Here is a 57,509-nt window from a genome sequence, read left to right as displayed (position 1 = left end):
GACCGTGGGCAGGCGTGCGGGCACACGCTCCGCCAGCCGTATGCCGACCTCGCGACCAGTGGCCCGGAGCTGCCGGGCGAGCAGGTCGAGGGCCTGGAGGGTCGGCTGAGGGCGCAGGTCCCGTCCCGTCTCGTCCTGCCGGACCGTGTCGAGCAGGGCGCGCATCGCGGCCAGGGCCTCGCGGGCCCGCTCGACGGTCTCCTCCAGCCGGCCCGCCTCCGCCTCGGTGATCATGTCGGCGGTGCGGGAGAAGACGGTGGTCTCCAGTCCGGCGGCGATGCGGCTGCGTTCGGCCCACGCGTCACGGACGGCCTCCTCCGTCCAGCCGACGAGACGCTGCTCCCGGGAGCCGCGCTCGGCCCGGTCGCGCCGTCCGTGTGCGGCGCCGGCCCGGAGCGCCCCGGTGACCGGCAGGGCGACCAGCCCCGCCGTGGCGAGGGCGACGAGGGCGACCAGGACGGGGGCGGGAAGGTCCCGGGTGACCGGGAGGGCGTCCCGGACCGGCGCGGTGCCCCGGTCCAGGAGAGCCACCGTCGCCGCCGCCGTGTGCGCGGTGACAGCCGCCACCGCCATCGCCGCCGTGTGCGCGGCCACGGCCGCCACCGGGCCCGTCCGCCCGGTCCTCCGGCCGCCTCCGGCGGGCGCGGCGGGCGTCGCGGACCCCGGCAGCGGGGCGTCCGCGGCGCGCACCGCCCCGGGTGTCCCCCCACCGGCCGCCCCGCGGGCCGCGTCCGCCGCCCGCGCGGCGAGCGCCACGCAGGTGGGCAGCAGACTCACGGCCAGGGGCAGCGCCACCGGGCCGGTGTAGTGGCCGGTGGCCATCGCCACCGGCCAGAGCAGTGCGAGCGCCGACAGGGCGCCGAGGGCCGCGCGGGGTGCGCGGCGCAGCCACAGCAGCGCCACCGCCTGGGCGGCGGCGAGCAGCGCGAACAGCAGGCCCGCGGAGATCCCCGCCCCGCTCGGCACGTCCTCCGCACGGATCACCAGCACCGGCAGCAGGGGCTGGACGAGCAGGCCGCCGGCGACCGTGAGCTGCGCGGCCCGGTACCCGCGCGGAACAGAGCGTTCCGCCACGGCGCTGGTCCGTCCGGGCAGGGCCGCGCGCACCTCCCACCCGCCGTCCGCCGTGGGTCCGGTGGACAGCGTGCCGCCCGCCTCCCGCGCCCGCGCCCTCAGGAACCCCTGGCCACGACCGCCGCCGAGCCCCGCACCGTGGGCCGTCACGCCGGCCGGGGGCGCGGCACTGGTCACCACGACGTCCGTACCGGTGTCGCCGTAGCGGACCCGTACGGTCGTCCGCGCGCCGGGGGCGTGGCGGGCCACGTTGGTGAGCGCCTCGCGCACGATGCCGTACGCGGCGTCCGCGAGGGCACCGTCGGGCAGCGGGTCGATCGCGCAGTCGACCTCCTGGCCCAGGCGCCGGAACCCGGCGACCAGCTCCAGCAGCCGCTCCTCGGGGGAGGGGGCGTCCTCACGGGACGGCGCCGGCGCACGCACCGCACCGAGCGCCCGGGTGACCTCGCGTCCGGTCTCGGCGGCGAAGTCCAGTGCCTCCCGGGCGAGTTCGGGCCGCCGCTCGCGCAGTCCGAGCGCGGCGCCCGCGGTGACCACCACGGCCGTGAGGTGGTGCGCGCTGACGTCGTGCAACTCCCGCTCCATACGGCGCCGTTCGGCTGCCGGGAGCCGGTGGCGTTCGGCTTCGGCGCGGGTCAGCCGGCGTTCGGCCGCCCGGCGCGCCCGTCGCCTGCGCCGTACCAGCAGGCCGGCACCGCAGGCGGCGGCGTACAGCAGCGCCGTCAGGACGAGGTCGAGGCCGTTGCGGTCGCTGATGCGGTGCAGGCTGACCCCGTACAGCAGTTGCCAGACGGCGAGCACGGCGACGCTCAGCACGGCGGTGAACGGGTCGCGTTCGGCCGCCACCGTGAAGAGGGCCAGCGCGACCCCGGCGCTGCCGAGGACCACCGTCGCCCCGGCGGGCAGCGGCCCGGCGCCGAGGGCACAGGCGGCGGCGACCACGACGAGCGCGACCACCGGCCGGCTGCGGCGCAGGGCGAGCGCGGCCGTCACCACTCCGCCGACCAGGACGGCGACGAGCAGCGCCGACGCGGACGGCACGGTACCGCCGAGCAGCGCCGCGCCGGGCCACACCACCGCCTGGGCACCGAACAGCAGGACCGGGAGCAGCCGGTCGCGCACCCGGTCCGGAAGGGAGGTCACGGCGGACGGCAGCAGGAACGACGGGCCGAAGGGCGGACCGGCGGACCGGCCGGCCGACGCACCGGAGCGCACGGCGGCCTCCCCGTCGCTGGGACCGGAGACGGTGCCCGGGACGGACCCAGGGGCGGCACCAGGGGCGGCATCAGAGTCGAACCCGGGAGCGGGGTCAGGGACGGACTCCCGGGCGGGGTCAGGGACGGACTCGGGGGTCTGATCGAGGGTCCGATCGGGGGTGTGATCGATGACGGGATCGGCTGCGGTGCCCGGGGCGCTGTCGGAGGCCGTGGTGGGCTCCGGACCTGCTGACGGCGCGGCGGGGCGGACGGGCTTCGGCTCGGGATTCATGGCTCGTCAAAACTATGGCCACCGGTGCGCGGGGCGACTCCGGCTGGAGGGGGATTCCCGTCTCTTACCTGGGTTACAGGCCCTCTGCCCCAGGTTCGACGCGACCGTCGTCCTCCGGCCCGACGACCGCGCAGGGGGCCCGCTCCTAGGCTCAGGTTCCGTCGGGAAAGCGGTCGGCGCCACCGCTTCCCCGGCCCCCGGAATCGTGCCCGGCGACGGCTCCCGCAGCCGCTCGCCACCGGCAGCACGCGCCGGGGCCTCAGCCCCTCGACGCCCACCCCTCCGTGCCCGCACCGCCCGCCGGCCTCCATGGACGCCTCTGCTCCGTGGGGTCCGCCGCCGGTCCGGTCGTGCCGGGGAAGCGGGCGGCGGGGGAGACGAGGGCCGGCCTGCGTGTCCGCACCACGGCGGACCCGCCTCCACACCGCATCAGGGAGACCCGATCATGTCCACGCGCCTCTTCCTCTCCACGCTCGCCGCCGGGATCGCCGTCGCGGGGGTGACCGCCGGGGGCGCCGCCCTGGCCTCGTCCACGAGACCGTCGTCGGCCGCGTCGTCGGCCCCATCGTCGGCTCCGGCAGCGGGCGGCCCCGTCCTGGAGAACGGCACGGCCCGCTACCGGGCGCCGTCCGCGACCGGAGCGGGCTCGTTCACCTACTCCGTGGACGTCCGCGACGACGCGGCGGTCCGGAGCCTGCGGGTGCTGCCCTGGCCCGCGAGCTCGTCGTTGAACCCCAGCCGGGCGGAGCTGCGTTCGGCGGAGCCCGCCACGTGCCGGAGCGCCGGCGAGGGCGTCACCCGCTGCACCTACACGCTGAAGGTCACCCACCGTGAGGCGGCCGCGGTGGACCACGGGACCTGGTACGTCTCGGTGCTGGTCACGGCCGAGGACGGCGGCACCCGGTTCGTCCGCCGCGCGGCCACCGTCGACGTGCGGAACTGAACCCGGCGGACGGCGCGACGGACCACGGTCCGGCGGACCACGGCCTGCCGGCTAGGCGGCTGACCCCGGCCGGTGGGCTGGGCGACGGACCACCGCCTGCCGGCTGGGCGGCAGACCGGCGTGGCGGCCGGCTCCCGGCGGCGGGTCAGTCGCCCCCGCCGCCCCCGCCCCCGTCGCCGCCGCCACCGGAGTCTCCGCCGCCGTCGCCCCCGCTGCCGCCGTCGCCGCCGTCCGAGCCCCAGCCGTCGCTCCCGCCGGGCTCGTTGTCGTCCCTGCCGCTGCCGAGGTTGGTGAACCACGGCCGGTCCCAGTCCACGTCGGAGCCGACCGGCTCACCACCGACGACGGCCGGCGCCGTGTCCGAGCGGCGGGAACGGAAGCGGGGCGCGCCGGTGGTGTCACCGATGCCGAACGCCACGGCGAGGAAATGGGCCATCACGGCGTCCAGTGGGTCGCCGCTCTCGTGGCGCACCGGGCTCAGCGGCAGCAGGAGCGCGCCGGGATCCGGTACCGGGCGGGAGGACGGGGGACGGCACAGCACGGCGACCGGCCGGTCGTCGCGCCGGACGACCGAGGTGACGGCGGTCTCCCGGGCCACCACCCAGCTCCGGCCGGGGATCCGGACCTCCACCCGCCGCTTGCTCCGACGCAGCGCGTCCTTGACGACGAGTTCCGCCGCCGTCTCCCCCACCGTCACGTACAGGCCCCGCGACGGTGACCTGTCACGGGCGTCGTAGCCGCCCCCCGGGGCTCTCAGGCGCACGGCCGGGGCCCCGGGGCCCCACACGTCCACACGGACCAGGCGACGGTCCACGGCCACGGTGACCGGGCCGGCGGGGCCGGGTGCGAAACGCCGTGCGATCCACAGCGGCACGCCCTCCGCGCGGGCGCGGTCGGCCAGGGCGGCCACCTGCGCGGGGCCACCGCAGTGGCGTACCGCCAGCTCACCCAGCAGGCGGGCGAAGACGGCGGCCTCGCGTGCCCTCACCGGCCGGGTGGTGCCGGTGACCCGGGTGACCGGTACGACGCCGGGGCCCTCCGGCAGCAGGTGCAGCGGGCGTTCCGCGCCGCCGCCCCCGAGCCACATGCCCCTCAGGAACGCGTCGGCCATGGCCGCGAGGTGCAGTTCCCCGAGCGGGGTCGTCCGACGGCCCACCCTCAGTCGGTCCTCGGCCAGTTCGACGGTCCGCGCCAGCGGATTCCACGACTGCTCGCCGTACAGCACCTGACTCATCCACACCCCCCGTGTGTCGTGCGATCGTTCGGACCGGGCGGCCCGTGCGACCTGTGCGGCCCGTGGGCGACCCCGGGCGGCGGCCCCGCACGCCGGTCCCCGCGCAGCGGCCCCGCACGCCGGTCCCCGCGCGGCTCCCGGCGGGGACACGTACGGCCCTCGGCGGAGCCGCGTGCGTCACTTGCTGGCCGCGAAGCTCATCAGGGCGTGCTCGTCGCCCTGCTTGACCTTCCCCGTCGTGTTGATCACTTCCAGCTTCCACGACCCGCCGACCCGGACCGCCTTGGCGACCGCGCAGGCGTTGTCCTTGGTGAGCAGGCTGGGCCAGATGTCGGCGACCTGCTGCGAGCTGCCGCCGGAGGCGTCGTAGACCTTGAAACTGATGTTGCGCGCCTTCTGGAAGGAGCTGCCCTTCTTGAAGGCGGCGGCGATGAAGACGATCGACGTGATGTTGCCGGGGATACGGGCGAACTCCACGGTGACGGTCTCGTCGTCGCCGTCGCCGCGGCCGGTCTGGTTGTCGCCGCTGTGCTTGAGGGAGCCGTTGCCCATGGGGTCCAGCGAGTCGAGACCGGCCAGCCGCACCGGGTCCCCGCCCTGCATGGCGATCGCGATGAGGTCGAGGTCGGTGCCGGCCTTGCGGCGCAGCACGCCCATCACCCCGCCGCTGCTCCCGGCCGTGGGGTCCCAGGACACCCCGAGGGACAGGTGGGTCACTCCGTCCAGGTCCGCGGGACCGTCTTCCTTGGTGAGCGTGATCACGTAATCCGTCCTTCCGGCATATGGGTCCTACCGAGGCAGAGTGTGCCTGGTCCCCGCGCGGTTCCCCACGCCGGGTGCCGGACGGACGCCCACGGTTCCCGTCTCGTGACCGGGCCGTGATCGGGCCGGGTCAGGCATCGCGCCGTCGCAGCACGAACGCCGCGCCGGCCACCGCCACCGCCGTGTAGGCGGTCACCAGGGCCAGCGACGGCCAGGCGCCCAGGCTGCCGACGACCTCCGGCCCGGCGTCGGACGTCTGCGTGAGCTTCTCCAGGGCCGCCGTCGGGGTGGCCCCGACGACCCACCGCTGGAGGTCGCCGAGCAGCGGCCCGAACAGCGACGGCAGCAGCAGGAGGCCCACCACGGCGGTCACCGCGCCGGCGGCATGCCGTACGACGGTGCCGACGGCCAGGCCCAGCACGCCCACGACCGCGAACAGCGCCCCGATGCCGAACAGCGCCGGCAGGGGCTTTCCCTGGGCGTGCGAGCCGTCGAGGACGGCGTCCCCCAGCAGGTACGCGACCGTGCACGAGACCAGCCCGACGACGAACAGCACCCCGGCGAGCAGTACGGCCTTGGCGGCCAGCACCCGTCCTCGCCGGGGCACCGCGGCCAGCGTCGTGGCGATCGACCCGCTGCTGTACTCCCCGCACACCGTCAGCGCGCCCACCACGCCCGCGATCATCAGCCCGACCACGCTGAGCGTGAGGCTGCCGCCGAGCACGGTGTCGTCGGGCTGCAGGCTGTCGGTCAGCCCCACGAACACCGCGCCGACCACGGTCACCAGGGCCACGGAGAGGGTCGTCCACACCGTGGAACGCAGCCCGGCGTACTTGGTCCACTCGAAGGCAAGGGCCTCCCGGAAGCCGGGCGGGGAGGCGACCGCGACGGCGGTGGTGCTCGTGGCCGCGCCCGCCCTCCTCCCCGCATTCCTGCCCGTCGTCATGCTCGTCGCCGTACTCGTCTCCGTGCCCGTGTGCGGGTTCATCGCCGCGGCTCCTTCGCGTCGGTGTCCGTGTCGCGGTCCGTGTCGGTGTCCGTGTCGCTGTTCGTGTCGGTGTCGGCGCCCGAAGCGGTCGGGCCGCCCGTGCCGGAGCCGCGGTACTCGACCGCCTCGCCCGTCATCGCCGTGTAGATCTCCTCCAACGTCGAGCGGAACGGGGTGAGTTCGTGCACGGCCACACCGTGGTCGCGGGCCAGTTCGCCGACCGCCGCCGTGCTCATCCCGGTCACCCGCCAGCCGCCGTGCGCCTCCCCCGGGGCGCCTCCCCTCGGGTACGGCGGGGAGTGGGGGACGACGGTGGCGCCCCGGGTCTCCAGCAGGCCGCGCAGCCGGCCGGACTCCGCGTCCGGCGTGCGCACCAGGGACCAGTCGGGCGAGTGCGCCGCGATGAAGTCCCGCATGTCCGTGTCGGCGAGCAGCCGGCCCCGGCCGATCACGACGAGCCGGTCGGCGGTCCGTTCCAGTTCGCTCATCAGGTGGCTGGACAGGAACACCGTGCGGCCCTCGTCGGCCAGGGAGGTCAGCAGGCCGCGGATCCAGCGGATGCCCTCCGTGTCCAGGCCGTTGACCGGCTCGTCGAGGATCAGCACCCCGGGGTCGCCGAGCAGGGCGGCGGCGATGCCGAGCCGCTGGGACATGCCGAGCGACAGCCCTTTGGTCCGCCGGTCCGCCGCCGCCTCCAGGCCGACGATGCCCAGCACCTCGTCGACCCGGCGCGCGGGCAGGCCGTGCGAGCGGGCGAGACCGAGCAGGTGTCCCCGCACCGTGCGGCCGCCGTGCACCGCGCGGGCGTCGAGCAGGGCGCCGACCTCGCGCAGCGGCGCGGCGAGACGGTCGTAGCGGCGGCCCGCGACGGTGGCCGAGCCCGCGGTCGGGGCGTCGAGGCCGAGGATCAGGCGCATGGTGGTCGACTTGCCCGCGCCGTTGGGGCCGAGGAAGCCGGTCACCCGGCCGGGGTGGACGGTGAACGACAGCCGGTCCACGGCCGTCCGCTCACCATGGCGTTTGGTGAGTTCTCGCGCTTCGATCATGTGCCCGACGCTACGGAGGGCGGACGAACCGGACATCTGCCACCGGGAGTCGGTATGTACTCCGCCTGGAGTAGGGATGCCGCCGGGCGCGGACCGCCCGCTCCCCGGACCGCCCCGCTCCCCGGACCGCCCGATCCCCGGACGGCCCCGCCCCTGAGCGGCTCAGCCCTCCCCCGCGCGCACCAGTCCCGTCTCGTACGCCGTCACCACCAGCTGGGCCCTGTCGCGCGCCCCCAGCTTGGCCATCACCCTGCTGACGTGTGTCTTCGCCGTCAGCGGGGACATCAGCAGCCGGCCGCCGATCTCGTCGTTCGACAGTCCGCGCCCGACCAGGGCGAGGACCTCCCGCTCGCGGTCGGTCAGCGGGTCGAGCCGTTTGCGGGCCTGCACCTCGGGGGCCTTCAGCCGGGCGAACTCCTCGATCACCCGGCGGGTGACGGCGGGCGCGAGCAGGCTCCGCCCGGCGGACACGGTGCGGATGGCGGTGCGCAGGTCGTCGGGGTCGATGTCCTTCAGCAGGAAGCCGGCCGCCCCGGCGCGCAGCGCCTCGAAGACGTACTCGTCGGCCTCGTACGTCGTCAGCACCAGGACCCGTACGGCGTCCAGCGCGCGGTCGGCGCCGATGCGGCGGGTGGCCTCCAGGCCGTCGGCGCGCGGCATGCGGATGTCCATGAGCACCACGTCTGGGTGCGTCGTGCGGGCCAGTTCCACGGCCTGCACGCCGTCCGCGGCCTCGGCGACGACGACCAGGTCGTCGGTCAGGTCGAGCAGCGCGCGGAACCCGGCCCGCACCACCGTCTGGTCGTCCGCCAGCAGGACCCGGATCACGGGGCACCTCCGGTGTCCGGGCCGGCCACGACACCGCCGTCAGCCTCGGGGCCGCCCTCGGTCCGCGGTCCGGCGGGCGCCCCGACGGGCAGCTCTGCCGTCACGCGCCAGCCCCCGCCCGGGAGCGGGCCCGCCACCAGCCGCCCGCCGACCGAGGCGGCCCGTTCCCGCATCCCGATCAGACCGAAGCCGTCCCCCGGCATGTCGTCACGCGTCGTGCCGTACCCGGCCGCGCGGCCGCCCCCGGCCTCCGCGCCGTCCCCGTCCCCGCCGTCCGCCGGGGCGGGGCGTCCGTCGTCGGTGACCTCCACCCTCAGCCGGTGCCCGTCCGGGATCACCGACACCGTCGTGTGCCGCGCGTCCGCGTGTCTGATCACGTTGGTCAGTGCCTCCTGCACGATCCGGTAGGCGGCCAGCTCCACCACCTGCGGCAGCGGTCCGGCCGCCACGCGCAGTGTCACGTCGAGACCCGTCCCGCGCACCCGCTCCACCAGATCCGTCAGCTCCGCGAGCCGGGGCGCCGGGCCGGTCAGGTCTCCGCCCTCCGACCGCAACACGCTGACGGTGGCGCGCAGTTCGTGCACCGCCTCCTTCCCGGACGCCCGCACCTGCCGCATCGCCGCCCGCGCCACCTCCGGGCGGGCGTCGAAGGCGTCCAGGGCCAGCCCGGCCTGCACGGTCATCGCGGACACGGTGTGGGCGACCACGTCGTGCAGCTCGCGTGCGATCCGCACCCGCTCCTGCTCCACCCGGCGGCGCGCCTCGCGCTCCCGTTCCGCCTCCGCCCGCTCGGCCCGGTCCTCGTACTCGCGCATCAGCTCCCGTCGCCCGCGCACGGCCTCGCCCAGCAACAGCGGCACCAGCGGCACCAGCATCTCCAGCAGGGGTGCCCCCTGCGGCTGCGCCACGTCGATGCCCGCGACCAGCGACACCGCGCCGGAGACCAGGGCGGCGACCACGGCGGTCCGCACGGTCCGCCTCCGGTCCCCCTGCACGGCGACGGCGTACAGAGCGGTCATGACGGGCAGGTTGAGCAGTTCCCCGATGTGCCCGTACAGCGCCCACCCGGCGCACGCCGCGCCGGTGACCACCGTGACCGCGACCGGATACCGGCTGCGCACCAGCAGCGCCCCGATGGACACCGCGAACAGCAGCCAGGTCACCGCATCGGCCTGCCGGTGGCCGGGATCGTTGACCGCGGCGTCCGAGCCGGTGAGCACGGCGACGACCGCCGCGATCAGGAGGTCCACGACCGGCGGCGGCAGCGGCCGGCCCGGGGGGAGGAGGTACCGGTACCGGGAGATCCGGGAGATCGGGGGGATCGGGGAGGCGGAACGGCTCACGGCGCCACCGTAGGAGCCCAGGGCGGCGAACGTGTACGACCTGGGGAGTACACGCCGCCTTCCCGCCCCGCCCCGTTCCGCCGGCGGGCCGCCGGGGACGGCCCTCGGGCCGCCCCACGAGCCGGCGGTCCTCAGGCCGCCTCACGGAGAGCGCGGGGTCCTCAGGCCGCCTCGCGGAGGGCGGGGTCCTCCGGGCGCGCCGGGTCCCGCACCACGCGGCGGCGCCGGGCCGGCATGCCGAGCAGCGGGTGGGCGACGCCCCAGGCGGCGCCCCTGGTGACCAGTTCCTTGTAGACGGCGGCGAGCCGCCCGGTCAGGGCCGCGCGGACGGCGCGGTCGTCGGCGGTGACGTACTGGATGAGGCCCTCCTTGCGGCCCAGCGAGATGCACTGGTTGAAGTAGCGCATGGGCACGTGCGGCAGCTTGCCGCCGGTCAGGCGGGCGGCGATCGCGTCGGCGGCCTGCCACGCGGTGGGGACACCCGACGCGCACGACATCCGCAGCGGCTTGTCACCGGGGCCGCTCACCAGGGCGGAGTCCCCGATGGCGTACACGTCCGAGTGGGAGACCGAGCGCAGGGTGCCGTCGACGACGATCTGGCCGGTGTCACCGACCTCGAGGGAGGTGGCCCGGGCGATCGGGTGGACGGCGAAGCCGGTGGTCCACACGGTGACCGCGGCCGGGAGGGTGGTCCCGTCGGCGGTGGTGACGTGGTCGGGGCCCACGGTCGTGACGGAGGCGTGCTCGTGCACCGTGATGCCGAGCCCGGCGAACACCTTCCGCAGGTGCGCCCGGCCCTTGTCGGACAGCCAGTCGCCCAGGGCGCCACGGGTGGCGAGGGTGACGTCGAGGTCCGGGCGGGTCTCGGCGATCTCGGTCGCCGCCTCCAGCCCCGTGAGGCCGCCCCCGACGACGACCACGGTGCCCCCGGCCCCCAGGCGGGCCAGGCGGTCGCGCAGCCGGAGGGCGCCCGGGCGGCTCGCGATCTCGTGGGCGTGTGCGGCGACACCGGGGACGCCCTGGTCGTCCCAGCCGCTGCCGAGGGCGTGGACGAGGGTGTCGTACTCCAGTTCCTCCTCGGGCCCGCGCCCGCCCGCCGGCCCCGGTGCGGACCCGGGCCGGGACGCGGACTCCGCCCCGGGCTCGGACCCGGACCCGGTGGGGACGACGGTGACGGTCCTGCGGTCGACGTCGATGCCGGTGACCCGCGCCTGCTTCAGCACGACCCCGGTGCCCGCGAGCACGTCGCGCAGCGGCCGGGGCCTGAGGTCCTGGCCGACCGCGAGCTGGTGCAGACGGACGCGCTCGACGAAGTCGGACTCGGCGTCGACGAGGGTGATGGTGACGTCGTCACGGTGCAGTCGCCTCGCGAGGCGCCCGGCGGCGACGGCTCCGGTGTATCCGGCTCCGAGGACGATGATGCGGTGCTGCATGTCCCTGCTCCTGTCGTGAGCGGACTGGTCGGTTCGCTCCTTGAACCGGGCGGGGAGCCGTTCCCTGACAGGAACCACATGTGACGTGCATCACATGCCGATGCCCGTCGCGCGGCGTGGGGGGACGGGCGTCAGAAGGTGGTCGCGAGCAGCGGCTCACCGTGGTCGGTGACCGCCCACTGCCGGGCCACCCGACCCAGCTTGTCGGGGTTGACCTGGCTGCGGACGGCCGCGATGCCCTCCGAGGTGACCTCCAGGCACATGACGCCGATCACCCGCCCGTCGAGGACCGCCAGGAGGGCCGGTTCGCCGTTGGCGGTCGTGGCGTACAGCGCGGGCGACCCGCCGACCACGGCCCGCTTGGCCCGCGAGGGCACGAACAGCCCCCTGAGGAGCTTGGCGACCGCGAGCCCGCCCTCGAACGCCTTGGCCCGGGCGGGCGCCTTCCCGCCGCCGTCGCCGACCGCGACGGCGTCCTCGGTGAGCAGCCGCACCAGCGGCTCGGTCCGGCCGCTGGTGGCGGCGGCGAGGAACTCGTCGAGGACCCGCCGGGCCGCCGCCTCGTCGACCGGCGTACGCCGCCGGCCGGCGGCGACGTGCTCCTTCGCCCGGTGCAGGATCTGCTGGCTGGCGCTCTCGCTGAGGTCGAGGATCGCGGCGATCTCGCGGTGCGGGTAGTCGAACGCCTCGCGCAGCACGTACACCGCCCGCTCGTTCGGGGAGAGCCGCTCCAGCAGGACCAGCACCGCGTACGAGACGGCGTCGCGCTGTTCCGCGGTGTCGGCGGGACCGAGCATCGGGTCGCCCGCCAGCAGCGGCTCGGGCAGCCACGCGCCCACGTAGGTCTCGCGCCGGGCGCGGGCCGAGGTGAGCTGGTTGAGGCAGAGACGGGTGAGGACCTTGGTCAGCCACGCCTCCGGGACCCTGATCCGGTCGACCTCGGCGGCCTGCCAGCGCAGGAACGTCTCCTGCACGGCGTCCTCGGCCTCGCTCGCCGAGCCGAGGAGACGGTAGGCGATGGCCTCCAGGCGGGGCCTGGCGGCCTCGAACCGGCGCACGTCCTCCGCGGTCAGGCTCATGGCCCGGATCCTAACTCCGGCGGCCCGCGAACACCCGGGGCAACCGGGCCGGACGCGCCCCCGGCGCGCCTCCCGGGCATCCGCCGGGCACGGCCGCCTGCTGCCCGGAACGGTCCGGGACACCCGCCGCGCCACCGGCGGGCGGCCCCGTCCGGCGACCGCGTGTACCCGCTACCGGCCCGGCTCGGCTACAGTCCTTCAGCATGTCGCACCCTGACGATCTGCTGGCCGGCATCGCTGCCATGGTGGAAGCGGATCAGGACAGCCAGATGTCCCTCACCGTGGTCGTCTCCGGGGCCGTGATCACCGGACGACTGGCTCCCGAGGCCCTGTGGCGGGCGCGCGTGGCGGAGGTCCTGCGGGACTCCGACCGGCTGAGCCACTTCGCCGTCCCCTTCACCAAGGCCCGCGAGCCGGACACCCCTCCCACGCACCTGCACTTCCATCTCGCCCGCATCCTCCAGGGCAGCTACGGCATCCCGGACACCGGCGGCATGTACCGCGTCGCCCTCGCCGACATCAGCGCCTGGACCGTCGGCGACATCGGGTACTCCGACGAGTGAGCCGTGCGGGGGCGCGGTACCCCTGCACGCGGCGGTACCCCGGCGCCCCCGTCGGCCGGCCCGCCCCGGTCGGGTCGCCCGCCCCGGTCGGCCGGTCCACCCCTGTGGGCCGGTGCACCGCCGACGTCGGCGGGTCCACCCCCGCGGGCCGGACGGCCGTCGGCGGCGGTCCCGTCACGGTGTCAGGCCGGCCGCGGCGCAGGCCTGCGCGTACTGCGCCGTGCAGATGTCCTTGACGGAGTAGACGCCGTCCTGGACCACCGTGTCCTCGATGGTGTCCTTCGTCACGGCGACGACCGGCACGAGCATCGTCGGGATGTTCTTGCGGGTGGGGCTGTCCACCCGCTCGCGGGCGAGCGCGTCGAACTCGATGTCCCGTTCCCGCACGCGCGCCACCGCCATCTCCGCGGCCCCGTACGCCTCCAGCCGGAACGACTTGTACACGGTCATGTGCTGCTCGCCCGCGACGATCCGCCGCAGCGCCGCGAGGTCCGCGTCCTGCCCGGTCACCGGGGGCAGTTCGGAGACCCCCGCCTCCCGGAGCGCCTCGATGACACCGCCGGCCATGCCGTCGTTGGCCGAGTAGACACCGGCGATGTTGTCGGCGCCGATGCTTCGGATCGCCTTGCGCATGTTCGCCTCGGCGACCTCCGGCAGCCATTTCTCGGTGTCGTACTGCGCGGCGATGTCGACCTCGCCCTCCAGCTCGCTGAGCGCCCCCTCCTTGAACAGGGCCGTGTTCGGGTCGGTGGGGGCGCCGTGCATCATGACGACCTTGCGCTTCTCGGAGCCCGCCCCGAGCGCCTCCGCGAGGGCGCGCCCCTGCACCTCACCGACGAGTTCGTTGTCGTGCGAGACGTACGCGTCGACCGGCCCCTGGGCGAGCCGGTCGTAGGCGATGACCGGAACGTCTGCCTCCGCGGCCTTCCGCACGTCGGACGCGACCGCCTCGGCGTCCACCGCGTTCACCAGGATCACGTCGACCCCGTCGGCGATCAGCTTGCCGAACTGTTCGCTCTGCCGGGAGGCACTCCCCTCCGCGTTGGCGTGCACGACCTCGCCCTTGCCGCCGGTGAGTTCGGACACCCGCTTCTCGATCAGAGGGCGGTCGAACTTCTCGAACCGGGCCGTGTCCTTGTCGGGCAGCAGCAGGCCGATGGTCATCTCGTCGTCCCGGGCGGGCGCGTCGTCCCCGTCGGGGCCGGCTGCCCCGAGGACCCCGCACGCGGTCAGCGACAGCGCGCACAGGGCGGCCGTCACCACCGGGACGGTACGGCGCACGGCCGCGGAGGGACCGGTGCGGAGGGCGGGGCGGACGGTGCCGGTGGCACGGGTAGCGCGGATGGCGCGGGTCGTACGGGGGTTCACATCAGGTGCCTTCCGAGCGGAACGGGGGACGGGCGACCAGGTGAGTGGCAAGCCAACGCGGAATGACCGCTCAGCGTCAAGAAAGCACTGTAACGGCCCTGCAACAGCGGTCCGCACACGCCGAATCGCGAGGAGCAGACCCCCCGTTTTCGGTCGCGGGCGGCCCTTTTCGGCCCCCAACCACCGCCTCGGCATTGACCGTTGTTCAATAGCGGCGGGCTACTGGCGAGTTACCGAAACCATCCCCACGTGATTCCCTCATCGCATGCGGAGAACGTGCGCAGGAAAGGCACGGGAACTGCACGCGACGCCTCGCCACTGATCGGCGCGGCGGTGGTTCCGGCGCCACGACCGCACCGGGCGCGGGCAGCACGGCACCCGGGAGCGACCGGGACGACGACGGCAGCGGCGCGGCCCTCGGGCCGGAACGGCGGGCAGGGCACTCCCCCGGCTCCGGGCCGGCCCTCGCCGACGACCCGGGGCGACCCGTCCGTGAACCGGGGCCGGTGCTGCGGAACAATCGGTGCATGAGCATCGTCAAGATCAACGTACTCACCGTCCCGGAGGACCAGCGGGAGACCCTCGAGAAGCGGTTCGCCGCGCGGGCGGGCGCGGTCGAGAGTTCGGACGGCTTCGAGTGGTTCGAGCTGCTGCGTCCGGTCGAGGGCACCGACACCTATCTCGTCTACACCCGCTGGCGCACCGAGGAGGACTTCCAGCGCTGGATGGAAGGGCGCGGCCAGGCCGCCCACGGCGGTGACGGGGCGCCCGCCGAACGGCCGAAGCCGGCGGCCACCGACGCGACGCTCTGGTCCTTCGAAGTGGTCCAGCAGGCCGCCCCCAAGCAGAGCTGAACCCCCTCGTGGCGCGCGGCGGACTCCGCGCGCCACGAGCCGCTCTCACTGTGCGGGGAACAACGCGACAGGGGCCCGCACCGAAGTGCGGGCCCCTGTCGAAACCCTGCGTGCGTGCGTACGGAAGTACGCGTCACGGATCAGGCAGGAACGATGTTCTCCGCCTGCGGGCCCTTCTGGCCCTGGGTGACGTCGAAGGTCACCTTCTGGCCTTCCTGGAGCTCACGGAAGCCCGAGGTGGCGATGTTCGAGTAGTGGGCGAAGACGTCAGCGCCGCCGCCGTCCTGCTCGATGAAGCCGAAGCCCTTTTCCGAGTTGAACCACTTCACCGTACCGGTGGCCATATCAATACTCCTGAGACAGTGCCGGGAAAACGCACTTTACGAATTCCCTCATCGTCGCGATGATCACCTGCCCGGAGAACCGGTGGCAAACTGGCAACCACAACTGCAACTGACGTCAGCCTAGCACGCGGGATTTCCGCGGCAAGCGATATAGGTCACCGGAAAAAATTGCGCCGGATGTGTTTAAGAGAATAGGTGGCCCTCGCGGGATCCGTAATTCTGTTCCGGTGGAAGCAGGTTTTCAGGAGCGGCCGTGAACGGTCCTGTCGTCCGTCCGCCGCAGCCGCGCGTTGGCCTCCTCCGCCGCCTCCAACTGCTCCTCCAGGCTGATGATGCGGCAGGCGGCGTCGACCGGCGTGCCCCGGTCGACCAGTTCACGGGCGCGGGCCGCCAGCTTCAGCTGGTGCCGTGAGAAGCGCCGGTGCCCGCCCTCCGACCTGGTCGGGGTGATCAGCCCCGCCTCGCCCAGCGTGCGCAGGAACGCCGGGGTGGCGCCGACCAGTTCGGCGGCCCTGCCCATCGTGTAGGCCGGGAAGTGATCGTCGTCGAGCCGGTCGGCGACGGGAAGACGACCCGCGTCCGACAGATCCACGTCGGAGTACGGCTGACTGTCCGAGGGCATACCCACCTTCCTGCGGACCGCTCAGAGACCACGGCCCACCACGGGGACAGGTTCCCCGCACCGGAATTCTAGTCACCCGACCGGAAAATCTGTCCCGCCGACGGCAGGTGTCACACCCACGGGCGCCCCGGCCGACGTCGGCCGACGCACCGAGGTGCCCGATCGGCGGGCCCGGGCCCGTTGCCGGGCGTTGCTCCGGCCGGGGACCCGACTGCTCCGGCCGGGGGAACAGCTGCGAACAGCTGCCCCGGCCGATGGTCCGTGCGAACGGCGGACGAGGGGCGGCCGTGGCCGGGTGGCCGGCGGCCACGGTCGGGTGGCCGGGTGGCCGGCGGCCGTGGTCGGGTGGCCCGGTGGCGGTCACCGTCGGGCTCCGGGTGCCGTCGGGCCCCCTCGAAACCCCTCGTCTTCCGGGGAGCCGTCCGCCGCCACCCCACGCCCCACCGCGAACCCGACCGCCCCTCGACCGCACACGGGCCGCCTCTGTGCGGGGGCGCGGGGGAGCGCCCCCTGCGATCTGCGGGGCGTCGGCAAGGGGGCCGGGAGCAAGGAGGGGGAGGGGACGGATCCGGATCCGCGCGGACCGTCCGGGTGAGCCTCGCGGTGTGGGGCGGTGTGGGGCGGTGGGGCCCGGTCCTCCGAGCCTCGGGGAGGAGTCGGACGTCGTTCTTTCGCCCCCCGCGCACGGCCGGAGGGGCACGCCCCTCCCGCCTCCCCTTTTCACCACCCTCGCCGGGTGACCCGCCCCAGGCGGCTCCCCGGGACCGCATGCGGGGAGGCCGGGCCGGGCCCCGAGCTGCACACGTGGGGACGCGACGGCCCGGCCCGGCCTCCTCTGGCCGCAATCTGCCACGGCCCCGGGCCCGCCGCCCGCCGGAGCGGCCGAACGGGCACGGACACACGAGGCCGACCCAGGGGGCCCGAGGCGCCCCTTATATGCGTTTCAGCCGCATAACAGACCTTCCGAGCGCTTTATCCCCTCTTCCGGTCCATACTCGGAGCATGAGCACGGCAACGTATGAGGTCCTGGCCGCAGGCCAGGACGTACTGAACGTGGTCGCGGCCTTCATCGGCGGGCTGGTCGTGGCCGGTGCGCTGATCTGGGCCGTACGGGTCGGCATGCGGGTCATGGACACGGAGGAGCACCGTCCGCGTCCCGAGGAGCAGCCGAGGCTGCCGGACGGCGGCGCGGTCCGTGAGACGCGGGAGATGAGGGAGCCCGACGAGGTGCCCCGCTCCCAGGACGGCGAACGCATCCTGCCCCACGAGTTCCACCGCTCCCCGACGAGAACGGGCAAGGACCAGACCCCACGGCGCTGGAGTCCCGGGTCCAGCGGCGGCTTCGGCAGCGGAGGCCCCGGACACGTGTGACGGACGACCGGCCGCCCGCGGGCCGACGGACGGGGACAGCCCACGACGGGCGGGCGGCCACGGCGGGCTACGGCCCACCGGACCGCAGATCCCGGCCGCCCCGCGCGTGAGGGCGGCCGGGACCTCGGCGGAGCACGCCCGGATCCGCACGGCGCCCGGCGACTCGGGGCTCCCGGGTCAGCGGCTCAGGGCTCCCGGCTCCCCGGCCCTGCGGTTCAGGGCTCCGGGGTCAGCGGATCGGCGGCTCCGGGGCCAGCGGCTCAGCGGCTCAGCCAGGCGGTGGTGTCCGGGCCCAGGCGGCCGTCCACCAGGGGAGCGCTGGTCAGCAGGACGTCCCCGGCCGGCAGGTCGACGGGCTCCGCGGACAGGTTGGTCACACAGCGCCAGCCCTCGGACCGGTCGAACTGCAGGACGCCGGGCGGGGTGTCGTCGGCCCAGGTCAGGGTCTCGTCGACGGCGAGCTTGCGGCGCAGGCGCAGGGCCGTCCGGTAGAACTCCAGGGTCGAGCCCTCGACCCCGTCCTGGGCCTCGACGGAGTACGCGGCGAAGCCGGGCGGCTGGGGCAGCCAGGAGCCCGAGGCTCCGAAGCCGAAGGAAGGGCCCGTGCGGGTCCACGGCAGCGGCACCCGGCATCCGTCGCGGCCCTTGCGGACCCGGCCCGTCTGTTCCCAGACCGGGTCCTGGAGGACCTCGGTGGGCAGGTCGGCGACCTCGGGCAGGCCGAGTTCCTCGCCCTGGTAGACGTACGCGGAACCGGGCAGCGCCAGCATCAGCTGGGTGGCCGCGCGGGCCCGGCGCAGTCCGGCCTCCGGGTCGACGGCGGGGGCGTGGCCGCCCGACAGCAGCCAGGCGTTCTCGTCCGTGCCGGGCGGGAGCATCAGGCGGGAGGCGTGGCGGACCACGTCGTGGTTGGAGAGCACCCAGGTGGCCGAGGCACCGACCGTGCCGGCCGTCGCGAGCGAGTCGGTGATGACCCGGCGCAGGGCGTCCGCGTCCCACGGGGCCTGCAGGTACTCGAAGTTGAACGCCTGGCCCAGTTCGTCCGGGCGCGCGTAGAGGGCACGCCGGGGGTCGGGGATCCACGCCTCGGCGACCGCGGCCCGGGGCGGCGAGTAGGTGTCGAAGAGGGCCCGCCAGTCGCGGTAGATCTCGTGCACCTCGTCGCGGTCGAAGAAGGGGTGCGTGCCGGGCTCGAACCGGTGCAGGGCCTCCTCCCGGCTCAGCTCGGGGGCGCCGAGGTCCCGCAGCGGCTCGCGCAGGTCCTTGACGAGGGCGTGCGCGACGTCGATCCGGAACCCGTCGACGCCCCGGTCGGCCCAGAACTTCAGGGTGGTGAGGGCGTCCTCGCGGACCTCCGGGTTGTCCCAGTTGAGGTCCGGCTGCTCGGGGGCGAACAGGTGCAGGTACCACTGCCCGTCGGGGACGCGCTGCCAGGCGCTGCCGCCGAACAGGGACTGCCAGTCGGTGGGCGGCAGCTCACCGCTCTCCCCCCGGCCGTCGCGGAAGACGTACCGGTCGCGGGCCGCCGAGCCGGGGCCGGACCGCAGCGCCTCCTGGAACCAGACGTGCTGGTGGGAGGTGTGGTTCGGGACGATGTCGACGATCACCTTGAGGCCGAGCCGGTGGGCCTCGGCGACCAGCGTGTCGAAGTCGTCGAGGGTCCCCAGACGGGGGTCCACGTCGCGCGGGTCGGCTACGTCGTAGCCGCCGTCGGCCAGCTCGGAGGGGTAGAACGGGCTCATCCAGAGGGCGTCCACGCCCAGGGCGGCGAGGTGGCCGAGGCGCTGGGTGATGCCGCGCAGGTCGCCCAGACCGTCGCCGTCGGCGTCGGCGAAGCTACGGGGGTAGACCTGGTAGACGACCGCCTGCCGCCACCAGTCGGGGTTGCGGGAGGAGAGGTCGGGGGCGACGTCGCGGGCGGGCCGGGGCGCGGTGGTGTCGGGCAGGTCGGAACGGTCGGTCACTCGGGCTCCTCCAGGATCGCGTGCGTGCACCAGGGGGACATCTGTCCACAACGTCCTGAATGTGAACGCCCGGGTGGGGCGGAAACATTTCCTTGTCACCACCCACTCCGACACCCCGACGTTCCGCCGCCCCGACGCCCCGGCATGCCGGTTCTCCGCTCGTTGAGGGGTCCTAAGGCCGGTTCTCGGTCCCGCCGCCCTCCACCGTCGCCAGGTAGAGCCGCACGTACCGCTCCACGTCGACGTCGAGGGCGACATCGACGAGGGCCTGTTCGCGGGTGCCCTCGTGGAGTTCCGCCTCGCCTACGCGGGGGCGGCGGTCCACGATGGTCTGCCCCCGGGACGGTCCGGGGGCCAGCGACACCTCCACGGGCAGCCGGTGGGTGGTCAGACCCACCGGGTCGGCCACCGCGCACAGCGCTCCCGCGTCGCCGAGGCCGCCCGCGTCCTCGTCGGGGTCGTAGGGCCGGCTGCCGGGCGTGGCGGGGCGGTGGGCGAGCAGGTCACCGGCCAGCCGGGCGCCCGGCTCGGCGCTCGCGCGCAGCCGTCGTACGTCCGCCGCCGGGACCACGACCCGGGTGAACACGTCCAGTCCGTACATGGTGATCGGCACGCCGGCGGTGAGCAGGACCGCCGCCGCCTCGGGGTCGTGCCAGACGTTGAACTCGGCCACCGGTGAGGCGTTGCCGCTGCCCGCCGCGCCGCCCATGAACACGATCCGCTCGATGTTGCGGACGACCTCCGGGTGGGTCCGCAGCAGGAGGGCGATATTGGTCAGCGGGGCGGTCGGCACCAGGGTGACCGGGCGCGGCGAGGCGAGGATCTCGCGGCGCAGCAGGGTCACCGCGTCCACGCCGGCCGGCGCGCGGCGCGGTGCGGGCAGGCCGAGGTCGCCCATGCCGTCGTGGCCGTGGACGTGGCGTGCCGAACGGGGTGCCTCGATCAGCGGGCGTTCGGCTCCGCGGGCGACCGGGACGTCGGGGGCGCCCGCCTGCTCCAGCACGGTCAAGGTGTTGCGGACCACGCCGTCGACGTCGGTGTTCCCGGCCACGCAGGTCACGGCGCGCAGGTCGATCGCCGGGTGCCGCACCGCGAACAGCAGCGCCAGGGCGTCGTCAACCCCCGTGTCGCAGTCGATGATCACCGGGGTGGGCGGCGGGACGTGGGTCACTGCGGGTCCTTTCACCGTGCGCCGGTCCTCCGGGGTGCGGGCGGCTCCCGTCCCGTCCGGTGCCTGCGCGACGGCCTTCCGTTCCTGGCATGAGGGGGCGGGCGCACCCGGCCGGGGTGTACCGCGTCCCGTCCGTGACCCTACGCGGGGGCCGTGTCCGGGGGCGGGGACGGGCGGGTCGAGGCCGCCGGAGGCCGGGGCCGCGGGCGGTCGTCGGACAGGGGCGCCGTGAGGGGGCGTGCGCGCCGCCTGCCCGGGTCCGCCGGGCGGCGCGGTTCCCGGCCCGGGAGTGCTCACCCGGACGGACCGTTCGCGCTGGTGGGGGTGGCGGGGCGGTGGTGCCGTAGGGGCAGGTGTCCGACTCCGGACAGTCCGGTCCCCCAGGAGACAGTCGATGACCCGTGCCCCGGCCGCCGCCCGTGCCGCTCTCCTCGCCGCCGCGTCGGCGACCGCCCTGCTGACGGTGACGGCCTGTTCCGCGGGCGGTGACACCGCGCCCCGGGCCGTCTCCTCCCCGCCGGCCTCCGCCGCCGCGCCGGCCGCCGAACAGCCCGCCCCCACCGGTTCGTCCGCGCCGTCGGTGCTGACCGCGGAGCAGGTGCGGGCCGCGCTGATCACGGAGGCCGACCTGGGGGAGCCGTGGATCCCCACCCGGGGTGCCGCGACCTGGCGGGACGGGCAGCTGAAGGCGACGACGCAGGACACGGACTGCCGCCGCCTGCTCGACGTCCTGTACACGGAGGACCTGTTCGGCGAGCCGACCGGCCCGCGCGCCGCGGTGGCGCTCGACGACGTCCACCACGACGCGCAGTTGCGCTACCAGGTGGCCGCGCACGCGTCCGCGGAGGTGGACCGCACCCTTGCCTGGATGGTCGCGCTGCCGCAGAGGTGCGAGCGGTTCACGGCGACGTCCGCGGGCGCGGGCCGCCAGGAGGTGCGGGTCGAGGAACTGCCGCTCCCGGAGGTGGGGGACGCCCGGGCGGGGCTCCGGATCGCCCTGGCCGGCGGGACACCGGACGGCGAGGAGACGTACCTGACCGTGGACCTCGCCGCCGTGCGGGTCGGCGAGGAGACCATCACCCTCACCAACGGCGGCCCCGGCGAGGTGATGCCCGAGATCACGCAGGCAGTGGCCCAGCTGGGGACGGAACGGCTCACGGAGATCCGCCGACAGGGCCGCCTCCGGGTGTGACGGCGGGGCCCCGGGACCAGGGCCCCCGGCGCCTCCGGGTGTGACGACGGTTCGCGGGGGCCAGGGCCCCACGCCTCCGGGTGCGGGGCCCTGGCCCCGGTCGGCGATCGGAGTCGACCGCGTCCGAGGCGGCGATCGGGGCTGACCGGGTCCGACTCGCGACCGGGGCCGACCGGGGCCGAACCGGGCGCCGGGCACAGGCCGGGCGCAAGCCGATGCGGACCGGGCACAGGCCGGGCGCAAGCCGGCGCGGACCGGGCCTGGGGCGCGTTCAGCCGAGGCGGTCGACGGCCTCCTTGGCCTCCACCAGGTCCGCCCCCGTCGCCTCCCGGTAGACCTTGATGGCCTGGATCTTCTTGCCCTCCCGCAGGAGCGCGGTGATCTCGTCCCGCCTAGGCAGTTCCTGCCGCAGGCCGAAGTGGTCCAGCAGCAGGTCGAGTTTGCGTTCCGCGCGGGCCAGTCGGCGCTCGGTGCGGGCGATACGGCTCTGGATGCCCGCGGCGCCGAGGATCACCACGCAGGCCAGGAACAGGATGAGTATGTCCATGACCGGAAACCCTAAGGTTCGGGACGCGCGGGCGTCTGCGCCTCAGGACGGTTCAGGGCGGTTCAGGGCGCCTCAGGACGATTCAGGGGGTCAGGGCGAGTCGAAGCGCCGGCGGTGTGCCACCACGTCCCCCGCCACGTCGCGCGCGGTGCGGCCCTGGGCGAAGGCGTCCCCGCGCAGGCGGGCCAGGGCGTCGGCGGCACCGACCCCCAGCTGCGCCATGATCATGCCGACCGCCTGGTGGATCGTGTCGTGGTCCGCGGCCAGTCCGCTGAGCCACGGTTCGCTTCCCCGGTACTCGTCCTCCTCCCCGTGCGGCAGCGCCATCAGCGCCACCGTGATCATCCCTGCGGCGAGCCGTGCCACGCGCAGCTGCCCGTCCGTGAGGGCGCCGGGGGTGCCGCGGTACAGATCGAGGGTGCCGACGCACAGCCGGTCGCTGCCCAGGGGGAGGGCGTGGACGGCCCGTACCCCGGCCGCGACGGCCTGCTGGGCGAAGACGGGCCAGCGGTTCCTGCTGCGGGCGGATTCCAGGTCGGAGGCGAGGACCGGCTCCCCGCTGCGCAGCACCCACTGGCAGGGTCCGTCCCCGAGGGTGGCCTGGAGCTGCGCCAGGTACGCGGCCCGGGCGCTGCTGGCGCCGAGCGGGACCGGCATGTCCTCGGTGCGCAGGGACGCGCTGGCGCCGTCCACCGGCAGCAGGCCCACGACGACGGTGCACAGCCGTCCCGGGACCTCCTCGGGCCCGGCCCCGCGCACGCCCGCGGCGATCGCCTCGGCGGCCCGCTCGTACCCGCCGTGGTCCGGCCCTCCGGGGCGGCCCGGCAGGGAGCCGCCACCAGGGTCGTCCCCGGACCGCACGGCGGCACCGCCTCCTTGACTCGTGATGGGCCGGAACAGCGAACTGGTGATGGGGCCTGGTTCCCGCCGAAACGAGGGCCGACTACCCGACGCCCCGGCGCCGAAACACATGCGGAATCACCGAGTCCGCATCGTGATCCGTCGGTCGTGATCCGTGGTGATCCGTCGTGATCAGAGGGCCGGCTGGGCGGGCGCCGGGCCGAGGGTCGTGGTGCCGGGCGCCGTGCGGTGCCCCAGGCCCGTGCGGTAGGCGTCCAGGGCGGCCTCGACGCGCCCGCCGCGCCGGAGCAGGTCCCCGAGCAGACGGCACAGGTCGGCCAGGTCACCGAGCGCGCCCGCCCGCTCCAGCAGGCTCATGGCCCGCACGTAGTGCTCCTCGGCCCGCTCGGTGTCGCGCGCGTCCTCCGCGATGATGCCGAGCAGGCGGTGCGCCGCCGCGGCGTGGACGGCGCCGCGTTCGGGGGACAGGCCGCCGAGCACCTCCCGCAGGAGGTCCGCGGCCTCGTCGGAGGAGCCGCGCCGGTGCAGGACGTCGGCCAGCTCCACGGTGACCTGGCTGCTGTACAGCGAGGCGCGGCGGGCCGACAGCATGCGCAGCGCCTCCCGCAGTTCCGCCTCCGCCCGCTCCAGCTCCCCGTTCTGCGCGCAGACGTAGCCGCGCATCCAGTGGCAGTTGGCGAGTTCGGTGCGCAGGTGCAGCCCGCGGTACAGCTCGGCCGCCTTGGCCAGCGAGGCGTCCGCCTCGGCGAGCCGGCCCTCGGCGAGCAGGGTGCGGGCGACCGACCGGTGCATGCGCGCCACCAGCGCGGGGTCACCGGACCGCGGTGCCAGCGCCAGCGCGAACTCCGCCGCCTGCGCGGCCCGGGCGTGCGCCCCCATGTCCATGTAGGGGCCGATGGCGCTGGCGTAGAGCAGCAGCAGCGCGTCCGGGTCGTGGAGGCCGCCCCGGTTCAGCTCGTCGAGGGTGGATTCCAGCAGGTAGACGGCGTACCGCAGTTCGCCCGCCAGGTAGTGGGCGACGGCCCGGCCGCGCAGGGCGGGCACCCGGGCGGGCAGCGGGGCCCCGGCCAGGCACGCCTCGGCCCGCTCGAAGAACTCCCGGCCGGGGACGAGGTCTCCGGTCTCCAGCGCGCACTCCCCGAGCCCGAGCAGTGCGGCGGCCTGTTCCTCGGCCAGTGCGTGCCGCTCCGCCGAGGCCAGCAGCGCGGTGAACTGTTCCCCGGCGGACTCGGTGTCCCCGGCGGCCAGCACGCGCTGCGCCTCCGTCAGGCCGAGCCGCAGCTCGGTGACGAGCCGGGCCGGACGGCCGGTGGCCAGTTCGTCGAACGTCACGCCCAACCGGCCGGCAAGGTGGCGCAGGGCGTCGTCGGAGGGCCGGACCCGGCCGGACTCCAGGGTGGAGATGTAGGCGGGGGTGTAGACCGGCTCCGCCAGCTGCTTCTGGGTCAGCCCGCACGCCGTGCGCAACTGCTGCACCCGGCGCCCGATGGTGCCCGGATCGTCCCGCTCCCCCACGCCCAACTCTCCTTGTGGCTCTTGCCGTTCGAGTCCGACAGGCTCTAGGTTAAACGCCGGATTAACCATGGTTACCCCATCGCTGTAGTGAGGTCGCCGTGCAGGCACACACCCGCACCGTCGAGCGGTACGCCCGTGGCGTCGCCGCGGCCGTCGCCGCCGTCGCCGCGCTCGTCCTGGCCTCGGTCACCGGCCCCACCTCCGACACGGCCCAGCCGGATCCGGACCAGCACACCACCGCCCCGGTGGAGGCCGCGGTCCGATAGCGGTCCGCCGGTCCCCGGGGGCGGTCCCCGGGGGCTGCCCGTCCCGCCCTTGAAGGCTGCCCCTCCCCGCCGCCGTCGATCCCGGTGACGCCCCCGTACGTACGTCCGCGGCTCCACCCCTGTGCCACCCCTGTGCCACCCCTGTGCCACCTCTGTCCCGCCTCCTCCCCGGCCGGGCCCCGGCCCCGCGTCCTCGGGTCGGCCGGGGACCGCCGGGCCGTACCGGCGGGGGTCACCCCGACAGCGCCTCGCGCAGGGCCCGGTCGAGGCGGGCGGCGAGTTCCTCCGCGTCGGGCGGGTCGTCGCCGAGCAAGGGGTCCAGCTGGGCCGTGAACGTCTGGGTGAACGCCCCGTACAGCGGTGTCCTCGGCCGCTGCACCGCCTTGCGCAGCGCCTCCAGCAGGATCTTCCGGGCGTACGCGGGCCGCCCGGCGGCGTCGCGCGGCACCGGGTCCGCGCCCTCCCCGTCGCCGGACGCCGACGGCGAGGCCGGGGCGGACGGGACGGTGGCCGTGGTGCAGCGCTCGCCGCCCTCGTAGGCCGAGACGCGGGTCGCCGCGAACCCCGCTTCCAGCAGGCACCGTTCGCTCTCCTGGCCGGTGAGGAACGTGATCAGGTCGGTCGCGCTGCGCGCCCGCGGCGACGACGAGGTCACCGCCAGGTTCTGCCCGCCGAGCACCGCCCGGCCGGGCAGCGGGGCCACCCCGAGCTGCTCCTCGGTGAACGTCCGGTGCAGCGCCGGGTAGACGGAGGGCCAGTGCCGCAGGAAGGCGGTCCGGCCCTCGGCGAAGTCGCTGAGGGAGGCCGCCTCGTCGGACTGCACGGCGTCCGCGAGCGTGTACGGCCGCCCGGTGCGCCGGCCCAGCTCCTCGATGCCGTCGGTCAGGTCCTCCACCGTTCCCGTGTAGCGGCCCTCCCCGTCGACCAGGGAGAAGTCCTCCACCGCCGACGCGAACGCCTCCACCGCGTTCACCGTGCGTCCCTCGTACGCCGCGAGCTGGGTGGTCCAGCCCTTGTCGTAGGCGTCCTCGTCCAGTCGGCTGTCGAGGGTCTCCACCAGGTGCCGCACCGCGGACCAGGAGGTCAGGTCGACGCGCCGCACCCCCGCCCGTTCCAGGTAGTCGCGCCGGTAGTACAGCAGCCCGACGTCGCTGTTGAACGGCACCGCGTACACGTCGCCGTCCCATCGGGCGGTCCCCGCCACCGACTCGATGACGTCCTCGTCGACCAGCTTCCCGGGCAGCCGGCGGATCAGGCCCGCGGCGGCGAACTCCGGCACCCACGTCACGTCCAGGTTGACCACGTCGTACGCGGCGCTGCCCGACTGGAGGGCGCCGAGCAGCTGGCTGCGCTGCTCGTCGGCGCTGCCGGGCAGCTCCACCAGCCGCGCCCGGTAGTCCGAACCGGTACGCCGCTGCTCCTTGTTCCAGGCGTCGATGAGCTGCTGGCGGATGCCGTTCTTGCCGGTGACGTCCCGCCCGCCGGCGACCACGATGGTGCCGGGCACGTCCCCGCCGGAGGGCACGGCCGGCGGCCGTCCGTCCCCGCCGGCCGTGCAGGCCGCCGCCATGAGCAGCGCCGCCGACAGTGCCGCGAGCCGTCGGAGCATCAGCCGTCCCCCGTTCCGGTCCGTGCGACCTCGTCCTGGAGCGCCGGGCCCAGGTCGTCCGCCGCGTCCAGGCAGCGCCCGCCGCTCGCGTCGGCGATCCGCCGGTCCGGCCGGTCCGGGTCGCAGCCCGCGTGCTGCAGGGACACCACCGTCACCGGCACCCCGGCCGTCCCCGCCCGGTCGAGGACCTCGCGCAACCGCTCACCGGTCAGCCGGTCGTGGTCCTCCCCGTCCGTGATGTGCACGATCAGCTGCGGCCGTTCGTCGTCGCCGCCCCGTTCCATCACGTCGAACGCGGCGAGCAGCGCCGCGTGCGGATCCGCCCTCGCGTTCTGGACCTCCGCCCGGAGCATGACGGTCCGTTCGGCGTCGGCACGCCGGTGCCGGGCGAGCGGCAGCACCGTCCGGTAGGGCTCGTCGCCGACCTCGGCCACCCCCCACACGCCGTACACGTCCCTGCTGCCGAGCCCGCCCAGCGACTGCCGCAGCAGGCCGGGGCCCCCGCTCGGTCCCTCCCACAGCCGGCCCATCGAGCTCGAGCTGTCCAGCAGGAACAGCACCCGGCCGGGCCCGCCCGCCTCCCGGTACTCGGCCAGCGCCCGCTCCATGGCGCGCTGCCCCGCCGACTCGTGCAGCGGGCTCGGCGCGTGCAGCACGCCGTCAAGCTGTCGTTCCTCGCCGAGCAGCATCCGGTCGTCCGGGTCCCGGAAGCCCGCCCGGGTGAACTCGGCGCGTCCCTGCGGCCCGGTCAGCCAGGCCCGGAACGCCTCGGCCGCCGCGTCCCGCACCCCGGCGTCCCGGTCGCCGTGGCGCCAGCGGACCCGGACGAACGCCGGCTCCATCCCGGGCACGTCCTCGGGGTACTGCGCCATACGGGGCGTGCGCGTGCTGCTGTCGCAGTCGATCCCGCTGATCAGGAGGTACTCCGGGACGAGGGCGGCGGTGCGGTTGTCGGTCACCTTGTCGTCGGGGAGGGTGCACAGCAGCTCACCGGCCGTCGAGGAGGGCGGTCCCGGCTGGGCGACCAGCCGCTCGCCACGGGTCGCGGCCCGGGCGTCCTCGCCGTAGAGGCCGACGGTGGCGAGCAGGCCGACGGCGGAGAACTCCGGGTCCGGGCGGCGCACGGCGGCGTCCTCCTCGCGGCCCGTCAGCTCCTCGATCATCTCGGTCAGCGTCCTCCCGGTGCGCTCGGTCTGGGCCTCACCGGCGAAATGCTGCGGCACGGCCAGCACGACGGGCGAGTAGGCGAGCGGTTCGCCGACCGTCTCCAGGGCGGCGACGGCGTCGGTGTCCTGACCCTCCACGACCCGGGCGACGTCGGCGCCGGAGGCGGGGATCCACACGTCGGGCTGCGGACCGATGTCGCGCTGCGGGTTGGTGTCCTCGTCGCGGGGCTCCTGCCACAGGCCGGACTGGCTGCTCAGCGCGTGCACCACGTCGGCGGCGCCCGCGCTGTGCACGGTGACACCCGCGCGCCGGCAGCCGTCACCGGTGGTGTTGTCGGCGGAGGCGACGAACGCGTCGGCGGCCGTCCGGAGGGTGGACTCCAGGTCCGGCCCGGTCAGCACCCGCAGCTCCACCGGCGGGGCGCAGAGGGCGTCGTCGGCGACGACGAGCCGGAACAGGCCGTAGCCACCGGCGCCGAGCAGCACCGCCCCCAGCACGGCGGCGAGCACGAGCCTGCCCAGGCCCCGCCCGCCGGGCGCGTCGGGGGGCGGGGGGACGGGCCACCGCGGGACCCGACCCCGCCACCTGCGGAACCACCCGGCGAGCCGGGCGGCGAGAGGGGCGGCGGGCCGTACCGTGCCGCGGTCTCCCGGGCCGGGAGGCGCCGGCGTCCGGCCCCGGAGCGGGTCGTCGTGGGGGGCGGGGGGCGGGGCGGGGGACGACGGACCGTCCGACGGGGCGGGGGACGACGGACCGTCCGACGGGGTGAGGGGCGGATCATCGGGGCTGGGCGGGGTGGGGGGCGACGGGCCGTCCGACGGGGTGAGGGGCGGCTCGTCGGGGCCGGGCGGGGTGGGGGGCGACGGGTCGTCAGGCGGAGGGCCGGGAGGCCGGGTACCGGTCGTCGGCGGCACCAGCAGCACGTCCACGCCCGGCTCCGCGCGCCACTGCGGTTCCCACCGCTGGTCGCGCAGGGTGCGGTGCGGGCCGCCGGTCATCCGCTCCCGCAGCCGTTCGGACACCTCCCGGAAGCCCGCCGCGCCCGGTTCCTCGAGGAGGTCGGCCAGGGCGGCGGTGCAGGGCGTCGGCGTGCCCGGATCGCCCGCGTCGATGCGGTGGTTGGCCTGCACGCTCATCAGCAGCAGCACCCGCCGCTTGTCGTGGAAGGTCTCCCACACCCAGGCCGCGTTCCCCGCGAAGCAGCAGTCGAGGATCACCACGATCCGACGGGCCGGGCTGGTCGCCAGGACGGTCAGCACGGTGGTGATCATCTCGGCGCCGGGGAACACCGCGTGCCCGCCGGCGACGACGCGCGCGTTGTGCATCTGCAGGAACAGCTCGTCCCCCGCGCTCGGGATGGCCCCGTGCCCCGCGAAGTAGAACAGCAGCACCCCCTCTGCCTCCTGCGCGGCCTCCATGAGCCGCTGCCCGAACGCGTCGAGGGTCGGCGAACGGGCGACCTCGATCTCGTCCTCCGCGAACAGCCGCCCCCGCACGAGCACCTCCCGCATGCGGGTCACGTTGTGCTCGACGGCAGGCAGGTGACCGGAGACGCCGTGCGGCGGATCCGTGCTCTCGTATGCGGACACACCCACCAACAGGGCCCGGTTGGGCCGCCCACGCGGGTCGAAGTCGAACACCGGCCTACCTGCCGTGGGGGTCCACCGGTTCGACTCTGCCCTCCGGCGGCTCACCGTCCTCGACGTCCCGCCGGTTGGCCCGCCAGGCCCCCACCGCGCTCTTCACCTGCTCCAGCAGCTCCGTGAAGACCACGCCGGCACCGGCCCCCACGACCACCAGGACGATCTCCATGCCGGCGCCCATGGGGGCGCCCCGCTCGTCCGTACGGCTCTGCTGGAGGATCACCAACTCGCCGGCGCGCACCCGTTCGTGCAGCGGTGTCTCCCGCTCCAGCCACTTGTGCAGCGCCCCGACGTCCCTCTCGCTCGCCGTCCCGTCCAGTCGCACCCGTATACGCGCCTCGGCCACACCGTCCCCCTCAGCCATGACGCACCATCATGGCACCGCGCATGCCCTGCAGGGAGGGGTCGGACGCTCCTCGCACCCCCGGGCGTCCCTGCGCGCCACCTGTACGTGCCGCCCGGAGAACGGCGCCGGTCGGCGGTCACGACGCCGCTCGGCCGTGGCGCCCGGCACGCCTTCCCGGCCGGCGGGCACGGCAACGCTCGCGCCCGACGGTGCGCCCCGCCGGCTCCCGTCAGACCTGCTGCCGCATCTCCGGCCTGCCCGGCGCCTGCGGCACCTGTTGCGTTCCCGTTGTCCGCTGCGTCTGCCGTGGTCCCGGCATCTGCTGCGTCTGCGGGGCCTGTTGGGTCGGCGGGGCCTGTCGGCTCAACGGGGTCTGTTGTGTTTGCGGGGCTTGTTGGGTCCGCGAGGCTTGTTGGGTCTGCGCGGACTGCTGCAGGCGGGCGAGACGGCGCTGCACGTGGTCCAGTGCGCCGGCCCGCCGGCCGGGCACCACCGTCCGCAACCCGACGAGCGCCGGGCCCAGTTCCCGCGCCCGGTGCGGGTCGTCGATGCGGCCCCACTGGTGGTGCGCGCGGTCCACGGCCGTCTCGACCCCGGGGGCGTCCGCCGGCTGGCCGGCGCTCAGCCGCGCGCTCGCCACCGCGAGCCAGGTGCGGCAGCTGCGCGCCGGTTCCCCGGCCAGCATCGCCAGGTCCGCCCGTACCTCCGCCCAGTGCAGGGCCTCCTCGGAGGCCGGTCCGTGGGCCAGGGCGGCGGCCCGCTCGTGCCGGGCGGCGAGCGCGTCGGCGTCGCCGTGGCGGCCGGAGCGCGCGGCGGTGGAGACGGCCGCGTGCGGGTCGTCCGGCACCGTGCCGGACCGGACGGGCGCCAGCTCCAGGCCGGGGTCCGTGCCGTCCGCGGCGATCCGGGCGAACGCCAGCCGGTGCAGCTCCTCCTCCGGTGGCCGCCGGCCGCTGCGCAGGATCGTCGCGACCGCCGTCATGTAGGCGGGAGCCGCGACCGTGCGGCGGCCCGGCACCGGGGCGATCCGCCCGTGGACGGCGCTGTGCGGGCCGCAGTCCAGGGGCGGCCGGCGGCCGGGCGGCAGCGGCGCGCACAGGACCCGCCGGGTCTCGGCGTCCGCGTGCAGGTCGAGGACCAGGGTCGTCGCGCCCGCCGGGCGCAACCGCAGCTCGTCCCGGAACCAGTGCCAGGGCAGCGCCGTGTAGCGCACGGTCGCGGGGGTGGTGCGGGCCAGCGCCAGGTGCGGCAGCCGTTGGCGCCGGTCGAGGTGCAGCTGGCCGGTGACGTAGACCGTGAGGGGCCCCGGCGCGGCGGCGGCGGCACGCAGCCGCGTCAGCACGGCCTGCGGCTCCAGCGGGTCGGCGAGTTCGATGACGTTCACGGAGCCGGTGCCGGTCGCGGACAGCACCGCGGGCGGTACGGCCGCCAGGACGGGGAGCACGGACGCGGCGTCCACCAGCCGCCCCCGGCCCATCGGCGAGGCCGCCAGCAGCAGCACGGTTCCGGGCACGGTCGCCTCCCCCTGTCGATCACCCACGGGCAGCACGGTAACCGCTGCGCCCCTCGCGGGAGACGGGGACGGGGAACGTTCCCCCGGGGGGCGGGACGTCCGGGCCGCGCCGGAGACGGAGTCCGGGGCCGGGGTGGGGTCCGGGCCGGGCGCGCCGTCCGACGGCGGCCGTCGGTGGACGGCGGCCGTCGGTGGACGGCGGTTGGGGGGACGTCGGTGGTCGGCGGTCGGGAGACGTCGGTGCCGTCGACTTGCCCGCGGGGCCCGGCCGGTGTGCCCTGGAAGGCGGGGGCGAGGAGAGAGGAGTGCTCCGATGGCTCATGCGGCACCCAGGTCCAGGGTCAGGGGCAGGACCGGGCCCCGGACCGGGCGGACCGGCACGCCCGACGTCTTCAGCGAGCGGACCCACCGGATGGCCCGGATCGCCGTCCCCGTCGTCCTCGGGCTGGTCTACGGCTACTGGGCCGCCGCCAACGTGCGGTACGGCGGGCCCATCACCGGTGGGAACGTGCTGTTCGGCTTCCTCACCGCCCTGGTGTTCATCGTGCTGTACCTGGCCGTGCAGGCGATCGCCCCGCGTCTGAAGCGCGAGCCGCACGCGGCGCTGTGGGGCGCCTTCACCGCCGCGTCCATCGGCTTCCTGGTCAGCACCACCGGTTTCAGCGTGCTGTGGTCCATGTGGCTCGGCCTGGCGTCGGGAGCGGGGCTCGGCGCGCTGCTGTTCTACCGCTACCACTCCCGCGAGGACGCGGCGGGGCGCCGGCACCCGTGAGCGGCCCGGGCGGCTGACGGGCGGTCCGAGTCGGCCCCGCGGACCGGGCGCCCCAGTCCGGGCGGACGGGCAGGCGGACAGGCAGACGGGCGGGCAGACGGGCAAGGCGGGCGGGGGCCGACCGGGGCGCGCCGACGGGGCCATCGGGTCCGGCCCGCCCGGTGCCCGCGAGCCGCGCAAGCCGCCCCCGTGTCACCCGTTCGGGTGAAGTACCTCCTCCCTCGCCCGTCCGGGACGTTCCCGTGCACCCGTCTGCGGGCCCTGCGCTCGCGGACCCGGCCCCGGCCGCCTTGCCTGGAGGGGTGTCCGCCTCCCCCGTCCCGCACGGCTCCGGCCCGCGGGCGACCGACCCCGCCGCCGAGCCCACCGGCCCGACCGAACCCACCGGGACCGGCCGCCCACGCGGCCCCGGCGGCCTGCGGCTGCGCAACGCCGTCTCGGCCGTCCTCACCGCGCTGGCGTGCCTGCTGCTCCCCTGCGGCGCCCTCGCGGTCTGGGCCTCGCACGGGCTCGCCGACACCGGCCGCTACGTCGGCACGATGGCTCCGCTGGCCGGCGACCCGGATGTGCGGGACGCGGTCGCGGACGCCGTCGGGGACGGGGTGGTGCGGGAACTGGGCGCGGAAGGGTCCCCGGCCCTGGGCTCCTTCCTCCGGGAGGCGGTGCGCTCGTTCACGCACACCGAGGCGTACCGGACGGCCTGGGAGGCGGGGAACCGTGCCGTCCACGACGCGGTCCTGCACGCGGTGCGCGACGACCGGGCCGCGCCGGGACCGGTCACCGTCGACCTCGCCCCGGTCGCGGCGGAGGTGAAGGCCCGTCTCGTCGCCGACCGGGTGCCGTTCGCACGGAACATCCCGGTCGAGCATCGTGAGGTCGCGGTGGTGCCGGCCCGTGACGTCCCCGGCCTGCGGAAGGGGTACCAGGTGCTCGACACGGCCGCCCTTTGGCTGCCCCTGTCGGCCGTCGCCCTCGCCGTCGCGGGCGTCGCCGTCGCCAAATGCCGCCGGCGTGCGCTCACCGCGACCGGGCTCGGGACCGCGCTGGGCGGGGCCCTGCTCGGTGTCGCCGTGGTCGTCGGCCGCCACCTCACCCTGGCCGATCTGCCCGAGCGGATCCACCGGCCCGCGGCGGGCGCGGTCTACGACGCCCTCACCGCCGGCCTGCGCACCGCGTCCTGGCTGCTGGTGGCTCTGGGGGCGGGCACGGCCCTGCTGTCCTGGCTGGCCGGGCACCGCCACCGCCTGCCCGGCCGGCGCCGGGCGCAGGCCTCGGACGGCACCGCCCCCGCACCGCCGGCCCCTCCGCCCCGCGCCCGGGTGTGAACCCGGCACCGGCACCCTCCGGCCGCACCCGGCCCCCGCTCACCCAAGCCCCGCCACCGAACCCTTCCCCGTGACGCAACCACCGAGCCCTTCCCCGTGACGCGACCACCGGGCAGCCACCCGCCGTGGAGCGGTCGCCCGCGACCCACCGTGAGGCGGTCGCCGGGTCGTGCGACGCAACCCCGGCGCGCGTTCCGCCGTCCCTGACATGAGGGAGGATGCGGACACCCCCACCGCGAGCGGAAGGCCGGACGTTGGACACTGCGACTGCCGAGTGGACCGCCGACGACGAGACGGCCGGCCGCAGCAGCGGGCGGCGGCGTTTCCGCGCCGGGTGTGCGGCGCTGCTGTTCGCCGGGGTCAGCGTGGTCGTCGGCTGCCGGGTGGCCGACACCGACGCCGTCACGCCCGTGACCCAGCTCCTGGCGTTCCTGCCCTGGCTGCTCGTGCCCACCGGCCTCGGTCTGCTGCTCACAATGCTCGCCCGGTGGTGGACCGGGCTGGCCTGGGGGATCGCCGTGCTCGGGCTGCTGGCCTGGTTCATCGAGCCGTACGGCAAGAGCGAGGAGCCCACCGGCCGGCCGGTCGCCTCCGTGCGGGTGCTGACCTCGAACGTGGAGTTCGGCCGGGGGACCGGTCCGCTCGTCGAGGCGGTACGCCGCGAGAAGCCGGACCTCGTGTTCGTGCAGGAGTGCGACCCCGGCTGCGAGGCGCGGCTGGAGCGGGACCTGGCGGACAGCCACCCGCACCGCAGCGCCGTCTCCGGCGGCGGCTCCGAGGGCTCCGTCATCCTCAGCCGCCACCCCCTGCGGGACGCCGATCCGCTGCCCGGCACCATGGGCATGCCCGCCGCGGTCGCCGACGTCGACGGGCAGGCCGTTCGGCTGCAACTCGCCCACCCGATGCCGCCGTTGCCGGGCCAGACCGAGCTGTGGCAGCGCGAACTGGGGCGGCTGCGCGAGGCCGCCGCACGCGACCGGACGACACCGGCCGTGTTCGCCGGCGACTTCAACGCCTCGCAGGACCACGCCGCCTTCCGCCGGATCCTCGACGCCGGTCTCAGCGACGCCGCCCGGCTGGCCGGCGCCGACCGGACGCCGACCTGGCCGGCCAGGACGATGCCCGCGTTCGGCGCCCAGATCGACCACGTCCTGGTCACGGAGCAGTTCGCGGCGCACCGCGTCCGCTTCCTCGACCTCGCCCGCACCGACCACCGCGCGGTGCTCGTCGACCTCACGCTGCACGAGGGACGTTGACGGACGGCGGAGCGGGCCGCCCCCGCGAAGGGGACGGCCCGCGCACACCGGCCGCAGGTGACCGCGCATCGGGTGGACCCGTACGGGCGACCGCTCGTCGTGCCGACCCGTAGAACGACCGCCGACCGCGTGCGGACCCGTACAGGCCATCGCTGACGGCGTGCGGACCCGTACGGGCCACCGCCGACCGCGTGCGGACCCGTACGGGCCACCGCCGACCGCGTGCGGAGCGGTGCCCGGTCAGCGGGCGACCGCTGACTCACGCGGCGCGGTGCCGTGCCCGGTCAGCGGGAGGACTTCTCCAGCCCCTTGTCCGCCACTTCCGCCATCGCGGCGGCGAGGCCGTTGGCCCACAGCTGGTTCACCCGGGACCGCTCGGCCGCGTTGGGGTAGGCGTTGGTGCAGGACGGACCGGGCCCGCCCCCGGACATCAACTCGCTGCACGGGCCCGAGTAGTGGTCCGGCAGCCCGAGCACGTGGCCGGTCTCGTGCGCGGTCACGCGGGTGGAGTCGTAGGTCTGGTTCTGCCGGTAGTCCAGGAAGATGTACCCCCGGCCGTGGCCGTCCGTGGACGCGTACGAGCCGCGCGGGTCGTTGCCCTCCCGGTAGGAGAAGTCGGCTCCCGAGGTACCCGCCTGGAGTCTGACGTTGGAGACCGAGCTGTTCCAGATCTGGGTGCTGCGGGCTATCTGCGTGGCGAACGACGGGGCCCGGGAGGCGTTGTAGACCACCGTGACGGCGGCGGCCGTGCTCTTCGGGTTCGCGGCCCGCTTCTCGGCCACCGACCGCAGGACGGCCTCGAAGAAGGCCCGGTTGGCGCGGGCCTCGGCCTGCGCGTCGGCCTCGGCGGCGGGACCGGCGGACGGGGACTCGTAGGCGACGACCGGCGCGCCCTCGGCGGTGGGGGTCGCCGAGGCTGGTCCGGCGGTGCCGAGACCGAGGGTGGCCAGGCTCAGTCCGGCGGCGGTGAGAACGGACAGGGGCATGCGCATGCGCATCGGTGACTCCTCATGGTGGGGGGATGAGTCAGACACCGTGAGTGTCCGTGTCCGTACGGTCGTTGTGATGATGGCAACCGCCGATAGGACCGCCCTATCCCTCTCCGTCCCCACCTGCCCGGCATGCCCGGCGGCCCCGTCGGGGACCTCTCCCGGCCCGTGCCGGCCGCTCGCGCCACGAAGGCCCGATGGTCCTGATCGGTCGGGATTTGTATGTCTGGTGAAAGCTGAACTTCCGCTTTACCCTCCCAGGGCATGGAGCTTGAGGTCAGGCACCTCAGGGCGCTGTGCGCCATCGCCGACACCGGCAGCCTGCACCGCGCGGCACGCCAACTGGGAGTGGCACAGCCCTCGTTGAGCACGCAGCTGCGGCGCATCGAACACGAGCTGGGCGGTGCCCTGTTCGTCCGGGCCCGGACCGGCTGCCGCCCCACCCCCCTGGGCCGGCTGGTCCTCAGCCGTGCCCGCCCGCTGGTGGCCGAATTGCGCTCCCTGGTCTGCGAGGCCCGGGCCGCCGCCGTCGGGGAACGCCAGCTGCGCATCGGGTCCACCGCCAGCCGGGCGCTGGCAGGCTGGCTGCGCAGGCTCCGCAGGCACTGGCAGGAGCCCACCCTCCACATGGACGTCTCCGCCAACGCCCTGCTCCGGATGGTGGCCGACGGCCAGCTCGACGTCGCCTTCGTGCACGAGGTGGAGGGCAGCCCACTGCGCGTCCCGGAAGGGGTGCGGATCCGCGTCCTGGTCGAACGGGAGCCGCAGTTCGTCTGTCTGCCGGCCGATCACCCGGCCGCGACGAAGCCGGTGGTGCGCCTCTCCGACCTCGCCCACGACCGCTGGATGATCGACCCCACCGTCGACGGCGAGTGGGACGCGGTGCGCCGGGTGCTGCGCGCCGAGGGACTCGACCCGCGCATCCTGCACGGGGACTACCACACCGCCGCGTCCCTGGTCGCGACCGGCGAGGTCGTCACGGTGGTCCAGCCGACCTCCCCCTCCCGCGCCGAGACCGCCGTCCGCCCTCTGCACGGCGACCCGCTCGGGGTGCGGCTGCTGCTGGCGGCCCGCACCGACACGGAACTGGACGGCGTCTACCCGGACCTGGCGGACGCCTACGAGGAGGTCGCCCGCCAGGCTCCGGCGTACCGGGAGTGGCTGGAACGCGGCGGGTCGGAAGCACCCGTTCCGGCCGTCCCGTGACGGGGGCGGGGGCGCGGACGGGGGGCGGACGGCGGTCTCGGCGCGGGAGGGGGCAGGGGCGAGCGCCTCAGACGCCGATGTCCCGCCCGTCGGCGCGCCACACCGCCACGACGGACGGGCGGACGTACGTGCCGGGGCCGTCGGGCCAGGTGCTGCCGGGGTTCTCCACACTCGCCCCGTCGATCTCGCCCGGGTGCTGCACCGCGACCAGGACCCGCCGGTCCTGGATGACGGGACCGCAGGTCTCCGCCCCCCGCGGCACCGTCAGGAACTGCTTCAGCTCACCGCGCCGGCTGCCCCGCGTCGCGACACCGAAGAGACCGTCGTGCGAGCCGAGGGCATTGCCGTCGGTGGAGATCCACAGGTTGCCGTGATCGTCGAAGGCCACGTTGTCCGGACACGAGATGGGGCTCACCGCGTCCTTCGGGAAGCCCGCGAAGTACGTGGCCGGGTCCTCCGGGTCGCCCGCGACGAGGAACAGCGACCAGGCGAACCGGGTGCTCTCCGGCCGGTTCCAGCGCTCGGTCAGCTCCAGGACGTGGCCGTGCTTGTTGGCGTGCCGCGGGTTGGCCTCGTCCGCCGCGGGGTTCGAGCCGACACCGCGGTGGGAGTTGTTGGTGAGGGCCACGTACACCTTGCCCGTGACCGGGTTCGGCTCGATGTCCTCGGGGCGGTCCATCTTGGTGGCGCCGACCTTGTCACCGGCCAGGCGCGTGAAGACGAACACCTCCTCGGCGGTCATGCCCTCCACGTGCGAGACGGCGCCGTCGGCGGTGGCGGTGGCCAGCGGGATCCACTGCCCGCTGCCGTCGAACTCGCCGTCCCGGGGCAGCCTGCCCGTGCCGTCGATCTCGTGGGCGGGCGAGTCGCCGGTCAGCCTGGCGACGTAGAGGGTGCCCTCGTCGAGCAGCGTGAGGTTGTGCTCGCGGGCCCAGCGGCTGTTGCCGTGACGCATCCGCTTGCTGCCGACGAACTTGTAGAAGTAGTCGAAGCGCTCGTCGTCCCCCGAATAGACGACGGGCCGCCCGTCGTGGGTCAGCCGGACGGTCGCCGCCTCGTGCTTGAACCGCCCGAGCGCGGTGCGCTTGCGGGGCGTCGACGTGGGGTCGTGCGGGTCGAGTTCGACGACCCAGCCGAACCGGTGCACCTCGTTCGGCTCCTGGGCGAGGTCGAAGCGGCGGTCGAACCGCTCCCACTTGCGCTCGGTCTCGCCGCCGCCGATGCCGTAGCGCTTGTCCGTGGGCCGGCTGCCGCGCGCGAAGTACTGGTTGAAGTTCTCCTCCGCGTGCAGGGTCGTGCCCCAGGGGGTGGTGCCGCCCGCGCAGTTGTTCAGGGTGCCGAGCACCTTGGTGCCACTCGGGTCGGCCGACGTCCTCAGCAGGTCGGACCCGGCGGCCGGGCCGGTGAGCCGGAACTCGGAGGTGGCCGTCAGCCGCCGGTTGAGCCGGTGACGCGGGACGGGGGTCAGCTTGCCGGTCCTGCGGTCCTCCTCCACCGCCACCACGGCCAGCCCGTGCGCGGCCCAGGCGATCTCCACCTGCTCGCGGGTGGGGCGGTCCGGGTCGTAGCCGCGGAACATGAGCACCTCGTCGGTGTACTCGTGGTTGGCGACGAGCAACTGGCGGCCCCGCTCCCCCTTCAGCGGCAGCAGGGCGAGGAAGTCGCAGTTGTAGCCGAACTGTCCGGCCTGCGCCTCGGCGCTCTGCCGCTCCGGGTCGAAGGCGGGGGCCCCGCGCAGGATGGGCTCGCCCCAGCGGATGACGACGTTCTGCCGGTAGCCCTCGGGCACGGTGACCGCGTCGGTGGTGTTGGGGGCGACCGGCGCGAACCGCAGTCCGCGGGCGCCCTTCGTCCCGGGACGGTGCGGTTTCCCGCGCCCGGCCACGGGGGCCGCCTGCGCCTCGGGGGCGGTCGCGACACCGGCCGCACCGGCACCGGCCGCGGCGACGGTGACCACGGCGGCGGCCCGCATCACCGAGCGCCGGCTGAGGGCCCCGGCGATGACGTCGCCGACGTACTCGTTGGAGCTGGTGTTGGGCACCTCGTGGAAACAGGCGTCACCACACCGGAACCGACACGTCAGGGCGGACCGGCCGCCGGGGTGCGAACCGGACGGCGTTCCGATCAACGGCAGCAGCTTGCGCACTTCGTTCTCCTTGGATGCCCGTGGGTCTCAGCGCGACGCTAGGAGCGCCGCGGTGCCACAGCCGGGCGGCCGGATGAACGACGGGTGAACCCGTGGCGGCCTTCGCGGAGTTGGGCACGGAGCGACGGGCGCGGGCGCACGGGCCGGAAGTCCCCCTTGACAGGGCAGCGGGCACAGACCCCGACCCTGCCCAAGATCGCCTGTGCGGGCCGCTAACCTTACGTGTCCGTCCTGGCCAGGGATTGACGGGCATCAACTCAGTGAAGGGTTGCGCACATGGGCATTCTCACTCTCTTGCGGAACGCGTTCGGCCGGTCGCGCAAGGCACGGGCCGCCGAGGCGGAGGGTGCGGCGCAGGCCGTCGAACCGCAGCCCGACTCCGCTTCCCCGGAGCCCACGCTCCCGTCGCCGTCCCCGGAACCGAGCACGGAACCCTCGGAACAGTCCGAGCGGTCGGCGCGGTCGGAGCGCTCGGCTTCGGCCTCCGTCCCCGAGCCCCGCAGTGGGCACGATCTCGTCTCCGCCGCCTTCGACAACGTGGCGGTGCCGCACCCGACCCGTTCGGACGAGTCGACGTCCACGGCGGACGAGACCCGCACCGAGGCCGGGGCCCCGACCGAAACAGGCGCCACGACCGGAGCCGCTGAGAAGAGCACGGCGAAGGCCACGGACGCAGCAGCCCCCGAAGCACCGGCCGAGGCCGCCGCCGACATCGACGCCAGATCGGGGGCCGAGGTCGCCGCCGAGCGCCCGGTGGCGGACGACGCGGAGGCCGAGCCGGAGACGGCACCCGAGGCCGCCGAGACGGCGAAGCCGGCGGCCCCGCAGCCCGAGACCGAGGTTGAGGCCACACCGGAACCCGAGGCAGCCACGACAGCACCGGAGGCGACGGCCGAGGCGCAGGCCGAGACCCCGGCGCCTGACGCCGAGCCCGAGGCGGAGGCCGAGCCCGAGACCGAGCCGGAGTCCGCCACCTCGCCCGAGGCACCGGACGCGGCGCCGGCCGCGCAGGCCGAAACAGCCGAGCCCGAGACCAGGCCCGAGGCGGACGCCGAAGCCGGCTCTGAGGCGGAAGCCCCGAAGGCGGAGGCAGCGGCAGAAGCCCCGAAGGCGGAGGCCGACACCGAAGGCAAGCCCGAGGCGGACGCCGACGCCGCCCCGCAGGCCGAAGCCGACAGCGTCCCCGAGGCCGAGATCGACAACGCCCCCGAGGCCGACGCGGAAGCGGCACCCACCGCCGCACCGGAGCCGCAGGCGGCCACCGAGCCGCAGACCGAGGCCCCGGCAGCCGACAAGGCCGAGCCGGAAGCCAAGGACGAGGCAAAGGCCGAGACCGATACCAAGGCCAAGGCCGAGGCCAAGGACGAGGCGAAGGACGAGACCAAGGCCCAGGCCGAGACGGCACCCGAAACCCGACCTGCGGACGAATCGGAAACCGGACCCGCGGGCGCACCCGAGGACGAAACCCCGGCCGACACCCCGGCCGACACCCCGGCCGGAACCGAAGCCGAGCCGGAGACCGAGGCCCCGACCCCGGCCCCCGCCTCCACCCCCGAGCCGGCCCCCTCCGTCCCCGCGGCCCTCTCCACCGCCTACGAGGCCGCCGCCTCCGTCCTGGAGCGGCACCACCTCTCCGGCACCCGCGCCACGGTGTACCTGGTCCTGGACCGGTCCGCCTCCATGCGTCCGTACTACAAGGACGGCTCCGCCCAGGCCCTGGCCGAGCAGACGCTCGCCCTGGCCGCCCACCTCGACCCCGAGGCCACGGTGAAGGTCGTCTTCTTCTCGACCGAGCTGGACGGCACCGGCGACCTCACCCTCGACGACTTCGAGGACCGGATCGACACGCTGCACGCGTCCCTCGGCCGGATGGGCCGGACCAGCTACCACGCGGCGGTCGCCGAGGTCCTCGCCCTGCACGACACGTCGGGCCCCGGTCCGGACACCCCCGCCCTGGTGGTCTTCCAGACGGACGGCGCCCCGGACGCGAAGACCCCGGCCAACCAGGCCCTCTCCGGGGCCGCCACCTCCCACCCGGCGGTCTTCTTCTCCTTCGTCGCCTTCGGTGACCCGGAGAACAAGGCGTTCGACTACCTCCGCAAGCTGAAGACGCCGAACACGGCGCACTTCCTCGCCGGGGCGACGCCGAGGGAGCTCACCGACAAGGAGCTGTACGAGGGCGTCCTGGCGTCCTGGCGCCCGTAGGCCGCCGCCGGGAACGCGGAAAGCCACACCCCCGGGGGGTGGGCGGGACGGGCCACTGCCCTCCCGTCCACCCCCCGAAACGCGTGTGAGCCGATCACCTCGCGCCCAGTAGGATTTCGGGCATGGCGGCCACTGGATCAGAGAAGCAGGGGGCGAAGGCGTACTACGTCACGACCCCCATCTACTACGTCAACGACGCTCCTCACCTGGGCCACGCCTATACGACCGTCGCAGGCGACGTGCTCACCCGCTGGCACCGCCAGCGCGGCGAGAAGGTGTGGTACCTCACCGGCACGGACGAGCACGGTCAGAAGATCATGCGCACGGCCGAGGCGAACGGGGTCACCCCGCAGGCCTGGGCCGACAAGCTCGTCACGGAGGCGTGGAAGCCCCTGTGGGAGCACCTCGACATCGCGAACGACGACTTCATCCGCACCACGCAGAAGCGGCACACCGACCGCGTCCAGGAGTTCGTGCAGGACCTGTACGACAAGGGCGAGATCTACAAGGGCGGCTACGAGGGCCCGTACTGCGTGGGCTGCGAGGAGTACAAGCTCCCCGGCGAGCTGCTCGACGGCGAGGGTGAGTACGCCGGTCAGAAGCTCTGCCCGATCCACAAGAAGCCGGTGGAGATCCTCAGCGAGGAGAACTACTTCTTCAAGCTGAGCGAGTACGGCGAGAAGCTGCTCGCCCACTACGAGGCCAACCCCGGCTTCATCCAGCCCGAGTCCGCGCGCAACGAGGTCGTGAACTTCGTCCGCCAGGGGCTGGAGGACCTCTCCATCTCGCGGTCGACGTTCGACTGGGGCGTCCCGGTCCCGTGGGACGACAAGCACGTCATCTACGTGTGGGTCGACGCGCTGCTGAACTACGCCTCGGCGGTCGGCTACAACGAGAACCCGGAGAAGTTCGAGGGCACCTTCCCCGCCGACGTCCACCTGGTGGGCAAGGACATCCTCCGGTTCCACGCGATCATCTGGCCGGCCATGCTGATGGCGCAGGGCCTGCCGCTGCCCGGGAAGATCGCCGCGAACGGCTGGCTGATGGTCGGCGGCGAGAAGATGAGCAAGTCGAACCTGACCGGCATCAAGCCGCAGGACCTGACCTCGCACTTCGGCGTGGACGCGTACCGCTGGTACTTCCTGCGGGCCATCGCCTTCGGTCAGGACGGCTCCTTCTCCTGGGAGGACTTCTCCGCCCGCTACACCAGCGAGCTGGCCAACGACTACGGCAACCTCGCCTCCCGGGTGGCGGCGATGGTCGGCAAGTACTTCGGCGGCGAACTGCCGGAGGCGACCGCGTACGGCGAGGCCGAGCAGGCGATCCGGGACGGCCTCACCAAGGCGGTCGTGGAGGCCGACCGCAGCATCGGCGACGAGCTGGACTTCCAGAGCGGCATCCTCGCCGTCTTCGACTTCGTGAAGCAGGTCAACGGCTACATCACGGAGCAGGAGCCCTGGAAGGTCGCCAAGGACACCTCCGACGAGGGCAGGGCCCGCCTGGCGACGATCCTGTACACGGCGGCGGAGTCGCTGCGCGCGGTGGCCGTCCTGCTCAACCCGGTCATGCCGGAGTCCTCCCAGAAGCTCTGGGACTCCCTCGGCGCGGAGGCGGGCCTCGGCGCGCTCGCGGACCAAAAGGTCCAGGAGTCCGGCACCTGGGGCCTGCTGCCCGCCGGCTCCACGGTCACCAAGGGCGCGGTCCTCTTCCCCCGCCTGGAGGAGAAGCCGACCGCGTAACACGCGTGCCACAGGCGGGCCCCGGGAGGACGACACCCTTCTCCCGGGCCCCGTGCCTTTGCGACGATCGGGGGAGCGCGGCCGTCCGGCCGCGGACCACTGACCCCGGGGGACCTCCATGGCACTGTTCGGCAACGCGCACACCGTCGACCCCGCGCAGGCGCAGCAGGACTACGCCCGGCTGCTCGGCCACGGCGAACAGGTGCACGCCGCGTTCCTGCTGATCCGCGACACCATCCTGTTCACCGACCGCCGGCTGATCCTCGTCGACAAGCAGGGCATCACCGGCAGGAAGACCGAGTACCACTCGATCCCGTACCGCAGCATCTCCCACTTCGCGGTGGAGACCGCCGGCACCTTCGACCTCGACGCCGAACTGAAGATCTGGATCTCCGGCACCCCCGCCCCCATCGAGAAGACCTTCACCAAGGGCGTCGACATCTACGAGGTCCAGGCCATCCTCACCCAGTTCGTCGCCCGCTGACCGGCGGGAACGTTCCTTCCATCCTCGAACGGGTGAATGCGCCTGCAGGGCAGCCGACTCGGGACCATGAGCGCCCTACCGTGCCGCTCATGGTCACCGCTACCCACGAGGCCTCCCACCGGCTCTTCCAGGAGCATCCCGAGGCCCTCGCCCCCGTCTTCGAGGCACTGGGGCTGCCACCGCCCGCGAAGACGGACTTCCACGAACTCTCCGCGGACACGACCGAGATCCGTCCGGTGGAGCGCCGCGCCGACACGGTCCTCATGTTCGAGCCCGACATGGGGGAACACTTCGTCCTGGCCGTCGAGGCCCAGACGAAGAAGGACCCGGAGAAGGCCAGGAACTGGGCGTACTACGTCTCGTACTTGCGCGCCAAGTACGACCTGCCCGTGCTGCTGGTCGCGGTGTGCCGCGACCCGTCCACAGCCGCCTGGGCCATGGGCCCCTTCCACTGCGCCGTCGGCCCCTGGACGACGCAGGTCACCCGCCCCTTCGTGCTGGGCCCGCAGACGGTCCCGGAGGTCATCGACGAGACGGTGGTCGCCCAGCAGCCGGCGCTCGCTGCGCTCTCGGCCATCGTGCACAGCCAGAGCAAGCGGGCAGCGGCCATACTGGAGGCGGTCGCCCGTGGACTCGTGTCCTTCGAGCCGGACGTCACGAAGTACTGGTTCGAAGTCGTGGAAGTCGGGCTGGAGTCCACTCCGGCCAGGGAGAACTGGAGGAAGCTGATGCAGGACGTCGTCACCCACTTCCCGGGACACGGAACGCTCTTCGAGGAGAAGTACCTGGAGGGGAAGAACGAGGGGAAGGCCGAAGGGAAGGCCGAGGAGAAGGTGGAGAACATCCTGCGGGTGCTGAAGCTGCGCGGCGTCCCGGTGTCGGACGACGTGCGTGAGCGCATCACCGCCGGCACCGACCTCGACACCCTCACCACCTGGTTCGACCGGTCCCTGACCGTCAGCACGGCGGAGGACCTCTTCAGCGAGGACGACACCGCCACTTCCTGATCCCTCGTCCCGCCGCAAGCGGCACTCCGTCCGGTGCGCCGACCACAGTGCGCTCGCCGGGGTGCTCAAGGAGGCCGTCGACCTTGTTCTGAGCAAGGGGAAGGGCCCGGAACCGACCAAGAACAGGTTCCGGGCCCTTCCCCTACGCCACGGACTACTTCGGCTGCGGCTTGCGCACCGAGAGGTGCAGCTCCTTCAGCCGGGTCTCGTCCAGCTCCGTCGGGGCGCCCATCATCAGGTCCTGGGCGTTGCCGTTGAGCGGGAACGCGATGGTCTCGCGGATGTTGGGCTCGTCGGCGAGGAGCATCACGATGCGGTCGACGCCGGGGGCGATGCCGCCGTGCGGAGGGGCGCCGAAGCGGAACGCGCGGAGCATGCCGGCGAACTTCTCCTCGACGGTCTCGCGGTCGTAGCCCGCGATCTCGAACGCCTTGAGCATGATCTCCGGCTCGTGGTTCCGGATCGCGCCGGAGGACAGCTCGACGCCGTTGCAGACGATGTCGTACTGCCAGCCCAGGATGTCCAGGGGGTCCTGGGTCTCCAGGGCCTCCAGGCCGCCCTGCGGCATGGAGAAGGGGTTGTGCGAGAAGTCGATCGTGCCGGTGTCCTCGTCCCGCTCGTACATCGGGAAGTCGACGATCCAGCAGAAGCGGAAGACGTTCTCCTCGAACTGTCCGGCCCGCTTGGCGGCCTCGACCCGCACCGCGCCCATGATCTTGGAGACCTCGTCGAACTCGCCCGCGCCGAAGAACACCGCGTGGCCGGGGGCCAGGGCGAGGCGCTTGGTCAGCTCGGCGACGTTCGCCTCGGTGAGGAACTTCGCGATCGGGCCGGTCAGCGAGCCGTCCTCGCCGACGCGCACCCAGGCCAGGCCCTTGGCGCCCTGCGAGACCGCGTAGTCGCCGAGCTGGTCGAAGAACTTGCGGGGCTGGCCGGAGACGTCCGGCACGGCCAGCGCGCGCACGTGCTTGCCGGCGAACGCCTTGAACTCCGAGCCCTCGAAGACGTCGGTGATGTCGACCAGCTCCAGGCGGGCCCGCAGGTCCGGCTTGTCGGAGCCGTACTTCAGCATCGCCTCGCGGAACGGGATCCGCGGGAAGGGGGAGGTGACGTGACGGCCGTTGCCGAACTCCTCGAACAGCTCCGTCATCAGCTTCTCGATCGGCTGGAAGACGTCCTCCTGCTCGACGAAGCTCATCTCGACGTCGAGCTGGTAGAACTCGCCCGGCGAGCGGTCGGCGCGGGCGTCCTCGTCGCGGAAGCAGGGCGCGATCTGGAAGTAGCGGTCGAAGCCGGAGATCATCAGCAGCTGCTTGAACTGCTGCGGCGCCTGCGGCAGCGCGTAGAACTTGCCGGGGTTCAGGCGGGACGGGACCACGAAGTCGCGGGCGCCCTCGGGGGAGGTGGCGCTCAGGATCGGCGTGGCCATCTCGTTGAAACCGAGGGCCGTCATCTTCTGGCGGATGGCCGAGATGACCGACGTGCGCAGCAGGATGTTGCGGTGCATGCGCTCGCGGCGCAGGTCGAGGAAGCGGTACTCCAGGCGCCGCTCCTCATTGACACCGTCCTCGGCGTTGATGGTGAAGGGCAGGGGGGCCGCGGCGCCCAGCACCTCGACCTCACCGACCTCGATCTCGATCTCGCCGGTCGGCAGCTCGGGGTTGACGTTCTCCGCGCCGCGGGAGACGACCTTGCCGTCGACCCGGACCACCGTCTCCTTGGACAGCTTGTCCAGCGCCTCGTACGCCTCGGTGCCCGGCCGCGCCACGAGCTGCGTGATGCCGTAGTGGTCGCGCAGATCGATGAAGAGGATGCCGCCCAGGTCGCGCCGATTGTGCAGCCAGCCACTCAGCCGGACGTCGCTGCCGACGTCAGAGGCGCGGAGCTCGCCGCAGGTGTGGGACCTGTACCGATGCATCGTCGTTCATCCAGTCTTCGCGGATCGGGGTCGTTGTTTCACGTGAAACGCCTCCCAGCCTACCGGCCGGGCCAAGATCGCCTCGCCCCGATGACCACACGCGTATCGCTCGGGAACGCGTGCGGCAACGGTGGCATCATTCGGCGCAATCTTCCTAAAGTAGGCCAATGCGTACTGGTGACCCCCTGCCGCCCGTGGGAGACCTCCTCGCCACACTCGACACCGGCCGCTGGCACTGGGACACCGCCACCGGAAGGGTCACGGTCGACGCCGTGGCGGCCCGGCTGCTCGACCTGCCCGCCGAACAGGCGCACCTCACCGAGGCCCGCGTGCGTTCCCGGCTGCACCCGGTCGACTGGAACGAGATCACCGGCGTGGTCCGGCTCGCCGTGGCCGAGAACACCCTGGGCGAGGTCCGGATCCGCATCATGGGGGAGCAGCGCCGGCTGGACGGACGGGCCGAGGTCGTGCGGGTGGTGCGCAGCCGCTTCCGGCCCTCCTTCGACACCGCCCGCAAGGCCTACGTCCTGACCGGCACCCTCCAGGAGGTCACCGACCCGGCACCGGGCACCGCCGCCGGACGCAGCGCGGTCACCGGTGACTGGCGCCGCTCCCGCGAGGCGTTCCTGCTGGACGCCGGCCGGGCCCTGGCCGAGGCGCGGTCCACGCAGGAGGTGCTGCGGGTCGCGGCGAACCTCTCCATGCCGGGTTTCTCCCCGGACGGGCTGGCGGTGTTCGGCGTCGAGGCGGACCGGCTCACGATCATCGGTCACCACGGACACGAGATCGGCGACGACAGCCCCTTCACCTTCATGCCGCTGGACACCGACTACCCCGCCACCGAGGTGCTCCGCACCGGCCGTGCGGTGTATCTGTCGTCCCCGGAGCAGTACATGCGGCGCTACCCGCGCACCTGGCCGCTCGCCCGGCGCTTCGGCCGCCAGTCGTGGGCCTTCCTGCCGCTGACCGTCGCCGGACGGACCATCGGCACCTGGATGGCCGCCTTCACCTACCCGGTGGCCTTCACCCCCGACGAACGGTCCGTGCTGACCACCGTGGCGCGGATGCTCGCCCAGGCCCTGTCACGGGCGGGCACGGCCGAGACCGAGCGGGCGCTGACCGACGGCCTCCAGCGGTCGATGCTGCCCAGGCTCGGCCCGCAGCGCATCCCCGGCATGAGCGTCGCCGGGCGCTACGTCCCCACCGGCGGCGGACTCCAGGTCGGCGGCGACTGGTACGACCTGATCCCCCTGCCCAGCGGCCGGTTCGCCCTGGTCATCGGGGACGTGCAGGGCCACGACGTGCAGGCCGCGGGGCTGATGGGCCAGCTGCGGATCGCCCTGCGCGCCTACGCCTCCGAGGGCCATCCGCCCGACGCCGTGCTGGCCCGTGCCTCCCGCTTCCTGCACGGCATAGGCGACGGCGACCCCGACCGGGTGCGCTTCGCCACCTGCCTCTACGTCGAGGTGGACCCGGCGACCGGCGTCCTGGAGTTCGCCCGCGCCGGCCACCCGGACCCGGTGATCCGGATGGCCGACGCGACGGTGCTGTCCCGGCCCACGGCGGGCGGCCTGCCGCTGGGCATCGACCCCGACGCCGACTACCCCATCACGCGGCTGGTTCTGGAACCCGGCGAGACCCTGCTGATCTGCACGGACGGCCTGATCGAGACCGGCGGCCACGACCTGGACACCGGCTGGCAGCGGCTGCGCGGGATCCTCGAGGAGCACCGGGGCACCCTGGAGGAACTGGCCGACGCCGTGGTCCAGGCGGTGCACGGCCCCCGCTCCCACCACACCACCGGCCCACTGATCGACCGCCGGGAGGACGACATCGCCCTCCTGTTGCTGTGCCGCGCCGGCGAGGGCTGCGGCTGCGGCGCCGACCGGTACGGCGTCCGGCCCCCGGTGCGCCGGACCATGCTCGTGGTGGGGCAGACCGAACCCGAGCAGATCTCCGTGGCCCGGCAGCAGCTCCGGCAGCTGCTGCACGACTGGGCGTCCCCGGACCAGGTCGACTCGGCGGTGCTGCTGCTGTCGGAGGTGCTGACCAACGTCCTGGTGCACACCGACGCCGACGCCCTGATGGTCGCCGAGGTCACCGACGGCGGCGAGGGCCGCCGGGTGCGCGTCGAGGTCACCGACACCGTCGACGACCTCCCGCACGTGCGCAGCCCGGGCGAGCTGGCCTCCTCCGGCCGCGGGCTGCTCCTGATCGAACTGCTGGCCGACGGCTGGGGAGTGGATCCGCGCGGTCGCGGCAAGAGCATCTGGTTCGAGCTGTACGAGGCGAAGGAGAACACCGCCGCGGAGGGCGGGGACGGGGCGCTCCAGGACACCGTCGACGCGGTCGAAACGGTCGACGGGACCGATCACCTCGCCACCGTCGGCACACTCTCCCAAGCCGAGCGCGATGACTCCCGGGAGACCCGGAACGTCCGCGACACAGGCACGGAGGTCACGGCGAACGCGGAGACCACCCGGGATGCCGAGAACACCGACGGCCCCGACGGGTCACCGTCCGCCCCCACCGAGCGGGCCTGAACGACCCCGGGCCGGACGACAACCGAGCCGGCGACACCCCGAGCGGTTCGGTGCTCACCCATCGGAACTCGCCCCGGCCTCGGATGCCCGCCGTTCCGGAGACAGGAGAGGCAGCCGTCCGTCCGACTCCGTCAACGGACGTGAGTCCGGCGCCCAGCAGCAGTCCCCCCATCTGCACACCTTGGGATATTTGAGCGCATTTTGAGGTTGTGAACGAAAAAAATCAGCCATCCCTGGACATCAACGAGACAGCCTCCGGGCTCCCCGGCAAGCGACTGCGCGCTGAAACCGCCCACCGCCGCACACCCGTGAACAGCCATTTCCGGACGCTGGTTGACAGTTCATCCACATATGGGCCAGCAGGCGCGACTAGCTTGACGGCGACCCTGCGGGGCTCTGGGGGAACGCCGATGGCCGGTCGACGGCCGTCCTCGGCTCAGGGTCGCCGCTTTCTGCACAACAGATACAGAGCACTTCATGCGCATACTCTCCCTGTCCACCACTGCCCGGCGGTCGGTCACTGCGGCCGTGGTCGGAGCCGTACTGGCGGCCGGTGCCGTGACCGAGACAGCCGTTGCCGCGGAGGCACCCCACCAGGAGGCCGAACGGACGGCCACCGTGGTCGAGGCAGCAACCGGAACCGAAGACGTGGCTCCGCCTGGTACACCGACCGCCGGCATCAACGTCACCACTCCGGCGACGGCCGGCGGATCCCTCACCGCCAGCACAGAGGTCGGGGGCACCCTGAGCCTCGGTCTGCCCGCGCGCAGCGACGTACCCGCGTTCGAGGCCGGAGTCGGCACGGTCGTGTACCCGAATGCGTCCCCGTCGACGGACCTGGCGGTCCAGGCCACCAAAGACGGCGGAGCCCGGGCACTGGTCGTGCTCAAGGACGCCGAAGCGTCCACCACTCAGCGCTTCACCCTCGGCCTGCCGAGTGACGCTTCCCTGATCGAGAACGGTTCGGGCGGATTCGACATCACCCGCGAAACGGCCGAGGGCGTCCACACCACCATCGGCACGCTTGACGCGCCCTGGGCGAAGGATGCCCACGGCAAGCCGGTGCCGACGCGGTACAACCTCGACGGCGATCATGTCGTTCAGACGGTCGACGTCGACGAGGACACCGCGTTCCCGGTCGTGGCGGACCCGAAGTTCACCTGGGGCATCGTCACGGGTACGGCCTACTTCAAGAAGAGCGAAACCAAGAAGGTCGCCCAGAACGGCGCGCTGACCGCGATGGCTGCCTGGGCCCTCCCTCCGGGTCTCAACGCGTACGTCACCATGCACTCCGCCGCCATCACGGCAACGGCCGCCAAGGCCCACAGCGCGAAGAAGTGCCTGAAGATCAAGTTCGCGGCCGGCCTCTTCGTTCCCGGCCAGTACTCCGGTGGGTACTGCAAGTAGCGGCAGGAAGGGGATCACCCGATGGGTGACATGGGTTTCGTGTACTCCGGAGCAGCGGTGACCGGCCTTTCCCTCGGTGCTCTGCTGCTGATCGGCCGACCCGGCAGCAAGGTGTGGCGCGACGCCCCGGCGATCGTCATCGGCCTGGCCTGCGGCGCACTGGCGTTCCTGGTGGCCGCGTCGGCCGGCGTGGCCACGACCCACGCAACGGCCGGGGCACTCCTGTGGGGCGCGGGCGCGGGACAGGCGGCGCACCTGGTGCGCCGTCGCCTGAGGGACAGCGCGCGTCGGTCCGGCTGACGTTCCGGCCGCGCGGGGCGCTGCCGCGGGCGCGGGGGAATCCGTCCGAGGAGCGCCGGGTCCGGCCTCGACGGCACGACGACGACGGCCCGGTCACCTCCTGGCGACCGGGCCGGACGCGTGCCGGCGGCCGTACGCGCGCCGGGCGGACGAGGATCCGGCGGCCCGGCTGTTCCCCGGGACCTCAGGGCCCTCGGATCCCGCATCCCGGTACGCCCGGAGCCGGACGGGCCCGGCCCTCACCGTGCTGGTGGGGGCCGGGCCCGTCCGTGCGGCTCGCAGGGGCCTACAGCCCGCCCTCGCTCATCCCGTGCACCGCCGGGATCGTGCCGAGGCGGCCCTTCTGGAAGTCCTCGAAGGCCTGCTGGAGCTCCTCGCGGGTGTTCATGACGAAGGGGCCGTAGTGGGCCATGGGCTCACGGATCGGACGGCCGCCCAGGAGGACGATCTCCAGGTCGGGGGTGTGCGAGTCCTGCTTCTCGTCCGCGCGGACGGTCAGCGAGGTGCCGGTGCCGAAGACCGCCGTCTGGCCCAGGTGGATCGGGCGGCGTTCGGCGCCGACCGTGCCCCGGCCCGCCATGACGTACGCCAGGGCGTTGAAGTCCTCGCGCCACGGCAGGGTGATCTCGGCGCCCGGGGCCAGCGTGGCGTGGATCATCGTGATCGGGGTGTGGGTGATGCCGGGGCCCTGGTGGCCGTCCAGCTCGCCCGCGATGACGCGCAGCAGCGCGCCGCCGTCCGGGGAGGTCAGCAGCTGGACGGTGCCGCCGCGGATGTCCTGGTAGCGGGGGGCCATCATCTTGTCCTTGGCCGGGAGGTTCACCCACAGCTGCAGGCCGTGGAAGAGGCCGCCCGAGACGACCAGGTGCTCCGGCGGCGCCTCGATGTGCAGCAGGCCCGCGCCGGCCGTCATCCACTGGGTGTCGCCGTTGGTGATGGTGCCGCCGCCCCCGTTGGAGTCCTGGTGGTCGAAGACGCCGTCGATGATGTAGGTGACGGTCTCGAAGCCGCGGTGGGGGTGCCAGGGGGTGCCCTTGGGCTCGCCGGGCGCGTACTCCACCTCGCCCATCTGGTCCATCATGATGAACGGGTCGAGGTGGCGGTAGTTGATCCCCGCGAACGCCCGGCGCACCGGGAAGCCCTCGCCCTCGAATCCGCTCGGCGCGGTGGTGACGGCGAGCACGGGACGTGCCACGGCGTCGGTCTCTGCGGTCACACGGGGCAGCGTCAACGGGTTCTCGACGGTCACTGCGGGCATGGCGGTACCTCCTCGGTTGCGGCCATTTTAGTTGAGCGTTGAACTTCTCGCTACCCCGAACGACGAGAGCCCGGAGGGCATTCCCTCCGGGCCACGGGTGTGGGGGGTCGACGGCGGCCGTCCGTCCGCGGGGCGACGGCCCCGCCCTCGCGACCGGGCACCGGGGCCGTTGCGCCCGGCCAGGACCCGGCCGTCCGCGCGGGAACGGCTCCCGCCGTCCGCGCGGCGGGGGCGTCAGCCGTACATCCGGCGCATCGCGAACTCGACCATCTGCTCCACCGCTTTCGCGTCGAACACCATGCGGTGCTCCCCCTCCATGTCGAGCACGAAGCCGTAGCCGGTGGGCAGCAGGTCGATCACCTCCGCGCCGGTGATCACGAAGTACTTGGACTCCTTGCCCGCGTACCGCCGCAGCTCCTTGAGCGAGGTGAACATCGGGATCACCGGCTGCTGGGTGTTGTGCAGGGCCAGGAAGCCGGGGTTGTCACCCCGCGGGCAGTAGACCTTGGACGTCGCGAAGATCTGCTGGAAGTCCTCGGCGGCCAGCTGACCGGTGGTGAAGGCGCGCACCGCGTCCGCGAGCGAGGGCGGGGACGGCTCGGGGTACAGCGGCGGCTGCTGCCCGTACCCGCCCGGCATCTGCTGCTGGGGCGGGACGTAACCCTGTTGCGCTCCGGCGCTCTGGTCGTAGCCGTACATGCCGCACAGACTACTGACCCGCGCGAGGGGTGAGTCACAGATGTCCGGATCGGGGTTGCTTCTTATTACCGACGGGTAGCATCATCGTAGCTACTTGTTGGTACGTGAACGAGTGCGAGGAGTCAGTGCCTCGCCGATCTCTCTCTCAACGGAGCCGTCGCCATGGGGCACTACAAGTCGAATCTCCGCGACATCGAGTTCAACCTCTTCGAAGTACTCGGACGCGACAAGCTGTACGGCACGGGTCCGTTCGAGGAGATGGACGTCGACACCGCGAAGAGCATCCTGGAGGAGCTGAACCGCCTCTCCGAGAACGAGCTGGCCGAGTCCTTCGCCGACGCCGACCGCAACCCGCCGGTCTTCGACCCGGAGACCAACACGGCCCCGGTCCCGGCGTCCTTCAAGAAGAGCTACCAGGCCTTCATGGACTCCGAGTACTGGCGTCTGGGCCTCCCCGAGGAGATCGGCGGCACGACCGCGCCGCGCTCCCTCATCTGGGCCTACGCCGAGCTCATCCTGGGTGCGAACCCGGCGGTGTGGATGTACTCCTCCGGCCCCGCCTTCGCCGGCATCCTCTTCGAGGAGGGCAACGAGGTCCAGAAGCACATCGCGAAGTTCGCCACCGAGAAGCAGTGGGGCTCCACGATGGTGCTCACCGAGCCGGACGCCGGCTCGGACGTGGGCGCCGGCCGCACCAAGGCCGTGCAGCAGGAGAACGGCTCCTGGCACATCGAGGGCGTGAAGCGGTTCATCACCTCCGGTGAGCACGACATGTCGGAGAACATCCTCCACTACGTGCTGGCCCGCCCCGAGGGCGCCGGCCCCGGCACCAAGGGCCTGTCCCTCTTCCTCGTCCCGAAGTACCTCTTCGACTTCGAGACCGGCGAGCTGGGCGAGCGCAACGGCGTCTACGCCACGAACGTCGAGCACAAGATGGGCCTGAAGGCGTCCAACACCTGCGAGATGACCTTCGGCGACCGTCACCCCGCCAAGGGCTGGCTGATCGGCGACAAGCACGACGGCATCCGCCAGATGTTCCGCATCATCGAGTTCGCCCGCATGATGGTCGGCACGAAGGCGATCTCCACGCTGTCGACCGGCTACCTCAACGCGCTGGAGTACGCCAAGGAGCGCGTCCAGGGTCCCGACCTGGCGAACTTCATGGACAAGACCGCGCCCAAGGTCACCATCACCCACCACCCCGACGTGCGCCGCTCGCTCATGACGCAGAAGGCGTACGCGGAGGGCATGCGCGCCCTGGTGATGTACACCGCCTCGATCCAGGACGCCATCCAGGTCAAGGAGGCCAACGGCGAGGACGCCTCCACCGAGCACGCGATGAACGACCTGCTCCTGCCGATCGTCAAGGGCTACGGCTCCGAGAAGGCCTACGAGCAGCTCGCCCAGTCGCTGCAGACCTTCGGCGGCTCCGGCTTCCTGCAGGAGTACCCGATCGAGCAGTACATCCGCGACGCCAAGATCGACACCCTGTACGAGGGCACCACCGCCATCCAGGGCCAGGACTACTTCTTCCGGAAGATCGTCCGCAACCAGGGTGCCGCCCTGAACTCGCTCGCCGAGGACATCAAGAAGTTCCTCGCCCTCGGCACCGGCGGCGAGGAGCTGGCCGGCGCCCGCGAGCACCTGGCCAAGGCGGCCGTCGAGCTGGAGGCCATCGTCGGCCTGATGCTCACCGACCTCGCGGCCACCGAGCAGGACGTCAAGAACATCTACAAGGTGGGCCTGAACACCACCCACCTGCTGATGGCCTCCGGTGACGTCGTCGTCGGCTACCTGCTGCTGAAGGGCGCCGCCGTCGCGGCCGAGAAGCTCCCGACGGCCTCCGGCAAGGACCAGGCGTTCTACACCGGCAAGATCGCCGCGGCGAAGTTCTTCGCGGCCAACGTCCTGCCCGGCGTCACCCTGGCCCGCAAGGTCGCCGAGGGCGTCGACCTGGACCTCATGGAGCTGGACGAGGCCGCCTTCTAGCCGCCCCGCCCGCACCGCTCGCCGCAGGACCGCACGAGGGTCCGCTCCCCTGGGGGGCGGGCCCTCGCCCTCGTTAAGGTGAACCCATGAGCGAAACCGTCCGCCCCGCCTCCGCCGCCCCCACCCCGGGCTCCACGGGAGCCACCGGGGCGTTCCACCGCGGCCACACCGACGACCTGATGGCCTTCCTGGCAGCCGCCCCCACGCCGTACCACGCGGTCGCCGAGGCCGCCGCCCGGCTGGAGAAGGCGGGCTTCCGGCAGGTCTCGGAGACGGACGCCTGGGACGCGGAGAACACCAAGGCGGGAGGCCGGTACGTGGTGCGGGGCGGCGCCATCGTCGCCTGGTACGTGCCGGAGGGCGCGACCACCCACACCCCCTTCCGGATCATCGGCGCCCACACCGACTCCCCCACCCTGCGGGTGAAGCCGCGGCCCGACAGCGGGGCGCACGGCTGGCGCCAGGTCGCCGTGGAGATCTACGGCGGCCCGCTGCTCAACTCCTGGCTCGACCGGGACCTGGGTCTGGCCGGCCGGCTCTCCCTGCGCGACGGCACCACCCGGCTGGTGAACGTCGACCGGCCCCTGCTGCGGGTGCCGCAGCTCGCCATCCACCTGGACCGCGCCGTCAACAACGACGGCCTCAAGCTGGACAAGCAGCGCCACCTCCAGCCCGTGTGGGGCCTGGGCGACGACGTCCGCGACGGCGACCTCATCGCCTTCCTCGGGGAGGCCGCCGACGTCCCGGCCGGCCAGGTCACCGGCTGGGACCTGATGGTGCACCCCGTCGAGCCGCCCGCCTACCTCGGCCGCGACCGCGAACTGGTGGCCGGCCCGCGGATGGACAACCTGCTCTCCGTGCACGCCGGCACGGCAGCCCTCGCGGCCGTGGCCGACCACGCCACGAGCTCCTCCACGGAGCGGCGCCGGCTGCCGTACATCCCGGTGTTCGCCGCCTTCGACCACGAGGAGAACGGCTCCCAGTCCGACTCCGGCGCCGACGGCCCGCTCCTCGGCGACGTGCTCTCCCGCTCGGTGTTCGCCCGCGGCGGCTCGTACGAGGACCGGGCGCGCGCCCTCGCCGGCAGCGTCTGCCTGTCCTCCGACACCGGCCACGGGGTGCACCCCAACTACGCCGAGCGGCACGACCCGACGCACCATCCGCGGGTGGACGGCGGACCCATCCTCAAGGTCAACGTCAACAACCGCTACGCCACGGACGGTTCGGGCCGCGCGGTCTTCGCCGCCGCCTGCGAGAAGGCGGGCGTGCCCTTCCAGTCGTTCGTCTCCAACAACTCCATGCCGTGCGGCACCACGATCGGCCCGATCACCGCCGCCCGCCACGGCATCCGGACGGTCGACATCGGCGTGGCCATCCTGTCCATGCACAGCGCCCGCGAACTGTGCGGGGCCCGGGACCCGTTCATGCTGGCGAACGCGCTGGTGGCCTTCCTGGAAGGCTGATTGACGGGGCATCATCCGTGGCCGGCCGCCGCTCGGCGCATGAGCGGCGGCCTCCCGGGTACCCGGTGTCGACGACCGGAACGACCGGACGGGAAGGCGACACACTCATGGGTCTCGGTGGATGCATACTCCTCATTGCCGTGGGGGCGATCCTCACGTTCGCGACCGACTGGGACATGCAGGGTGTCAACCTTGACCTGGTCGGCGTCATCTTCATGATCGTCGGCCTGATCGGCGTGGCGACCTTCAGCAGCATCGCCCGGCGCCGCCGGGTCGTCGTGCCGCCCGCCACGCCCGTCGTCGACGACACCCGGCCGCCGCACCGCGACGGCTACAGCGACGGGTACGGGGTCTGACTCCCCGGGCATGAGCGGCGGGCGGAAGGCAAGCCCCACCGCGTCCGCCCCGGCGTCCGTCCCGCGACGGCCCGTGCCGACGGTGCCGCCACGGCCGGCCCGGCAGAGCCTTGGGCCGGGCCCGGCCTGCCCGCCGGTGGCGCCGAACGGCCTACCCGGCGGCGTTCCGCCCACGGGGGCGGGGAAGTGCTGGTGACATGAGATTCCTCGTACGCGAGCGGCTGCTCGGCATCGGTGACGACTACTGGATCGAGGACGACCGCGGCACCAAGGTCTACCTCGTCGACGGCAAGGCGATGCGGCTGCGGGACACCTTCGAGCTGAAGGACGCCCAGGGCCGCGTCCTGGTCGACATCCGCAAGAAGATGTTCGCCCTGCGCGACACCATGGTGCTCGAACGCGGCGGCGAGCCGCTGGCCACGATCCGCCGCAAACGGCTGTCACTGCTGCGCAACCACTACCGGGTCGCCCTGGCCGACGGCAGCGAACTCGACGTCAGCGGGCGCATCCTGGACCGGGAGTTCGCCGTGGAGTACGACGGCGAACTCCTCGCGGTCGTCTCCCGCCGGTGGCTGCACGTCCGCGAGACCTACGGCGTCGACGTCGTGCGCGAGGACGCCGACCCGGCGCTGCTGATCGCGGTGGCGGTGTGCGTGATCCACCTGGCGGACAAGGAGCGGGAGGACTGAGCCGGGGCGCCGGGGTGAGGGGGCGGACGGGACGACGGGGCGCCGGGAGGACGGGGCGCCGGGTCGTCGGGAGGACGGGGTGGCGAGACGGCGGGGCGCCGCCCGTCCGGTGCCTCACCCCCGCGGGTCGCGCAGCCCCAGGACGCGGTCCTTCAGTGCGGGGAAGCGCTCGCGGGTGCCGGCCACCGAGGCGGGGTCGAAGTCGACGGTGAGGACCTGCTCCCCCGGCCCGGCCTCGGCGAGGACCTCACCCCAGGGGTCGACCACGATCGAGTGACCCGCCTGCGGGATCCCGCCGTGCGTCCCGGCCGTTCCGCAGGCGAGCACGAACGCCTGGTTCTCCACCGCCCGCGCCCGCGCCAGCAGCGTCCAGTGGGACCGGCGGCGCTCCGGCCAGCCCGCCGGGACGACGAAGGTCTCGGCACCGTCGTCGACGAGCGCGCGGAAGAGTTCGGGGAAGCGGAGGTCGTAACAGGTCGCCAGGCCCAGCACCGTGCCGGGCAGACGGACCGTCACAGGGCTGTCGCCCGCGCCCATCAGCACCGCCTCGCCCTTGTCGAAGCCGAAGCGGTGGATCTTGCGGTAGGCGGCGACCAGGTCGCCGGAGGGGGAGAAGACGAGCGA

48 protein-coding genes (2 of these 48 cut by a window edge) are annotated in these 57,509 nt (G+C 73.8%); 21 read left to right on the top strand and 27 right to left on the bottom strand.

The window, feature by feature from the left end; translation table 11 throughout:
- A protein-coding gene (locus tag AB0F01_RS14545) for a histidine kinase (protein WP_362094331.1) crosses the window boundary here: on the bottom strand, positions 1-2,289 show its 5' portion. Its footprint begins 273 nt before the window's first position; only the first 2,289 of its 2,562 coding nucleotides appear in the window; it begins with the start codon at positions 2,287-2,289; its stop codon lies beyond the left edge, outside the window.
- 718 nt (positions 2,290-3,007) lie between these two features.
- Between AB0F01_RS14545 and AB0F01_RS14540 the strand changes: the two genes are divergently transcribed.
- Entirely contained in the window at positions 3,008-3,505 is a 498-nt protein-coding gene (locus AB0F01_RS14540) for a DUF5707 domain-containing protein (protein ID WP_362094328.1), read from the top strand.
- A gap of 145 nt (positions 3,506-3,650) precedes the next feature.
- Here the strand turns inward: AB0F01_RS14540 and AB0F01_RS14535 are convergent, their stop codons facing one another.
- From AB0F01_RS14535 to sigJ, 8 genes are all read right to left on the bottom strand, one after another.
- The gene (locus AB0F01_RS14535) at positions 3,651-4,739 is read right to left on the bottom strand and encodes a hypothetical protein (RefSeq protein WP_362094325.1); all 1,089 of its coding nucleotides are present in this window, start codon (positions 4,737-4,739) and stop codon (positions 3,651-3,653) included.
- 177 nt (positions 4,740-4,916) lie between these two features.
- Positions 4,917-5,501 carry a TerD family protein gene (locus AB0F01_RS14530; protein ID WP_362094322.1) on the bottom strand — a complete coding sequence of 195 codons (585 nt, stop codon included), beginning with the start codon at positions 5,499-5,501 and terminating at the stop codon, positions 4,917-4,919.
- A 130-nt stretch (positions 5,502-5,631) separates the two neighbouring features.
- A complete protein-coding gene (locus AB0F01_RS14525; protein WP_362094319.1) occupies positions 5,632-6,489 on the bottom strand; it encodes an ABC transporter permease subunit in 858 nt (285 codons plus the stop codon).
- The gene (locus AB0F01_RS14520; RefSeq protein WP_362094317.1) at positions 6,486-7,535 is read right to left on the bottom strand and encodes an ATP-binding cassette domain-containing protein; all 1,050 of its coding nucleotides are present in this window, start codon (positions 7,533-7,535) and stop codon (positions 6,486-6,488) included. Before AB0F01_RS14520 ends, AB0F01_RS14525 begins: the two co-directional genes overlap by 4 nt.
- 162 nt (positions 7,536-7,697) lie before the next feature.
- Positions 7,698-8,363 (bottom strand): response regulator transcription factor, encoded by a 666-nt coding sequence (locus AB0F01_RS14515; RefSeq protein ID WP_362094314.1) that lies wholly within the window; start codon positions 8,361-8,363, stop codon positions 7,698-7,700.
- Positions 8,360-9,706: a sensor histidine kinase gene (locus AB0F01_RS14510; RefSeq protein WP_362094311.1), complete on the bottom strand. Its 1,347-nt coding sequence runs from the start codon at positions 9,704-9,706 to the stop codon at positions 8,360-8,362. The genes AB0F01_RS14515 and AB0F01_RS14510 overlap by 4 nt, the downstream gene beginning before the upstream one ends.
- A gap of 161 nt (positions 9,707-9,867) precedes the next feature.
- Positions 9,868-11,139, bottom strand: coding sequence for an FAD-dependent oxidoreductase (locus tag AB0F01_RS14505; RefSeq protein WP_362094308.1), 1,272 nt, complete (start codon positions 11,137-11,139; stop codon positions 9,868-9,870).
- A 131-nt stretch (positions 11,140-11,270) separates the two neighbouring features.
- Positions 11,271-12,218, bottom strand: a complete 948-nt coding sequence (sigJ, locus tag AB0F01_RS14500) for an RNA polymerase sigma factor SigJ (RefSeq protein ID WP_362094306.1) — start codon at positions 12,216-12,218, stop codon at positions 11,271-11,273.
- Positions 12,219-12,421: 203 nt separating this feature from the next.
- Here sigJ and AB0F01_RS14495 point away from each other — a divergent pair, with 203 nt between their 5' ends.
- Positions 12,422-12,781, top strand: coding sequence for a hypothetical protein (locus tag AB0F01_RS14495; protein ID WP_362094304.1), 360 nt, complete (start codon positions 12,422-12,424; stop codon positions 12,779-12,781).
- A gap of 174 nt (positions 12,782-12,955) precedes the next feature.
- On the opposite strand, the gene AB0F01_RS14490 is transcribed toward AB0F01_RS14495, so the two are convergent.
- Positions 12,956-14,062 (bottom strand): substrate-binding domain-containing protein, encoded by a 1,107-nt coding sequence (locus AB0F01_RS14490; protein ID WP_362094439.1) that lies wholly within the window; start codon positions 14,060-14,062, stop codon positions 12,956-12,958.
- A 614-nt stretch (positions 14,063-14,676) separates the two neighbouring features.
- Here AB0F01_RS14490 and AB0F01_RS14485 point away from each other — a divergent pair.
- A complete protein-coding gene (locus AB0F01_RS14485) occupies positions 14,677-15,003 on the top strand; it encodes an antibiotic biosynthesis monooxygenase (protein WP_362094303.1) in 327 nt (108 codons plus the stop codon).
- Positions 15,004-15,143: 140 nt separating this feature from the next.
- Here the strand turns inward: AB0F01_RS14485 and AB0F01_RS14480 are convergent, their stop codons facing one another.
- Positions 15,144-15,347, bottom strand: a complete 204-nt coding sequence (locus AB0F01_RS14480; protein WP_004985680.1) for a cold-shock protein — start codon at positions 15,345-15,347, stop codon at positions 15,144-15,146.
- Between the two features lie 241 nt (positions 15,348-15,588).
- The gene (locus AB0F01_RS14475) at positions 15,589-15,969 is read right to left on the bottom strand and encodes a helix-turn-helix domain-containing protein (protein WP_362094300.1); all 381 of its coding nucleotides are present in this window, start codon (positions 15,967-15,969) and stop codon (positions 15,589-15,591) included.
- A 1,002-nt stretch (positions 15,970-16,971) separates the two neighbouring features.
- On the opposite strand from AB0F01_RS14475, the gene AB0F01_RS14470 reads away from it, so the two are divergent.
- Positions 16,972-17,340, top strand: coding sequence for a DUF6479 family protein (locus tag AB0F01_RS14470; protein WP_362094298.1), 369 nt, complete (start codon positions 16,972-16,974; stop codon positions 17,338-17,340).
- 260 nt (positions 17,341-17,600) lie between these two features.
- On the opposite strand, the gene AB0F01_RS14465 is transcribed toward AB0F01_RS14470, so the two are convergent.
- Entirely contained in the window at positions 17,601-19,304 is a 1,704-nt protein-coding gene (locus AB0F01_RS14465; protein WP_362094295.1) for an alpha-amylase family glycosyl hydrolase, read from the bottom strand.
- Between the two features lie 172 nt (positions 19,305-19,476).
- Complete coding sequence (locus AB0F01_RS14460) at positions 19,477-20,475, bottom strand: nucleoside hydrolase (protein ID WP_362094293.1); 999 nt, start codon at positions 20,473-20,475, stop codon at positions 19,477-19,479.
- A 394-nt stretch (positions 20,476-20,869) separates the two neighbouring features.
- Here AB0F01_RS14460 and AB0F01_RS14455 point away from each other — a divergent pair, with 394 nt between their 5' ends.
- On the top strand, positions 20,870-21,667 hold the full coding sequence (locus tag AB0F01_RS14455; protein ID WP_362094290.1) for a hypothetical protein: 798 nt from the start codon (positions 20,870-20,872) through the stop codon (positions 21,665-21,667).
- 271 nt (positions 21,668-21,938) lie between these two features.
- Here the strand turns inward: AB0F01_RS14455 and AB0F01_RS14450 are convergent, their stop codons facing one another.
- The 3 genes from AB0F01_RS14450 to AB0F01_RS14440 all read right to left on the bottom strand — a co-directional run bounded on the left by AB0F01_RS14450 (position 21,939) and on the right by AB0F01_RS14440 (position 24,590).
- Entirely contained in the window at positions 21,939-22,214 is a 276-nt protein-coding gene (locus AB0F01_RS14450) for a ribosomal protein L7/L12 (RefSeq protein WP_362094288.1), read from the bottom strand.
- Positions 22,215-22,304: 90 nt separating this feature from the next.
- A complete protein-coding gene (locus AB0F01_RS14445) occupies positions 22,305-23,042 on the bottom strand; it encodes a GAF and ANTAR domain-containing protein (protein ID WP_362094436.1) in 738 nt (245 codons plus the stop codon).
- Between the two features lie 204 nt (positions 23,043-23,246).
- Positions 23,247-24,590: a helix-turn-helix transcriptional regulator gene (locus AB0F01_RS14440; RefSeq protein ID WP_362094285.1), complete on the bottom strand. Its 1,344-nt coding sequence runs from the start codon at positions 24,588-24,590 to the stop codon at positions 23,247-23,249.
- Between the two features lie 98 nt (positions 24,591-24,688).
- On the opposite strand from AB0F01_RS14440, the gene AB0F01_RS14435 reads away from it, so the two are divergent.
- Complete coding sequence (locus tag AB0F01_RS14435) at positions 24,689-24,856, top strand: hypothetical protein (protein WP_362094282.1); 168 nt, start codon at positions 24,689-24,691, stop codon at positions 24,854-24,856.
- A gap of 232 nt (positions 24,857-25,088) precedes the next feature.
- On the opposite strand, the gene AB0F01_RS14430 is transcribed toward AB0F01_RS14435, so the two are convergent.
- From AB0F01_RS14430 to AB0F01_RS14415, 4 genes are all read right to left on the bottom strand, one after another.
- Entirely contained in the window at positions 25,089-26,465 is a 1,377-nt protein-coding gene (locus AB0F01_RS14430; protein ID WP_362094279.1) for an extracellular solute-binding protein, read from the bottom strand.
- Positions 26,465-29,272, bottom strand: coding sequence for a substrate-binding domain-containing protein (locus AB0F01_RS14425; RefSeq protein WP_362094277.1), 2,808 nt, complete (start codon positions 29,270-29,272; stop codon positions 26,465-26,467). The genes AB0F01_RS14430 and AB0F01_RS14425 overlap by 1 nt, the downstream gene beginning before the upstream one ends.
- A 4-nt stretch (positions 29,273-29,276) precedes the next feature.
- A complete protein-coding gene (locus AB0F01_RS14420; RefSeq protein WP_362094275.1) occupies positions 29,277-29,639 on the bottom strand; it encodes a hypothetical protein in 363 nt (120 codons plus the stop codon).
- Positions 29,640-29,850: 211 nt separating this feature from the next.
- Positions 29,851-31,134, bottom strand: a complete 1,284-nt coding sequence (locus tag AB0F01_RS14415; protein WP_362094433.1) for a hypothetical protein — start codon at positions 31,132-31,134, stop codon at positions 29,851-29,853.
- A 313-nt stretch (positions 31,135-31,447) separates the two neighbouring features.
- Here AB0F01_RS14415 and AB0F01_RS14410 point away from each other — a divergent pair, with 313 nt between their 5' ends.
- The 3 genes from AB0F01_RS14410 to AB0F01_RS14400 all read left to right on the top strand — a co-directional run bounded on the left by AB0F01_RS14410 (position 31,448) and on the right by AB0F01_RS14400 (position 34,487).
- Positions 31,448-31,906: a hypothetical protein gene (locus AB0F01_RS14410; protein ID WP_362094273.1), complete on the top strand. Its 459-nt coding sequence runs from the start codon at positions 31,448-31,450 to the stop codon at positions 31,904-31,906.
- 422 nt (positions 31,907-32,328) lie between these two features.
- Entirely contained in the window at positions 32,329-33,231 is a 903-nt protein-coding gene (locus tag AB0F01_RS14405) for a hypothetical protein (protein ID WP_362094431.1), read from the top strand.
- Between the two features lie 254 nt (positions 33,232-33,485).
- Positions 33,486-34,487 (top strand): endonuclease/exonuclease/phosphatase family protein, encoded by a 1,002-nt coding sequence (locus tag AB0F01_RS14400; protein WP_362094270.1) that lies wholly within the window; start codon positions 33,486-33,488, stop codon positions 34,485-34,487.
- 284 nt (positions 34,488-34,771) lie between these two features.
- On the opposite strand, the gene snpA is transcribed toward AB0F01_RS14400, so the two are convergent.
- Positions 34,772-35,485, bottom strand: coding sequence for a snapalysin (gene snpA, locus AB0F01_RS14395; RefSeq protein ID WP_362094268.1), 714 nt, complete (start codon positions 35,483-35,485; stop codon positions 34,772-34,774).
- 255 nt (positions 35,486-35,740) lie between these two features.
- On the opposite strand from snpA, the gene AB0F01_RS14390 reads away from it, so the two are divergent.
- Positions 35,741-36,682: a LysR family transcriptional regulator gene (locus tag AB0F01_RS14390; protein ID WP_362094265.1), complete on the top strand. Its 942-nt coding sequence runs from the start codon at positions 35,741-35,743 to the stop codon at positions 36,680-36,682.
- Positions 36,683-36,749: 67 nt separating this feature from the next.
- On the opposite strand, the gene AB0F01_RS14385 is transcribed toward AB0F01_RS14390, so the two are convergent.
- Positions 36,750-38,828, bottom strand: a complete 2,079-nt coding sequence (locus AB0F01_RS14385; protein ID WP_362094263.1) for a PhoX family protein — start codon at positions 38,826-38,828, stop codon at positions 36,750-36,752.
- A gap of 276 nt (positions 38,829-39,104) precedes the next feature.
- On the opposite strand from AB0F01_RS14385, the gene AB0F01_RS14380 reads away from it, so the two are divergent.
- The 4 genes from AB0F01_RS14380 to AB0F01_RS14365 all read left to right on the top strand — a co-directional run bounded on the left by AB0F01_RS14380 (position 39,105) and on the right by AB0F01_RS14365 (position 44,263).
- The gene (locus tag AB0F01_RS14380; RefSeq protein WP_362094261.1) at positions 39,105-41,033 is read left to right on the top strand and encodes a VWA domain-containing protein; all 1,929 of its coding nucleotides are present in this window, start codon (positions 39,105-39,107) and stop codon (positions 41,031-41,033) included.
- 122 nt (positions 41,034-41,155) lie between these two features.
- Entirely contained in the window at positions 41,156-42,772 is a 1,617-nt protein-coding gene (metG, locus tag AB0F01_RS14375) for a methionine--tRNA ligase (RefSeq protein ID WP_362094259.1), read from the top strand.
- A gap of 118 nt (positions 42,773-42,890) precedes the next feature.
- Entirely contained in the window at positions 42,891-43,256 is a 366-nt protein-coding gene (locus tag AB0F01_RS14370; protein ID WP_362094257.1) for a PH domain-containing protein, read from the top strand.
- Between the two features lie 89 nt (positions 43,257-43,345).
- The gene (locus AB0F01_RS14365) at positions 43,346-44,263 is read left to right on the top strand and encodes a hypothetical protein (RefSeq protein ID WP_362094254.1); all 918 of its coding nucleotides are present in this window, start codon (positions 43,346-43,348) and stop codon (positions 44,261-44,263) included.
- 154 nt (positions 44,264-44,417) lie between these two features.
- Here AB0F01_RS14365 and aspS read toward each other — a convergent pair whose 3' ends face one another.
- A complete protein-coding gene (aspS, locus tag AB0F01_RS14360; protein WP_362094251.1) occupies positions 44,418-46,181 on the bottom strand; it encodes an aspartate--tRNA ligase in 1,764 nt (587 codons plus the stop codon).
- 167 nt (positions 46,182-46,348) lie between these two features.
- Between aspS and AB0F01_RS14355 the strand changes: the two genes are divergently transcribed.
- The 3 genes from AB0F01_RS14355 (at position 46,349) to AB0F01_RS14345 (ending at position 50,431) form a co-directional block, all read left to right on the top strand.
- Positions 46,349-48,724, top strand: coding sequence for a SpoIIE family protein phosphatase (locus tag AB0F01_RS14355; protein ID WP_362094248.1), 2,376 nt, complete (start codon positions 46,349-46,351; stop codon positions 48,722-48,724).
- Between the two features lie 477 nt (positions 48,725-49,201).
- Positions 49,202-50,131, top strand: coding sequence for a hypothetical protein (locus tag AB0F01_RS14350; protein ID WP_362094246.1), 930 nt, complete (start codon positions 49,202-49,204; stop codon positions 50,129-50,131).
- Between the two features lie 21 nt (positions 50,132-50,152).
- Positions 50,153-50,431, top strand: coding sequence for a hypothetical protein (locus AB0F01_RS14345; protein WP_362094244.1), 279 nt, complete (start codon positions 50,153-50,155; stop codon positions 50,429-50,431).
- A 286-nt stretch (positions 50,432-50,717) separates the two neighbouring features.
- Here the strand turns inward: AB0F01_RS14345 and AB0F01_RS14340 are convergent, their stop codons facing one another.
- Complete coding sequence (locus AB0F01_RS14340) at positions 50,718-51,689, bottom strand: pirin family protein (RefSeq protein ID WP_362094241.1); 972 nt, start codon at positions 51,687-51,689, stop codon at positions 50,718-50,720.
- Positions 51,690-51,923: 234 nt separating this feature from the next.
- Positions 51,924-52,388 carry an SseB family protein gene (locus tag AB0F01_RS14335; RefSeq protein WP_362094238.1) on the bottom strand — a complete coding sequence of 155 codons (465 nt, stop codon included), beginning with the start codon at positions 52,386-52,388 and terminating at the stop codon, positions 51,924-51,926.
- Between the two features lie 162 nt (positions 52,389-52,550).
- On the opposite strand from AB0F01_RS14335, the gene AB0F01_RS14330 reads away from it, so the two are divergent.
- From AB0F01_RS14330 to AB0F01_RS14315, 4 genes are all read left to right on the top strand, one after another.
- A complete protein-coding gene (locus tag AB0F01_RS14330; protein ID WP_362094235.1) occupies positions 52,551-54,377 on the top strand; it encodes an acyl-CoA dehydrogenase in 1,827 nt (608 codons plus the stop codon).
- An 86-nt stretch (positions 54,378-54,463) separates the two neighbouring features.
- The gene (locus AB0F01_RS14325; RefSeq protein WP_362094233.1) at positions 54,464-55,840 is read left to right on the top strand and encodes a M18 family aminopeptidase; all 1,377 of its coding nucleotides are present in this window, start codon (positions 54,464-54,466) and stop codon (positions 55,838-55,840) included.
- Between the two features lie 107 nt (positions 55,841-55,947).
- The gene (locus tag AB0F01_RS14320; RefSeq protein WP_164334617.1) at positions 55,948-56,196 is read left to right on the top strand and encodes a DUF6458 family protein; all 249 of its coding nucleotides are present in this window, start codon (positions 55,948-55,950) and stop codon (positions 56,194-56,196) included.
- Positions 56,197-56,393: 197 nt separating this feature from the next.
- Complete coding sequence (locus AB0F01_RS14315; RefSeq protein ID WP_362094230.1) at positions 56,394-56,885, top strand: LURP-one-related family protein; 492 nt, start codon at positions 56,394-56,396, stop codon at positions 56,883-56,885.
- A 114-nt stretch (positions 56,886-56,999) separates the two neighbouring features.
- Here AB0F01_RS14315 and AB0F01_RS14310 read toward each other — a convergent pair whose 3' ends face one another.
- A protein-coding gene (locus tag AB0F01_RS14310) for a carbon-nitrogen family hydrolase (protein WP_362094227.1) crosses the window boundary here: on the bottom strand, positions 57,000-57,509 show its 3' portion. Its footprint extends 312 nt past the window's final position; the window shows 510 of its 822 coding nt (coding positions 313-822); its start codon lies beyond the right edge, outside the window; the stop codon is at positions 57,000-57,002.

Origin of the sequence: Streptomyces sp. NPDC029526 (assembly GCF_040637405.1) — a bacterium.
GTDB lineage: Bacteria > Actinomycetota > Actinomycetes > Streptomycetales > Streptomycetaceae > Streptomyces.
Note: the sequence above shows the minus strand (reverse complement) of the source record. Positions and strands in the feature narration are given on the sequence as shown.

Coding starts and splice junctions, on each gene's coding strand:
- AB0F01_RS14455 (WP_362094290.1), top strand. CDS start 20,870: ATGACCCGTGCCCCGGCCGCCGCCCGTGCCGCTCTCCTCGCCGCCGCG.
- AB0F01_RS14410 (WP_362094273.1), top strand. CDS start 31,448: ATGGCTCATGCGGCACCCAGGTCCAGGGTCAGGGGCAGGACCGGGCCC.
- AB0F01_RS14380 (WP_362094261.1), top strand. CDS start 39,105: ATGGGCATTCTCACTCTCTTGCGGAACGCGTTCGGCCGGTCGCGCAAG.
- AB0F01_RS14495 (WP_362094304.1), top strand. CDS start 12,422: ATGTCGCACCCTGACGATCTGCTGGCCGGCATCGCTGCCATGGTGGAA.
- snpA (WP_362094268.1), bottom strand. CDS start 35,485: ATGCGCATGCGCATGCCCCTGTCCGTTCTCACCGCCGCCGGACTGAGC.
- AB0F01_RS14450 (WP_362094288.1), bottom strand. CDS start 22,214: ATGGACATACTCATCCTGTTCCTGGCCTGCGTGGTGATCCTCGGCGCC.
- aspS (WP_362094251.1), bottom strand. CDS start 46,181: ATGCATCGGTACAGGTCCCACACCTGCGGCGAGCTCCGCGCCTCTGAC.
- AB0F01_RS14480 (WP_004985680.1), bottom strand. CDS start 15,347: ATGGCCACCGGTACGGTGAAGTGGTTCAACTCGGAAAAGGGCTTCGGC.
- AB0F01_RS14430 (WP_362094279.1), bottom strand. CDS start 26,465: ATGCTCCGACGGCTCGCGGCACTGTCGGCGGCGCTGCTCATGGCGGCG.
- AB0F01_RS14345 (WP_362094244.1), top strand. CDS start 50,153: ATGGGTGACATGGGTTTCGTGTACTCCGGAGCAGCGGTGACCGGCCTT.
- AB0F01_RS14330 (WP_362094235.1), top strand. CDS start 52,551: ATGGGGCACTACAAGTCGAATCTCCGCGACATCGAGTTCAACCTCTTC.
- sigJ (WP_362094306.1), bottom strand. CDS start 12,218: ATGAGCCTGACCGCGGAGGACGTGCGCCGGTTCGAGGCCGCCAGGCCC.
- AB0F01_RS14355 (WP_362094248.1), top strand. CDS start 46,349: ATGCGTACTGGTGACCCCCTGCCGCCCGTGGGAGACCTCCTCGCCACA.
- AB0F01_RS14535 (WP_362094325.1), bottom strand. CDS start 4,739: ATGAGTCAGGTGCTGTACGGCGAGCAGTCGTGGAATCCGCTGGCGCGG.
- AB0F01_RS14390 (WP_362094265.1), top strand. CDS start 35,741: ATGGAGCTTGAGGTCAGGCACCTCAGGGCGCTGTGCGCCATCGCCGAC.
- AB0F01_RS14540 (WP_362094328.1), top strand. CDS start 3,008: ATGTCCACGCGCCTCTTCCTCTCCACGCTCGCCGCCGGGATCGCCGTC.
- AB0F01_RS14525 (WP_362094319.1), bottom strand. CDS start 6,489: ATGAACCCGCACACGGGCACGGAGACGAGTACGGCGACGAGCATGACG.
- AB0F01_RS14520 (WP_362094317.1), bottom strand. CDS start 7,535: ATGATCGAAGCGCGAGAACTCACCAAACGCCATGGTGAGCGGACGGCC.
- AB0F01_RS14335 (WP_362094238.1), bottom strand. CDS start 52,388: ATGTACGGCTACGACCAGAGCGCCGGAGCGCAACAGGGTTACGTCCCG.
- AB0F01_RS14470 (WP_362094298.1), top strand. CDS start 16,972: ATGAGCACGGCAACGTATGAGGTCCTGGCCGCAGGCCAGGACGTACTG.
- metG (WP_362094259.1), top strand. CDS start 41,156: ATGGCGGCCACTGGATCAGAGAAGCAGGGGGCGAAGGCGTACTACGTC.
- AB0F01_RS14370 (WP_362094257.1), top strand. CDS start 42,891: ATGGCACTGTTCGGCAACGCGCACACCGTCGACCCCGCGCAGGCGCAG.
- AB0F01_RS14420 (WP_362094275.1), bottom strand. CDS start 29,639: ATGGCTGAGGGGGACGGTGTGGCCGAGGCGCGTATACGGGTGCGACTG.
- AB0F01_RS14340 (WP_362094241.1), bottom strand. CDS start 51,689: ATGCCCGCAGTGACCGTCGAGAACCCGTTGACGCTGCCCCGTGTGACC.
- AB0F01_RS14350 (WP_362094246.1), top strand. CDS start 49,202: ATGCGCATACTCTCCCTGTCCACCACTGCCCGGCGGTCGGTCACTGCG.
- AB0F01_RS14315 (WP_362094230.1), top strand. CDS start 56,394: ATGAGATTCCTCGTACGCGAGCGGCTGCTCGGCATCGGTGACGACTAC.
- AB0F01_RS14505 (WP_362094308.1), bottom strand. CDS start 11,139: ATGCAGCACCGCATCATCGTCCTCGGAGCCGGATACACCGGAGCCGTC.
- AB0F01_RS14485 (WP_362094303.1), top strand. CDS start 14,677: ATGAGCATCGTCAAGATCAACGTACTCACCGTCCCGGAGGACCAGCGG.
- AB0F01_RS14365 (WP_362094254.1), top strand. CDS start 43,346: ATGGTCACCGCTACCCACGAGGCCTCCCACCGGCTCTTCCAGGAGCAT.
- AB0F01_RS14320 (WP_164334617.1), top strand. CDS start 55,948: ATGGGTCTCGGTGGATGCATACTCCTCATTGCCGTGGGGGCGATCCTC.
- AB0F01_RS14325 (WP_362094233.1), top strand. CDS start 54,464: ATGAGCGAAACCGTCCGCCCCGCCTCCGCCGCCCCCACCCCGGGCTCC.
- AB0F01_RS14475 (WP_362094300.1), bottom strand. CDS start 15,969: ATGCCCTCGGACAGTCAGCCGTACTCCGACGTGGATCTGTCGGACGCG.